Here is a 40,451-nt window from a genome sequence, read left to right on the forward strand (position 1 = left end):
ACGGTGCGGGCGGACACGCTGAACTGCCGGGCGATGCTCTCGTCCTTGGCGCCCATCGCGAGCAGTTGGAGCAGTTGCCGCTGCTGCCGGGTCAGCTCGCCCGGCGGTTGGGTGGCCTGCAGTTCGATCGGCACCGCGGACAGCCAGTGTCGGCCGAACAGGTCGGCGGCAGCCGCCACGAGGCCCGGGTGGGACACCCGGATGACGCCCCGCTGGTTGTCCGCCGGGTCGATGCCAATCACCACGTACCGGTCATCGACGACGAACGTCCAGACCGGCAGGGTCGGCGTGGTTCGAACCTCCACGCCATTGTCATGAACCCGCCGGGCGCCGGCGGCCAGCCGCGGATCGTTCACGATGCTGTCCAGCAGGATCAGCTGTACCCGGATCCCACGCGCACTGGCGAACTCCGCCAGCCGGTACGCCGGGTCGTAGTCGGTGCTGGTCTCCAGCCCTGGCGGCCCTCCGGCGGCAGCCAGGCACTGGATGCTCGTCGTTGCCTTCGCCGCGATCTCCTCCACGCACAGCCAGGCGGCGTCCCGGTCGTCGAGCAGCTCGACGTCGTGCAGTAGCGCGGGACTGGCCCGGAAGCTGGCCGACATCTCCGCGACGGCTGCCCGGGTCAGCTCCACCGCCCGCGTCTGGCGAGCGAGCCGTGCCTCGGCGTACGACAGCAGCGACGCGAACCCGACGGCCGGGTTCACCGGCCGGATCTGCTCGGCGTGGGGCCGCCGGAGCAGTCCGATTTCCATAAGACGCTGCACCGCCGTGTCGACCTTCGCCGCCGGCTGGTCCACGGCGGCGCGGAGCTGTTCCAGACTCCACACGGGGCGCCGAAGGGCAGCCCGGTAGACCAGCTCGCACGTTTCGTCCACGCCGAGCTCCGCAAGCATCAACGCTTCTCCCTCTCCCGCCAAGCCATGCTGGGGGAAGAGGTTAGTAGTGCCTTGTGAGGTTGGGACGAGTTGGTGGCAGAGGGGGCAGAAATGAGCACCCTGCCGGGGCCACCATATTCATGAGCCACACCAGCCCGCGATCATGACGCTACGGCTGCGGCGGGCGGCGAGGACCAGGTTGGCGGTGCCATGGCGTAGGTCGTGCTGTCGCACTTGGGGCAACCCGTGCGGTCGGCGAGTTTGTGGGATCGGCACCCAGCGCGATCAGCACTTCATGGCGGCGAGCAGCCCGAGATCCGGATCGAGCGCGCCGGCCTGGCCCAGCGAGCGGAAGTCTGCCTCGACCGCCGCCCGCTCGAGCGCCCCCGCCCGTACCGCGTGGTAGCGCACGACGGACCAGAGGAAGACGTCGAGACTGTCGAAGCGCGTGTTGCCCTCGACGACCTCCTCCTCGTGGAACCAGAGGCCGACCTGCCCGTCGGCGAGCACCACGTAGAGGTTGCCTCCGCCGTCGGCGCCGATCGCGTAGACGTCGTCGTCGGTGAGTTCGGTCTGGTAGTCGGCGTCCAGGATCCCGCAGCCGTTCGCAGCGAAGTCGAATCCGTAGGACCAGTCGTACACGTCCAGGAATTGCGGCATGCGCCCCGACCGCACCCGCCGGTCGAACGCCGCCAGCGCAGCCGCGCCCGTCGGCGGCAGGCGGTCGAGCATCGGCGTCACCGGCCGGGTCTCCTCGGGAACCGTGACCGGTGAACGGTCGGAGAACCACCGTGCGAGGTCGGCGTCGAGGTCGCGCTCGACGTAGCCGGAAAGGTCGTCAAGACTGAGCGTCATCGGCGAAGGCTAACCGCGACCTCCGACGGCGACGACAGCACCAAAGGCTACGCCCGGCAGGCCCACTACCGGCAGAGCCTTGCAAGCAACCGTTAAGCCCGCTCGCCTGGCCGGCGGCTTCACTCTCGGCGCGGTCGATGTCGGTTTCGACCGCCCGGCGGTGAGGAGGGGTTCTTGGCCGCAAATCAACCGGTTGTGGGCGACAATCAGAGGGTGGACCGGGTGGTGGCGGTGCTTACCGGGTTACCGCCGGTCCTCGTCCTGGCCCTGGTGTTCGTGTTGCCGGCCCTGGAGTCCTCGACCCTGCTCGGGCTGGTCGTACCGGGCGAGACGGCGATCCTGATCGGGGGGCTCGTGGCGCACACCGGTGAGCTGCCGCTGTGGGCGGTGGTCATCGCCGGGACGGCTGGGGCGTGTCTGGGTGACCAGGTCGGCTACGCGCTGGGCCGACGGTACGGCCCGGGGATGCTCGCCCGAGCCTCCGGGTCGGCGCGCCGGCGCGCCGACATCCGGCTTGCCCGCCGCCTGATCGCCCGGCGCGGTGCGTGGGCGGTGATGGTGGGCCGGTGGGTGGCGGTCCTGCGGGCCGTGGTGCCGATGGTCGCTGGCGCCGGCGGGATGCCGTGGCCGCCGTTCCTGCGGGCGAACCTGGCCGGCGGGCTGGTGTGGGCGACGACCGTGGCGCTGCTCGGCTACCTGGGCGCGGCCTCCTACCATCGGCTGGAGCGTGAGCTGGGGATCGGCGAGTGGGCCCTGCTGGCCGTGATCGCCGCCGGCGTGGTGCTGCACTTGTGGCGGCGGCACCGCCAGGTCCGGCAGGGTCGGGCCGACCGCTGACCGGTGCGCCAACTGTCCACGGGGGCGCCCACGGCCGGGCTGTCTGGGCAGCGGGCCACCGACCTGCTGCGTGACCACGGAGCCAACCGGATCGAGGTGAGCGGCAGGCGGGGATGGCCGCTGCCGCTGTGGCCGCCGTGCCAGCCAGCCGGGGGTCCGACTACTCGCCGGCCTGCCCGTCGATGCTTTCGCGCAGCAGGTCCAGGTGGCCGCAGTGGCGCGCGGTCTCCTGGATCATGTGCGCGAGCGCGTACCGCAGCGTGAAGGAAACGTCGGCGGCCCGGGCGCGGTCGTCGAGCGCCGCGCCCGCTACGACTGCGGAGGACCGCGCGCACTCAGCCAGGTACGCCTCGACGATCTCAGCCAGCGAGTCCTCGGGGGCGAGAGCGAACGCACCGGGCTCGTCGTCGGTCCACGGCGGGGGCAGCTCGTGACCGGCGAAGTCGATGCTGAACCAGTACCGTTCCACCCCGGTCAGGTGCTTGACCAGCCCAGCGGGGGTGAGTCCGGACGCGAGCACCGGCCGACCGAACGCCTGCTCGTCGGTGAGCCCGGCGACCTTGTTCACGACCGAGGCACGCAGGAAGTCAAGCAGGCCGGACAGGATCTCGCGCTCGCCTCCGTCCTCTGGAGGGCGGATGCGGACCACGGGTGCGACGGATACATCGGTCATCGGGGCACCGTAGTGTCGGACACCGACACTTTCGGGCGTCGGGACATCCAGGCCCCTTCGACAGTCGCCATCGCGCACCGGCGTAGCTGAGGGGGCTTCGTTCCATCTGGAGCGGCGACACGCCGCAAGCCACCAAATCCCTGCTTATCCGTCGATGCGGCACGATACCTCCCCCTGTCGGCACTCATCGGGCTGCCGCAGCGGTTCGGTCGCGCATTATGCGCTACCCGGGATTCCTGCGCCACCCCGGCCCGCCAGCGCCACTGCCGGGTGGGTGACATTCCCATGCCATCGTCAGGCGTCAGTGACAGAGTGATTACCTGCAAATCGGGTGCGGCCTGCGAATTTGCGTATCAATCGCGCCCGTCCTGACGCTCGGTGATGCCGAAAATTGCCCTGTGATCCAGATCACTGATCATCCTGAGTGTTCGGGTCGACTTGGTCAACTACAGTCGGGAATCGCAAATCCGGTTTCTGATGAGCTGTTGTCCGGCATGGCGTCGGACGGAAATCATTGGGGGGATTGCCGAATGCCTGTGTTCCCACGGGGGGAAGCGGCTTTTTTGTCAAGCACTCGGAATGGGCAGTCAAATCCACCATCGCTCGACGAACAATCAAGAGCGGTAATCAAGGCATGCATCGCCGAACTCGTTGCGCTGCTCGGCGAGGACGGGTCCACGGGCGGGTCCGCACCGGGCGGCACGCTCGCCGGCGGCCCGACCCACCTGCCGCTCACCGACCTCCAGCAGGCGTATCTCATCGGTGAGCAGGGGGTGGCGGGCCATGCCTCGCCGGCTCTCTACATCCAGGAGTACGCGTTCCCCGCCGCCACGCCGCCCGACCCGGAGCGTTTCGCCGATGCTCTCGCCCGGCTGCGACAGGTGCGTCCCGTGCTCCGTACGCGCGTGATGCCGGAGGGCACGCAGCATTTCGCCCCAACAGTGGACGACCGGCCGGAATTGCTCGTGGACGTGCGGGATCTGTCGGCCTGCCGCATCGACGAGATGCCCGAAAAACTGGAGCGACTGCGCCGCGAAATAGTGTCGGACATGCCGCCGCACGATGCGGGTCGACCCTTCCTTTTCCGATTCGTCCGACTGCCCGACGGCGGGACCCATCTGCAGGTCGCGCTACGACTGACGGTGTTCGACGGAGCCACGATCCAGTTGTTCTTCGCCGAGCTGGCCCGTTGTTACGCCGATCCCTCCCATCGGCCCGCGCCGGAGGCGGAGAGTTTCGCGGATTACCTCGTCGAGCAGGAACGCCGCAGGTCGCTGCCGGCCCGCCGGACGGCCGAGCGGTACTGGCGGTCCCGACTGGACAGCCTGCCGCCCGCCCCCGATCTGCCGCGCGCCCTGGACACGCAGGCCGCCGAGCGCGACCGGGACGTGCCGCTGCACCGCGTCGCGCACCAACTCGACGTGGACGACTGGAAGCGGTTCCGACACCACGCCGCCGAGCAGGGGGTGTCGGCCGGCCTGGCGCTCTTCGCCCTCTACGTCGAGTGTCTGCTGCGCTGGTCCGGTGGTCAGCCCGGCACGGTGTCGGTGCTGTCCTCGGACCGGGTGACCGGCGCGCCGGGCCGGGAACGGATGTGGGGCAACGCCGCCAGCACGCTGCTGGTGACGTACGACGACGTGCCCGGCTCCTTCGTCGATCAGTGCCAGGCGCTGCAGAAGCAGTTGTACGACGACCTCGACGCGGGCGAGTTCTCCGGGGTCGCGGTCGGTCGGGAGCTCAATCGGCGCGACGGCAGTGTCGGCAACCCCGTGCCGGTGGTGTTCAGCAGCGGCCTCGACCTGGTGCCCGGCATCTCCGACGGCTTCCGGCTCGCGTTGCCGGCCGCCACGCTGGCGCACAGCGCCATCGCCACCCCCGAGGTCCTCCTCGACCACCAGGTCTTCGAGTTCGACGGCGCGCTGGTGTGCAACTTCGACCACGACCGGTCGTCGTACCCGCCGGGCCTCGTCGACGACCTCGCCGAATACCACCGGCACCGGTTGCGGCAGCTCGCCGCGAACGCCGACGCGTGGACCGGGACGGGCCGGCAGCCGCTGCCCGACCGGCAGCTCGCCGACCGCCGGCGGGCGAACCGCACCGAGGCGCCCGGCCTGGCGGGCGAGCTGCACGAGGCGGCCCTGGACCAGATGCGCTGCCGGCCGTACGCCGTCGCGGTCGTCGACGCCGAGCGGAGCCTGACCTACGGCGAGCTCGACCGCCTGTCGGCGGCGCTGGCGGTCCGGCTGCGGGAGGCGGGTGTGGGCGCGGATCCGGGGCGCACCGACCTGGTCGCCGTGCGGGTGCCCAAGTCGTGGCAGCAGCCGGTCGCCGTGCTGGGCGTCCTGCGGGCGGGCGGCGCGTACCTGCCGGTCGGTCCGACCTGGCCCGAGGCGCGGGTCGGCGAGGTGCTGCGGCAGAGCGGCGCGACCGCGGTCGTCGCCGTCGACGCCGCGCCGCTCGATGGGCTGCCCGACCTGCCCGTCGTCGCGGTGCCGACGGACGGCGGCACCGGCCCCGGCGGCACCGGCCCCGACGGCCTGGGCGGCGACCTGCGACGCACCGCCTACGTCATCTACACCTCCGGCTCCACCGGCGCCCCGAAGGGCGTGGTGATCTCCCACGGCGCGGCGACCAACACCCTGCGGGACCTGACGCGGCGGCTGGCCCTGACGTCGGCCGACCGGGTGCTCGCGGTGTCCTCGCTCGCGTTCGACCTGTCGGTCTTCGACATCTTCGCCGTCCTGGGCGCCGGGGGCACGGTGGTCGTGCCCGACCACAGCGACGTGCCCGACCCGGAGCGGTGGGGGGAGCTGTGCCGCCAGCACGGCATCACGCTCTGGAACTCGGTGCCCGCCCTGTTCTCCGTCACGCTGGAATACCTGGCCGGCCGGGCGCCGGAGATGCTCCGGGCGCTGCGGCTCGTCATGCTCAGCGGCGACTGGGTGCCGCTGCCGCTGCTCGACCGGATCGCGGGGGCGTGCCCCACGGCGCGGGTGATGGCCGCCGGCGGGGCGACCGAGGCGTCCATCTGGTCCAACTACTTCTGGACGGAGGACCTGACGCCGGGCTGGTCGAGCGTCCCGTACGGCCATCCGCTGGCCAACCAGACCATGCACGTGCTGGACCGGCAGCTCGCCGACGCGCCGGCGTGGGTGCCCGGCGACCTCTACATCGGCGGGGTCGGGGTGGCCGACGGCTACCGGAACGCACCCGAGCTGACCCGGGCGTCCTTCTCCGCCGACCCGGTGACCGGCGAGCGGCGGTACCGCACCGGGGACCGGGCGCGGTACTGGCCCGGCGGCATCCTGGAGTTTCTGGGCCGCCAGGACGACCAGGTGAAGGTGGGCGGGCACCGCATCGAGCTCGGCGAGATCGAGATCCGGCTGTCCGACCATCCCGACGTGCGCAAGGCGGTCGCGGTGGTGGCCGTCGGGCGGGGCGAGTCGTATCTGGCGGCGTTCGTCATCCCGGCACCGGGTTGCGCCGCTCCGGACCCGGCCGCGCTGCGGGCGCACCTCGCCGCCGAACTGCCGTCGTACATGGTGCCCGCCGTCGTCACCGTGGTCGACACGGTGCCGCTGACGGCGAACGGCAAGGTCGACCGCAAGGCACTGGTCGCGCGGCTCGCCGCCGGTCCCGTCGTACGCGGAACGGACCAGGCGGTCGTCGCGCCGCGCACGGCGGACGAGACCCGGCTGCTCAGCCTGTGGCAGGAACTGCTCGGTCCGGACGTACGCGGGGTCACGGACGACTTCTTCGCCCTCGGCGGCAACTCCCTGCTCGCGGTCCGGTTGTTCCACCGGATCAGGGCGAGCTTCGGCCGGACCCTGCCCCTGGCGTCGCTGATGCGCAGCCGCACGGTCGCCGACCAGGCGGGCCTGCTGCGGGCCGAGCAGCACCCGCACGGCGGTACGCCGCTGGTGCGCATCAAGGACGGCGACCACGCCCGCACCCTGGTGCTGGTCCACCCGGTGGGCGGCGACGTGCTCTGCTACGAGCCGCTGGTCGAGGCGCTCGACCGGCACGCGATCACGGCCGGGGCCACCGTGTACGGGCTGCGGGCCGCCGGCCTGCAACCCGGCGAGGAACCGCCGGTCGACATGACGGAGCTGGCCGGCCGGTACGGCGACGCCCTCTGCGACGTGCTGCCGGAGGGCGCGAACGTGCACCTCGTCGGCTGGTCGATGGGCGGCACCGTGTCGGCGCGCGTCGCCGGGCTGGTGGCGGAGCAGGGGCGGCGGGTCCGCTCGGTCACCGCGATCGACTCGTTCACGGGCCGGCCGGAGGCCGCGGCCGTGAGCCTCCGACAGCGGCTCGCCGGCTTCTTCACCGACCTGGCGCAGGGCGAGGACGTCAGCGGCCACCTGCCCGCGGAGGTGCCCGCCGGCGAACTGCCGGCGGCCCTGTGCGCCCTGCAGGACGCGCTGGTCCGGGCCGGTCTGCTCGCCGCGCCGCTCGACGCCGACGACCTGGGCCGGCTGTTCGGCGTCTACCGCCGCAACTCCGAGATCCTGGAGGGACACCGGCCGGGCACGCCGCACGAGCGACTCCTGCTGCTGCGGGCGCGGGAAACCCGGCGGGACGCCTTCCCCGGCCTGGTACCGCTCGACGAGATCCTGCCGGGTGCCGCCGACCCGCACCTGGTCGACGGGACCCACTACTCGGTCATGCGCCCCGGTCGGGTCGCCGAGGTCGCCGCCCTCGTCGCGGCGCACATCGCCGCAGCGGAGGAGCCCCGGCCCGACGAACCCGACGCCGAGCCGTACTACCTGCGCGGAAAGCTCTGGTGCTGACCCGGCCCGGCCCGGCCCTCCGACGACAGCCCGGCGGCGTGTCTCACCGGAACACCGACGAGGCAGGCGAGGCACCCGGACACAGGGCGGCCGGACACCACCTGGCCGATCTTGACCAACTGTTCAGCTCACGAAGCGAAGGGACCACGCGATGACCAGGACCGACAGCAAACCCGAGATCTGGAACTCCGGCACGTTCGACGTGATGCGGCGCAAGCTCATCCCCTCCTTCGACCTCATCTACGCCAGCGCGGTGCACGCGGTCGTCGAGACCGTCCCGGAGACGGCCCGCGTCCTCGACCTCGGCGCCGGCACCGGACTGCTCGGCGGCGCCGTCCTGGAGCGGCTCCCGCAGGCCGAGTTGACCCTGGTCGACCACTCGGACGCGATGCTCGCCAAGGCGCGGGAGCGGTTCGCCGGCAACCCCCGCGTCACGGTGCTGGTGTGCGACATGAAGGACCCGCTGCCGGCCGGCCCCTTCGACGCGGTCGTCTCCGGCCTGGCGATCCACCACCTCACCCACGAGGACAAGCAGGACCTCTTCCAGCGCATCCGCGAGGTGCTCACCCCCCAGGGCGTCTTCGTCAACGTCGAGCAGCTGGCCGGTCCCAACCCGCAGGTCGAGGCGATGTACGACTTCCAGCACGAGGCGCACGTGCAGCGCGCGGAGTGCCCGCCCGACGAGTGGGCCGCCGGCCGCGAGCGGATGAAGCTCGACATCTGTGCCACGCTGGAGGACCAGCTGGAGTGGCTGCGCAAGGCCGGGTTCGGGCAGGTCGACTGCCTGGCCAAGGACTGGCGCTTCGGCACCTACGCGGCGTGGGTGGCGGCATGACCGCGGTGCTCTGCCAGGCGGTGGCCGACGTCGCGGCGCGCCGCCCGGACCACGTGGCCGTCGTCGACGTCGACGGCAGCCAGATCCGCTACCGGGAGCTGGTCGCGCTCGGCGAGCGGCTCGCCGCCGGGTTGTACGCCAGAGGGGTCCGGGCCGGCGACACGGTCGCCTTCGCCCTGCCCAACAGCGTCCGCTACGTCGCGCTGATCATGGCCGTCGCCCGGGTCGGCGCCCGGTACGTGCCGCTGATGCGCAACTTCACCGCCGCAGACACGGAACAGGCCGTCGGGCAGGCACGACCGGTGCTCCTGGTCGCCGGACGGGAGCACCACGTCGCCCCGGGGACGGTGCCGGTCGTGTCGCTGGACGACCTCGACGTCGACGCGCCGCCGGCGCCCGACGAGCCGTACGCCGGCCTGTTCCGCCAGCTGTGGACCTCCGGCTCCACCGGCTTTCCGAAGATGATGGTGTGGCGGCAGGACAAGTTCGTCGCCGAGCGGCGGCGCTGGCTCGCCGACACCGGCATCGTGGCCGACGACGTCTTCTACTGCCGGCACCCGTTGGACGTCGCGCACGCCACCGACCTGCACGTCTTTGCCGCCCTGCTCAGCGGCGCCCGGCTGGTGCTGGCCGATCCGGACGACTCGCCGCAGGCGTACCTCGACCGGTTGCAGCGGGAGCGGGCGACGGTGATGAGCGCGCTGCCCGCGCACTACGAGATGCTCGTGCGGGCCGGCGCCGACGCACAGGTGGACCTGTCGAGGTTGCGTCGCCCACTCTGCGGCGGCGCCTACCTCAGCCCGGACGTGGTGCGCGCCGCCGCGGACACGCTGGGCGTCCACATCCGGCAGATCTACGGTTCGACCGAGTTCGGCCTCGCCCTCGGCAACATGGCCGACGAGTTGCAGACGAGCGGGGCCATGCCGCCCGTACGCGGCGTCGGCGCCCGGCTCGCGCCGCTGGTGGACGGGCACGCGGGCATCGGCGAGCTGGTGCTGCGTTCCGACTGCACCAGCGAGGGTTACCTCTTCGCCGACGCGGCGAACGCGCGCACGTTCCGGGACGGGGAGTTCTGGACGGGCGACGTGGCGCAGGAGATCGGCGACGGCGCGTTCCGGATCATCGGCCGGGTCTCGGAGGTGCTGTCCACGCCGGGCGGACCGGTGCTGGCCCCCGTGCTGGACGCCGAGTGTCGCGCGGCCAGTCCCGGCACGCAGGTGGTGAGCCTGCCGCTCGATCCGGGTGAGCTGACCGACCGGGTGCTCGTCGCGGTCCGCCCCGGCCACGGCGTCGACGCCGAGGACGCCGTCCGGCAGGTCACCGCCGTCCTGGACGGGCACCGGCTGGCGGCGACGGTGCGCCTCGTGGACGAGATCCCGCACACGCCGGTCGGCAAGATCGACAAGCCGGCCCTGCGTCGCCAGTTCGCCCTGGTGAGCCGATGATGCGCGCCGAGATCCACGGCGCCGGGCCGACCCTCGTCCTCGTCCCGGGCCTCGCCGCCAGCCGACACTTCTTCGACACCACCGTGGCGGACCTCGGCCGCGACCACCGGGTGGTGACCGTCGACCTGCCGGGGCACGGCGACGCGCCCGCCCCGGCGCAGCCGCCCACCCTGCCCGACTGCGCCGCCGCGCTGCACGAGGTCGTCGATGGCCTCGGCTCCGACGACGTGACGCTGCTGGGCTGGTCACTGGGCGCGACCGTCGCCTGGACCTACCTGGAGACGTTCGGCACCCGGCGGGTCCGCCGGTTGATCAGCGTGGAGCAGACGCCGTGGCTGCTCGCCGACGACGGCTGGCCGTACGCGGCGTTCGGCTCTCTCGACCGGGCCGGGGCCACGGCGCTGCTCGGCGACGTGCGCGGCGACTGCGGGGCGTTCGCCGAGAACCTGGTCCGCGGCTCCTTCGCCGTCGACGGCCCCGCCCCGGACGCGGCGCTCGTCGCGGACCTCGTCCGGCAGGCCCGTGGCGCAGACGCCGGCGCGGTCGCCGGCCTGCTGTCCGACGTGCTCACACAGGACTGGCGGGACCGGGTGAGCGCCCTGCGGCTGCCCACCCTGCTCGTCCACGGCCGCCGCAGCGCGGTCTACCCGCCGGAGGTCGGCGACTGGCTGGCCAAGGCCATGCCGGACGCCCGCGTGGAGTTCCTCGACCACTCCGGCCACCTGTGTTTCCTCGAGGAGCCCGAGGCGTTCGGCGCCGCTGTCCGCGGTTTCCTGACCAGTGAGGAGAAGCAATCATGACGCCCGCCCCCACCCAGCTGGCCCGCCGGCTCTGCTGGATCTACCCCGACCGCGGCACCGTGCGCCAGCGGGCGGCGGAGGCAGCCGCCATCTGGACGACCTACACGGAGATCGCCAAGGACTGCGGCCTCGCCATGTCCCTGCACAAGGCGGAGGCGCTGGCGGTCGAGGCGGTCGGCGACGAGCCCCGGGTGTTCCTCGACGGCGAGCGGATCACCCCGGAGGACACCATCCTGGTCACCTCGCTGTGGTCGCTGCCGCACCAGGTGCAGGAGGTCTGCAACCAGCTGTTCGCGTACTCGATCGTCGAGCAGGCGGGCTTCTACCTGCCCATCCATCCGCGCATGTCGTACATCACGACGGACAAGATGGCCACGATGCTGTACCTGCGGGACTGCCCCGTCCCGCGTGTGCCCACCGTGCGCATCGGCACCGGCCGCGACTCGATCAGCCGGCACTACGAGCCGGTGCTGGAGAAGCTCGACTTCCCCATGCTGGTCAAGCCCGCGTACTGGGGCATGGGCCAGGGCGTCTGCCTCGCCAACAACGAGCACGAGCTGCGCGGGCTGATCGGCCTCGCCGGCGGCGCCGACACGGCCGTGGTCGTCCAGCCCTATCTCGGCACCGGTGTCAACGACTTCCGGGTGTACGTCATCGACGGCAAGGCACACACCGTGCTGCGCCGGATCCCGCAGGGGGAGTCGCTGACCGCGAACCTGGTCAACGGGGGACGGCTGGAGTACCCGCCGCTGCCGGAGGAACTGGAGAGCTCGATCGACTACATCGCCGAGAAGCTCCAGATGCCGTACTTCGCGGCCGACTTCCTCTGGGACGGCAACCAGTTCTGGCTGTCCGAGGTGGAACCGGACGGCGCGGTCGGGTACGCCACCACAGAGGAGATCGCCAAGATCCAGCGACCGGTGATCGAGTCGCGGTTCCGCGCGTACATCGCGGCGCACGCCGCGTGGATCGCCCGCGAGGGAGACGCGGCATGACCGCGACGATCGGGAACCTGCCCTGGGCGGACGTGCTGGCCCAGGCGCGCGGCCTGGACGGGCGTGGCGGCGCACCGGTGCCGCCGGACGCCGCCGCCCTGTCCGACCTGGCGGTGAGCGGCCCGGCGGAGATCGTGGCGGTGACCCGGGAGCTGGCCCGGGAGACGGGCAGCGCGCTGATGTCCAGCGGCGGCACCACCGGCAAGCCGAAGCTCACCTACGTGCCGTACCACCAGGCGGTGGATCGGGTGCTGCGGGAGTGGCGGCCGCTGCGGCCCGACAACGTGCTGCTCAACCTCTTCAACCCGGGCCGGCTGTGGGCGTCGCACTACTACATCCACGCCCTCGCCGAGCGGTCGCGCTGCACGGTGCTGCCGTCCGGCGCCTACGCGCCCGAGGACGTGGGCAACTGGGTCCCGATGTTCCGGGAGATCGGCCTCGACGCGCTCACCGGCACCCCGAGCGCGCTCGCGGACTTCGCCGAGGGCCTGATCGCGGCGAACGAGACGCTGCCGATCCGCACCATCATCTGGCTGGCCGAGCCGTGGACCGACGCCAAGCACCGGGTCGTCCAGAAGGCGTTCCCGGAGGCGGAGTACTGGGCCAACTACGGCTCGGTGGAGACGTACATCATCGCCACCAACACCCCCGCGTGTGACCTGCAGACCCTGCACGTCATGCCCGACCAGATGCTCGAGTTGGAGGAGGAGGGCGCGCTGCTGACCCGGCGTGGCACGGGCTGGACGATGCCGGCGGTGCGTTACCGTCTCGGTGACCGGCTGGCGTCCGCCGAGTGCCGATGCGGCCGTCCCGACGGCCTGCGGGTCCTGGGACGGGCGGACGACGCGGTGAGCCTGCGCAGTGCCCTGTTCAGCGTCGGTGAGGTGGTGTCGTCCGCGCGCACCCTGCCCGGCGTCGAGGAGGCCCAGCTCGTCCTGACCCGCGACACCGAGTCGCCGAGGGCCGCCACCGCGCTGACGCTGGAGTATTCCGGGGGCGCCGACGCCGAGGACGTACTGGCTCACCTGACCGCCCAGTTCTACCACCTGGCAGCGGTGCACCGGCAGGTTCCGGGGGCGATCACCGCCCGCCGGGTCGACAAGGTGAGTCGCGTCGAGCGCACCAACAAGGTGCCGCCCGCAATCTGGAGGCAGTGAGTGACGTCCGAAGCCCTGCAGCAGGAGGCCGCCGCCCGTGGGGGATGGCGGGAGAATCCGTGGGTCAGTCTCGTGGTGCTGGCCCTCGGGTTCTTCCTGACGATGCTCGACGTGTCCATCGTCAACATCGCCATCCCCGACATCCGCGCGGACTTCGGCGCCTCGCTGCCGACGGTGTTGTGGTCGGTCAACGCGTACGTGCTGGTGGTGGCCGTACTGCTGATCACCGCCGGCCGGCTCGGTGACCTCTTCGGTCCGCGTCGGCTGTTCGTCGTGGGCATCGCCGTCTTCACGGTGTTCAGCCTGCTCTGCGGGCTGGCCCAGAGCCCGGGCCAGCTGATCGCGGCCCGGGCCGTGCAGGGCCTCGGCGCGGCGCTCCTGCTGCCGCAGACGATGGCCATGATCGTGAGCCTGTTCCCGCCCACCCGGCGGGGCCTGGCCATGGGCATCTGGGGTGCGGTCGGCGGCGTGGCGGCCGTCGCGGGCCCGTCCGTCGGCGGCCTGCTGGTCACCACCCTCGACTGGCGGTGGATCTTCCTGGTCAACGTGCCGATCGGGGTCGCGGCGGTGGTCCTGGCCCTCGTCGCCGTGCCGGACCTGCGCTTCGACCGCCGGCACCGGCTCGACGTCGGCGGCATCGTGCTGGCCTCCGCCGCCCTGTTCTGCCTGGCCTTCCCGCTCATGGAGGGGGAGCGGTTCGACTGGGCACCGTGGACGCTGGTCATGATCGCGGCGGCGGTCGTCCTCGGGCTGGCGTTCGTCTGGCACGAGCGCGGTCGCCAGGACCGGGAGCCCCTGGTGCCGTTCGTGCTCCTCGGCATCCGCTCGTACTCGACGATGGTCGTCGTGGCCGCGGCGGTCTCCTTCGGGATCATCGGCTTCATGCTGCTGATGACCCTGTTCTTCCAGTCGGTGCTGGGCTTCTCCGCCCTGGCCGCGGGCCTGGCGCTGGCACCCCCGGCGCTGATCTCCACCCTGCTCGCGCCGTTCGCCGGGAAGATCACCGACCGGCTCGACGGCCGGGTGGTCCTGCTCGGCGGGTTGCTGTTCACCGTCGCCGGCATGGGCTGGGCCGCCGGGGTGATGCGGCTCGACGCGGCCTGGCTGACCTTCCTCGGCCCGATGGTGGTGATCGGGCTGGGCAACGGGCTGCTGATCGCGCCGATGGCCGCGGTGGCGATGCGCGAGGTGCAGCCGGCCCTGGCCGGTGCCGCGTCGGGCCTGCTGAACACCGTCCGCCAGCTCGGGCCGGTCGCGGCGGTCACGCTGGTGGGCCTGCTGCTGGCGCAGCGGTTGTCGGCGTGGGCGGACGGCGCCGCGCCGGTGGACCGGTATGCGGAGGCGTTGCGGCTGGGCATGGTGCTGCCGGTGGCGGCGGTCCTCGTCGGCGTCCTCGCCTGCCTGCCCGGCGCGCTGCGCACGATCCGTGGGACCGGCACCGCAGGAGGAGGATCGGCATGAAGGTGGGCTTCTGGTTCGACCCGCTCTGCCCTTGGGCGTGGATCTCGTCGCAGTGGCTGGTGCAGGTGCAGCAGGTCCGCGGGATCGAGCCCTGCTGGGACCTGATGAGCCAGGCGATCCTCTACGAGAACCAGGACCTGACGCCGGAGCAGTGGGACACGGTCCGGCAGATGATCAAGCCGCTCCGGGTGCTGGCCGCCGCCGAGCAGCGCTACGACGGCGAGGCCGTGCCGCTGCTGTACGCGGCGCTGGGCGTGCGGTTCCACGACCGGGGCCTGCGCCATCGCCTGGACGTGCTGCCGGAGACGGTGGGCGACGCGCTGCGGGCCGCCGGCCTCGACCCCGCGCTGGCGGCGGCGATGGAGAGCACCGAGTTCGACGGGCGGATCCGCCAGTCGCACGAGGAGGCGGTCAGCCGGGTGGGGCCCGACGCGGGAACCCCGGTCATCGAGGTGGACGGGCCGGCCGGGCGCGTCGCGTTCTTCGGTCCGGTGGTGTCGCCCGCCCCGCGCGGCGAGGCCGCCGGCCGCCTCTGGGACGGGCTGGTCCTGATCGCCGGTACGCCCGGCTTCTCCGAGCTGAAGCGCTCCCGCACCCAGGGGCCGATCTTCGACTGACCCCTTTTCGCTGATCCGAAGACCTTTTCGCTAGGACGGGGGAGGCTCCATGGCAAAGGCGACTTTTCCGGTAGGACAGGTGAGGCAGCGGGCGAGCCGGCTGCCGTACCGGCGGTACGCGCCCGCGCCCGCCGTGGATCTGGCCGACCGGTCCTGGCCGGCGAGGCGGATCACCACGGCACCGCGCTGGTTGTCGACCGACCTGCGGGACGGCAACCAGGCGCTGCCGCACCCGATGGATGTCGACCGCAAGCTCCGGTTGTTCCGGCTCCTCGTCGCCATGGGCTACAAGGAGATCGAGATCGGGTTCCCGGCCGCCAGCCGGACCGAGTTCGAGTTCACCCGCAGGATCATCGAGAACGGCGAGATCCCGGACGACGTCCTCATCCAGGCGATCGTGCCGGCGCGCGAGGAGCTGATCCGGCGCACGTTCGACGCGCTCGCCGGCGCGCCGCAGGCCATCGTGCACCTGTACAACTCGACGTCGCCGACGCAGCGTCGGGTCGTCTTCCGGGCGGACCGCGGGGGCGTGCTGCGACTGGCGGTCGACCACGCACGCCTGTGCCGGGAACTCGCCGACGCGCACCCCGGCCGGATCGGGTTCGAGTATTCTCCCGAGTCCTTCTCGCAGACCGAGCTGGACTTCGCGCTGGACGTCTGCGCGCGGGTCACGGACGTCTGGGACCCGGCGGACGACCGGGAGATCATCATCAACCTGCCGGCGACCGTCGAGTGCGCGGGGCCGCACGTCTTCGCCGACCAGGTGGAGTGGATGAGCCGCAACCTGCCCCGGCGGGAGCACGTCTGCCTGTCGCTGCACCCGCACAACGACCGCGGGACCGGGGTCGCCGCGGCCGAGCTGGGCCTGCTGGCCGGCGGCCAGCGGATCGAGGGCTGCCTGTTCGGCAACGGCGAGCGCACCGGCAACGTCTGCCTGGTGGTGCTCGGCCTCAACCTGATGAGCCAGGGCGTCGACCCGCAGATCGACCTGTCCGACATCGACGCCGTCCGGCACGAGGTCGAGCAGTGCACGGGGATGCGGGTGCCGGAGCGCTACCCGTACGCCGGCGACCTCGTCCACACCTCGTTCTCCGGGTCCCACCAGGACGCCATCAGCAAGGGCCTGCGGGCGTTGTCCGAGGACGCGGCGGGCCGGGGCGTGGCGTTGTCGCAACACCGGTGGGACGTGCCGTACCTGCCCATCGATCCCAAGGACATCGGGCGCTCGTACGAGGCGATCATCAGGTTGAACAGCCAGTCCGGCAAGGGCGGCGTGGAATACCTGCTGCGGTCCTGCCACGGGCTGACCCTGCCGCGCAGCCTCCAGATCGAGGTGTCCGGGCTGAGCCAGGCGGTGTCCGACGACGAGGGCAGAGAGGTGACCGCGGAGGAACTCTGGGCGGTCTTCCGCGCCGAGTTCCTGCCGGCCGCCCTCGACGTGCAACTCGTGTCGTGCGAGCTGTCGGCGGGCGCGCCGGGGCCGGGCGCGGTCAAGGTGGAGCTCGCCGTGTGCGGCGGGCCGCTCGTCGTCGGCGGCGACGCCGGCCACGGGTTGCTGCCGAGCATCGCGCGGGCCCTCGCCCAGTCCGGCCCCGCACCGGTCGTCCTCGACCACGTCGAGCAGGCGTTCACCCTCGACGAGGAGCCCGGCACGCTGGCGTACGTGCGGTGCCGGGTGGACGGTCGGGCGGTCTGGGGGTGCGGCTTCGACCCGGACCCGACGGCCGCCTCGCTGCGCGGTCTGTGCGTGGCGCTGCACCGGGCCGGCTGGCGCCCGTCCGCCGTCCTGCCCTCGGCGCAGCCGTCGCAGGGGTGAGTCCACGCCGCCGGGCCTCGGCCGACGGCCAGCCGGAAGTTCCAGCCGAGGTGGGCCGGTAGGTGTCGTTTCCGACAGATCCGGCCGGTTGTTGAACCTCGCCATAGCGGCGCGACCGGGCCGACCATTAGGCTCATTTGCTGAGTGGGGCCGCCAGACATCGCCTTCACTCGATGCCGAGTTACGAGTATTGGCTGGTTGCGGCACCGAAGGGCAGGATGGTGTGACCCGAGACGGCGAGCCAGGGGCCGACTTCGCCACACGCGAGGACAGCAGACGCGTGGCGTACGAGGTGACCGGCGCGCCCGACGGATTCCCCGTCTTCCTGCTCCACGGCACACCCGGCAGCCGCCGTGGCCCGAAGCCCCGCAGCATCGTGCTCTACCGCATGGGCGTCCGGCTGATCGCCTACGACCGCCCCGGCTACGGCGACTCCGACCGGCGCGAGGGCCGGGACGTCGCCGACGCCGCCCGCGACGTCGAGGCGATCGCCGACCACCTCGGTGTGGAGCAGTTCGCCGTGGTCGGCCGTTCCGGGGGCGGCCCGCACGCCCTCGCCTGCGCGGCGGACGCCGAGCTGCGCGGCCGGGTGACCCGGGTGGCGGTGCTGGTCAGCCTCGCCCCGTGGAACGCGATGGAGCTGGACTGGGTCGGGGGCATGAACACCGGCAACGTCCGAGGGTTCGGGGTGGGCACCCCCGACACCGCCGCGGTGGTGGAGGAGATCCGCCAGCGCGCCGAGCGGGCCGCCGCGGATCCCCGGCTCCTGCTGGCGGATCTGCGGACGGAGATGAGCGCGGCGGACCGTCGGGCGGTCAACGACCCCGCGCTGCGCCGGTTGATCACGGACACCTACGAGGAGGCCCTCCGCGCGGGCCCGTACGGGTGGATCGACGACGTGCTGGCCTTCCGCCGCAACTGGGCGTTCGACCTCAAGGCGATCGACACCACCGTGACACCCGTCCGGCTGTGGCACGGCGCCGACGACAACTTCGCCCCGGTCAGCCACGGCCGTTGGCTGGCCGCGCAGATACCCGGCGCCGAGATGGAGATCCGGCCCGGGGCGGCGCACTTCGACGCGGTCGAGGAACTGCCGCGCATCCTGCGCTGGCTCACCGACCCCGCCGCGGCGCTGAGCGGCGACCTGCTGATCGGGGCGCGGCCCGGTCAGTAGGGGTGCGGGTCGAGGACCCGACGCACGTACCGCCCGTCCCGCAGCAGCACGACGCTGGGGTGGTGCTGCCCGATCCGGTTGGCGAGCCGGTCGGCGATCCGCATCCGGCCGATGCTCACCCGCCCGCCGGAGGCCGCCTGGTTGGCGGTCTCCAGGTTGCCCCGGCTGCGCAGCGTGTCGGGATGCTCGGGCCCGAGCACCTCGGCCAGCCGCTCGACCACGGCCCGCAGCCGCTCGCGCCCCTCCTCCGGGTCGCCGGCGAGGATGGTGAAGACCGCCACGTTGTTGGACGCGGCCATGGCGAACGGATGCCGGTCGCCGAGCGTGGCGAGCAGCGCCGCCGCCGCGGCGTCGGTGAGCGACCGGCTGGCGTCCGTGTCGCCGGCGTCCCACAGGGCCACGCCCAGGTTGACCCGGCAGACCAGGGAGTACGGGTGCTCGGGCCCGAACACCCGGACGAACATCTGCTCCACCTCGCCCAGCTCCGCCAGCGCCTGGGCGCTGTGGCCCTGCAGCATCAGGTTCGCCGTCCGGCTGAGCCAGGTGAACAGGGTGTCCGGGCTGGCCGGCCCGAGGGTGGCCAGCAGCCGCTGGTAGGTCTCGTCGAGCAGGTGGGCCGCCTCGTCGATCTCCCCGGTGCTGCGCAGCGACACGGCCAGGTTGGCCTGGGCGGTGAGCACGTCGCGGGAGTGGTCGCCGAAGAGGTTGCGGTAGCCGGTCACCACCTCGCGCAGCAGCGCCACGGAACCCTCGTAGTCGCCGGTCTCCCGCAGGTCGCGGGCGAGGTTGTTGGCCGACGCCAGGGTGTTCGGGTGCTCCGGACCGAGGACGACCCGCAGCCGGCGGTTGGTGGCCTGGTCACCGTCGAGGGCCCGGTCGAACATGCCCATCAGCCGGTAGGAGGCGGCCAGGTTGTTCGCCGCGGTCAGCGTCCGCCGGTGGTCCTCGCCGAAGACCTCGACCGACGCGGCGTACGTCCGCAGGTCACGCTCCAGTGCCTCCCGGTAGCGGCCCAGCGTACGCAGGTCGGCGCCGAAGCCACCCGCGGTCATCAGCGTGTACGGGTGGCTGTCGCCGATCAGCTCCTCCTGCTGGCGCAGGGTGTCCTCGTCCAGCCCGTGGGCCTCCTCGAACCGCCCGAGGCGGCGCAGCAGGTTGGCCAGGTTGAACCGCAGGTGCAGCAGTTGGACGCGCAGCTTGCGGTGCTCCGGCCCGTCCGGCGGCAGCTCCGCCAGCAGCGCCGACCAGACGGCGTCGGTCTCCCGCGCGTACCGCTCGCCCTGCTCGTAGCCGCCGTTGACGTAGATGTAGCGGACCCGGTCGATGACGAGCTGCCGGACGTCGTCGTCCTCGCAGGAGATGGCGTCGGAGCCGTCGAGGTGGGGCCAGAGGATGCGGAACCGCTGCTGGTTCGCCGGGTCCTCCACCTCGCCGGGCGGGCGGGATCCGGCGAGGATCTGGTGCACCTCGTGCTTGGCCGCGACCAGCTCGTCGTCGGACATCCGGGCGCGCAGCGCGGCCTGCAACAGCCGGTGCACCTGCACCCGGTGCGCGTGCGGGTCGAGCTTGATCAGCGCGAGCTTGTTCATCCGCTGCACCAGTGCCGCCGCGATGTCGCGTTCGGACACCCGGTCGGCGACCCGGGCAGCCACCACCGGGTCGTGGGGGGCGATGACCCGGGCGACCTGGTCGCCGTAGAGCAGGTCGAGGGAGATCTCGGGGGCGAGCACCGACGCGAGCTGCAGGAGACGGTACGCCCCCGGCGAGCCCTCCTTCAGCCGTTGCAGCGGGAGGTCCCAGACCTCGGTCTCCAGGCCGGTGCGGCGGAGCCCGGCAAGGTACTCGTCGACCGGCGTCCGGGTGTCGGCCAGCCACGCCCCGACCGTGGCGACGAAGATCGGCACGTTCTCCACGGCGTCGGCGACCTGCTCGGCCTCGGCGACGCTCATCAGGTGCTCGCCCAGCCGGGCGCGCAGGTGCGCCACGCTCTCCGCCCGCTCGAACGCGTCCACGTCCACCGCCCGCGCCAGATCGCCCCAGTCCGGGTTGCGGGTGGTGACCAGCACGTGGCCGTTGCCCTGCGGGAGGTAGGGCCGGACGTGCTCGTACTGGTCGGCGTTGTCGAAGATCAGCAGCCAGTGCGGCGGCGCGGTGCCGTCCGCGCGGCGCTCGGTCTGGCTCAGCCGCTGCCGCAGGGCGCGGTTGGTCTCCGGCATCGTCGTCTGGGTCGGCAGGCCCAGCTCCTCGCTGAGCTCCACCATGCGCACGTCGACGAACTGCGGCGGGTCGGCGGCGACCCACCAGATGATGTCGTACGCGCCCCGGAACCGGTGGGCGTACTCGATGGCGAGCTGCGTCTTGCCGAGGCCCGGGCCGCCCCGCAGCGCGACCGGGGTACCGCCGCCGCCGGCCGCCTTCAGCTCCTCCCGGAGCCGGCGCAGCAGCTCCTCGCGCCCGGTGAAGCGGGCGTTGCGGGCCGGCGCGTTGAACACCGCGGCGCGTACCCCGGGGAAGCGGGCGGGACGCAGACCGGCCGTGCCCACCGTCCGCCCGACCAGCTTCAGCAGGTGCGCGGCGGCCTCCTCGGCCGTGAGGTCGTGCACGGCCGTCCAACTGCCGATCGGGACGTCCGGGACGGGCGGGGTGTCGTCGACGTACACAGCCAGCCAGGCCGGCGCGCCGCGGTCGCTCTCGGGCACGCCGAGGGCGCGTCGGGCCGCCTGGTAGGACCGGGAGACCAGGCGGAGCTCGCGGAACGCCGTGCCCGACGGCACCGGCGCCGGATCGTCGAGCGGGGCGGTCACCACCCGCAGGTCCGCCGAGTTCAACACCGACTGCGCCCACTCCGCCCAGACGTGGTCCTCCGGCACGTGGCGCAGCACGACCAGCTCGTCCACGACCGCCGGCTTGCGCTCGAAGCGCTGCACCGTCTGCCGGCGCAACTGGTCGTCCATCCGGGGCAGCCCGGTGATCCTGCCGTTCGTGATGTGGCTGGTCAGCGTCTCGTACGCGCTCAGCAGGGTGGTGCGGCCACCCGGCTCGTCGCCGAAGGTCGCCAACGTCTCCTCGTACGCGTAGTACGCCCGGTAGGGCACCTCGACGGTGAGCCAGTAGTGCTGCCGCTCGGTGTCCGTCATGCCACCGGGCAGGCCGGCGAACCGCTGCATGGCCAGCGCCCGGCCGGCGTCCCGCTTGCCCTTCTCCCCGTCGTCGACCCGCATCGGCACGGGCAGCACCCGCCGCGCCCGCCGCCCCTCGTAGTCGCGGACCCGGGCGGCCACCGCCGCGGCGCCGTCGATCCCCTGGTCGCTGAGGGTGAAGCAGTCGACGAGGACGTCCGGCAGGTGGATCGTGCAGATCTCGGCGACGTCGCTGATGCCGGTGCGGCTGTCGATGAGCGCGTAGTCGTAGTGCCGCTTCATGTCCTCGCGCAGCGCGTCGAAGAACTGCGCGCCGCCCAGCCGGTTGTAGAAGTTGTCCCAGTTCAGGCCGGTCACGCTGGTGGCGTAGTCGGGGTTGTGCCGCCCGGCCAGGAGCAGGTCGAGGCTGCCGCCGCCGGGGAACTCCCACCCCACCGAGAACGCGTACCGGTGGACCCGGGCGTACTCGCGGTGCCAGTCGCCGGGGCGGGTGCTCTCGGCGCCGTCCTCCTTGCGCCGGCGGGCGTTCTCCCACTCGTAGTCGAGGATCAGGTCCATCACGCCGCCGGTGGTGGCGACCTGTTCCGGGTCGAGGAACGGGGCGTAGAACCGGTGCAGGCCGGGGGACTCCAGGTCCCAGTCGGCGACGAGCACCCGCTGGCCGTTCGCGGCGAGGATCCACGCGGTGTTGGCCAGCGCCATGGTGCGGCCCGTGCCGCCCTTGTAGGAGTAGAAGGTGACGACCTGGCCTTCGCGCGATGGCGTCATCGTTCGTCCTTCCCTCGCGTGACGTCGAACGGCCGCACGGGCGGCGTCGGGCTGCTTCCTGGCGGTGCCCCGGTCGGCCGGCCCGGCCGCAGGCTCGGCTTCGGGGTGGCCGGCCCGTCCGGCGGGTCGACCGGGCCGTGCCGGAGGAACTGCTTGCGGGCCTCGGTCACCAGCAGCGGCGCGCAGCGCTCGAACTCGTCGATCGCGCGTGCCGGCAGCACCCGGGGGAAACCGGCGTCCTGCAACGTACCTGCGATCGACTCCGGGACCGGCTCGCCACGCTCGTGCTCGGCGGCGATCACCAGCGGGACCACCCACCGGGGCAGGCCCGCCAGCGCCGACCGGGCCGCGGCGGCGCCGGTGGCGGCGTCCACCAGCACGACGGTGGGGCTCCCCGGAGCCAGGGCCCGGGCCTGCGCCAGGTCGACGACCCGGGTCGGCAGGCCGAGCCGCTCGGCGGTCGCGGCCACGTAGTCGGCCACCGCCAGCTCGTGCTGCCCCGCGTAGGGCCGCCACCGCGCGTGGTCGGTGAGGGTGGTGACCACCAGCGCCGGGCCGCCGCTGTCGGTGACCGGGTGGCTGGCCAGCGTCGCCGCCCGGGAGCGCGGCAGCGGCTGGGTCTCCGTCACCGTGACGATCCGCTCCGCCAGCGCGGTGAGGACCCGCTCGTACTGCCGTCGGTAGGCGCTGAGCTTGCAGAGCGCGCGCAGGCCGTTCTCGGCGTAGTCGGCGCGGTCGTCGGCGTCGGCGACCAGGTCGAGGGCCTGCGTGGTCTCCGGCCGGTCGCCCCAGGACGGCAGCGGCAGCCACAGCACCGGCAGGAGGTGCCGGTCGGCACGCGCCGGGCCCAGCCGGGTGAGTCGGCTGCGGAACGACTCGCGCTCGCCCAGGGCCCAGGCGTTGCGGAAGTAGTTGGGCGAATGCAGGGGCACGAAGACGTGCGTGAGGCTGAGCGCCTCGGTGAGCGTCTGCCGCAGATCCGCCCCGGGGTTGACCAGACCGTCGAAGAAACCGGCGTCGAGGTCACCGGTCCTCGTGGCGCCGCGCCGGACGGCCGCGGCCAGGTCCTGGAAGAACCGGCTGACCCAGTAGTCGGTGTCCGGCCGGGGTGCGGCCGACAGCGGCACCGAGTGGGCGTAGCTGAGGAAGAAGTAGGTTTCCCGGCGGGGGACGGCGCGGGACTGCGGGAGGTCAGACCACGTCATGCCCGACCTCCTCGAACGTGTCGCGCAGCTGCCGCACGTCGCCCGGGACCTGCGCCCGCACCCAGTGCGTCTGGTACGCCCGCGCGATCCGCTGTGCCAGCCGCCAGACCACCGCGTCGTAGGCGTCCTTGCCGTTCTTGCCGAGGCTCAGCAGGCCGTAGATGCCCTCGTCGTGGTACTGCGGGGCGATGTCCGAGGGTAGCCGGGTGGGGGTGAACATCTGCCGCCGCGACACGACCTCCGGCAGGCGCCGACGGTCCACCACCGACCAGTTGACCGGGATCACCGGCGTCTCCCCCGCGGACGGATCGGCGCCCGGGCGGGTCAGCATCCGCCGCCGGGTGAAGGCGTCCCACTCCCGTGCGCACCAGGCGCTGTTCAGGTACTGCGGCGAGATCAACGGGATGAAGACCTGGCAGTGGCCGGCGGCGAAGGCGAGGTCCTCCGTCCACACCTGCCCGCCGTCGAGCATCCGGTCCATGAAGCCCGCCGTCCGGCCGGGGCCGAGGCCGAGCAGCTCCACGACGTGGTCGGAGAGGTCGACGAAAAGTTGGAAGACCTTCTGGTTGGTGTCGCGCGGCGGCGCCGCCACCCGGTTCTTCGTGCGGGCGTAGCTGAGGAAGAACACGGGGGCGCTCTCGTCCTCCCAGTACGTTTCCTCTGTCACCTACCGCTCCCGACCGGCGCAGCGAGTCCCGGCTGCCCACAGTATCGACAGCCGCCAACTCTCGGCTGCCCGGCCCGTCACCCCCGGTGTTCATCCATCCACCCCCGGGCGAAGTCGACCGCCGCCCGGAGGCCCACCAGCCGGCACTCGGCGCCCCCGACCCGACCGGTCCGCACCCCGCCGGCGTCGGTCAGCGCCCGGCCGACCAGCGGGAAGTCGGCGTCGTCGAGGTCCGGGGCGCGGAAGTCCCGCCGGACCCGCCGCCCGTCGGGGCCGCGCACGTAGCACCGGTACGCCCGCTCGGCGGGCGGCCGGCGCAGCCGGTACTCGGCCAGGTGGAACGCGGTGCAGGCGGACCAGTCGACGCCGAGCAGCAGCACGACGGCGTCGGCGGCGTAGAGCGCGCCGAGGGGCGAGCGTTCGCCGAGGTGGCAGGCGAGGTCGTGGACGGCGGTCAGCCGGGCCGCCCCGGGACCGAGGGCGGCGAAGGACGTCTGCGGATGCCGGCTGCGCAACGCGCCCGGCTGCCGGCGTACGTGCTCGGCGAAGATCCCCATCCCCTCGGACGGGCTGCGGTCCGGATCGAACGGCGCGATCGCCGCCTCCACCGCCGCCACCTCGGGGCCGGTCAGCCCGGCGGTCGCCGCCCGGAACGCCCGCGACGTGACGGAGTTGCCGGCCGTCTGGGCCGGTACGACCACCGTGCCGCCTTCTCCCAGCACGTCCCGCAGGGCGTCCAGCAGAGCCGCGGGGCCGCCCGCGACCGGCCCGACCCGGGACAGTGCGCAGTGCACCAGCACGGTGGCGCCCGGCGGCAATCCCAGCTCGCGCAGGCCCCCGGCCAGCGCCCCGCGCCCGAGGGCGGGGTGCCGGCCCGGTGCGGGGTCGGCCCGGCGCACGCTCGGCAGTGCGGGGCCGACGCCGGTCACGCCCACCCGTCCACCGTCGCGCGCATCCGTCGGACGAACCGGTCGCCGGGGGCCGTCAGGACGCCGAGGTCGAGCAGGGCGTCGATCGCCCCGTCGGTCCAGTCACGGTAGCGGCGGAAGTGCCCCTCCGCGACCGGCCCGGGCCGCCGCCGCCACACGTCGGCCACCGCCAGGTGGGCGTAGACGCCGTGCAGCGCGCCCTCGACCGGCCGGGGATCGTCGCGCCACGGCACGGTCAGCGTCCGGGTGTCGTCGCGGTCGAACAGGTCGCAGACGTCCAGCGCCGCGCTGAGCTTCAGGTGCTGCACCTCGTGCACCAGCAGCACGGCGAGGGTGGCGTCGTCGGGTACGGCGGTGACGGCCACCGCGCCGAAGGCCGCGCCGGCGGCGGCGCTGCGGAACCGGCCGGTGCCGTCCGCGCGCAGCGGCACGACGGCCCGCAGCAGGGTACGGACCCCGGCCGCGTAGTCGGGCGCCTCGACGTCGATCCGCCGGACCGCCCGCGCCAACTGCCGCGTCCACCCCAGGGCGGCGGCGCCGGTCAGCCGGGGCTCCACCGGGACGTCGTAGCAGTCCCGGTGCGGGTCCGTGTCCTCCAGCAGCAGCCGGTGCCCGTCGACCCCGACCGCACGCACCGGCAGCCAACCGTCCGGGCCGTCCGCCCGCGCCGGGTCGCCGTCCCGGCCGGCGTCGGGGATGACCCGCCGGCCACCGACCCGGACGTCACCCTCGTCGGTGGCGAGCCGGACGACGCCCCGCTCGGCGCGCCCGGTGATCGCCCCGAGCGTCGGCAGGCCGACCAGCCCGTCGCGTACCGGCACGGGCAGGTCGGCCCGGACCCGGGCGTGCACCGCGGCGGCGGCCGCCACGCAGGCCAGGTACGACAGGTCGGCCGCCCCGTCCCGGCACCGCCGGGCCCAGCGCCGCACGAACGGGTGGGTCAGCACGGCGCGGACCGCCTCCGGGCGCCGGTCGTCGAGGTCGACCAGCAGCCGCCATCCCTCCGCGGCGACCGGGTCGGAGCCGACCCGGTCGCTGAGGGCGACCAGCAGGGCGCGCACCAGCGCCAGGTGGATCGCGGCGAGCTGCTCCGCCGAGCCCGCCGTTCCCGGCCCGGCGCCGAGGTCGTCGAGCACGTCCGGGCTGAGCGAGTCGGCCGGGCGGGCCGGCTCGTCGACGGCCGGGGCCGCCGTCACCACGCGGACGAGCTCCAGCAGGTCCGGGCAGTAGACGGACGGGTTGTCGAAGCCGTTGCCCGCCCGGTACCGGTGGGCGTAGAGCCCGCCGCCGCAGTGCCGCACCACCGGGCACGCCCGGCACGTCGCGCAGAGCCCCGCCAGACCCGTCTGCCGGACGGCGATCCCGGGGTGGGCCGCGGCGTCGTCCACCCGGTGCCGGAACACGTCGAGGCCGGTGGCCGCCGCGCCCTCGAAGGCCGACTTGAGCGAGTCGACCTGCTCGAAGGTGCCGTCGGTCTCGACGACGACCAGATCGGCCGGGCCGAGCCCGACCGCCTCGCTGCGGCTGCCGTGCCCGGATGCGGTGGAGATGAGGGACTCCAGCAGGCGGATCGGCACCGGGCGCCCGTCGGCCAGCCAGCGCCGGTGCACGGCCAGCAGCCAGTCGGCGTACGGCGTGGCGCGGCCGTCGGGGCGGGCGGGCGGGTTGTCCCAGTTGGCGTGCGGCAGCAGGAAGTCGACGTGCGGCGGCTCCTCGGCCAGCAGCGCCTCGTACACCCGGATGGGGTCGTTGGCCACGTCGACGGTGCAGAGGATGCCCGCGTAGGCGGACCGGTAGTCGGGACTGCGCAGCAGCGCCAGGGCCCGCAGCACCTGGCGGTGGCTGCTCGCCCCGTTGGCATGCCGGCGGTGCCGGTCGTTGGCGGCCCGGTCCCCGTCGAGCGAGATCCCGACCTTGATGTCGTGGGCGACCAGCACGTCGCAGATCGCCGGGGTGAGCAGCACACCGTTGGACTGCATGCGCAGGTCGAGCCGCGCCACCGGGTCGACGGCGCGGCGCAGGGCGGCGGCGGTGGCATCGAGTCGGGCGGCGCCGGCGAGCAGCGGTTCGCCGCCGTGCAGGACCACCCGGACGCCGTCGAGCCGGTGCGCCGCGGCGTGCTCCGCGATCCGCCCCGCGACGGCCTCCACCGTCTCGGGCGCCATCATCCGCGGCTGGCGTCGCCACGACTGGTCCGGGTGCTCGTAGACGTAGCAGTGGTCGCAGGCGAGGTCGCAGCGGCTGACCAGCTTGAGCACGTACTGCGACAGCGGGGCGACGTGCCCCGTCGGCTCGCCGCCCGCCCCGGCCGGGTCAGATCGCAGAGATGAAGGCCGCGACATCGACACGGGCCGGACGGTCCTCCCTGCGGGTGGTCACGCGGGCGACGGACCGGGCCCGGTCGAGGGAGATCCGGCCGAGCGGGGTGCGCCGGAGGTCGTCCAGTGGCGGCGGGGTCGGATCGGGCTGGCGTACGGTGCGATCCACGTCGGTTCCCCCATTTTGGTCGGGAGTGGACGGACGCCGTCCACGGCGACGGTCAACGACACTATCGACGATGCTATATGGCACAGCGCGTGATGTCACTGCTGCGCAGCGCCATCTTGCTCGATCATCTTCGCCATCCACCCCTCGTTGGACAGCGAGATGATCCGTTCCGTCTCCGCGACGAACGCGTCGTCGTCGGTCCAGCCCCGCCCGGCCTCCCGGGCCACCCGCAGCCGTGTCAACTGGTCGGCGGTGCGGGCGTACTCGATCTGGTGGTGCTCGTACTGCTGGGCCGACCCGTAGCCGACCAGCGCCGTGGTGACGGCCGCCGCGACGCCGATCCAGGCGGTGAGCCCGAGGTTGTCACCGAGCACCCCCACCGTCGCGGACATCAGGGCGGCGGCGACCGTCAGGGCGGTGGTGGCGTACCGGATCCGGCGCGCCGCCCGGGCCGTCCGGCGGGCCCCCGGCAGGTAGTAGTCGTCGACCTGCCGCCGCAGCCGTTCCGTCAGGTACGTGGCCACGTCCGAGACCGCAGGCAGCGGCCGGGCGGCCGGCGGCGCGTCGAGGGTACGGCCCACCAGATCGCCCGCGTCGTCCATGAGCGCGTCGAGTCGGCCGAGCAGGACGGCGTCCCGGTCGGCACCGCCGAACGGGGCGACCCCGGCGAGGTAGCGGTGAACGTCCGCCTTCAACGCCTCCGAGACCGAGCGGAGCCGGGCCCACGCGTGCACCGCGTCGCGGCCGGCCCACCGGGCCGCGACCGGTACCAGGAGCAGCGCCGCCGCCGCGACGATCGCGAGCGCCCGGCCGGCGCCGCGGTGGGTCTGCCCGAGCTGGTTGGCGAGGGTGCCGCACACGGCCGCGCCGACGGTGAGCGCGGCGACGGCCAGGCGCGCCCGGGTGATCACGCGCTTGGCCCCGACGGCCGCCCGTGACCAGGCGGCCTGCCGCTGCCACACCGTCTCGACGACTGGCGAGGTATCGAAGTTGGCCACGATCGGATGGTAGGACGCCGCCGCCCGTTCCCGGCGCGGCGCAGCGCCGGTCGCGGCGACCGGGTCAGCGGGGCAGGAAGCTGTCGTACGCCTCGTCGTACCAGTCGGCCTCGTTGTGCCGGCGGATCGTGCCGTCGACGCGGGTCAGCATCAACCAGTTGTCGTTGAGGACCAGCGCGGCGTCCTCGGGCCGGTCGGCCAGGATCCGGCCCACGGTCCGCAGCATGTGGGGCCTTCCCCGCTCGGTCAGGGTGTCCTTGCGCATGTGGAATCCGACGTCGACGTAGGTTTCGGGCTCCCACACCCACAGGCCGCCGTCATCCTCGGCCTCGTAGTAGCCGTGGGTGCCGGACGTGATGCTGACGACGAAACCGCATTCGTCATTGAGGTCGGCGCTCAGCAGGCGGTTGCCCGCAGGTGTCGGTGTCTCGGTCGCACCCGGGGCGGCCAACCGGGCGATCTGCTCCAACGGGATGTCGCCGGCGAGCGTCAGCCGGTAGCTGATGGACATGTGTTCGGCCTTCCTCAGGTCCGCCTCAGGATTTGGACGATAGTGCCGCTTCGGGTGACCGCCACCAGTTCCTCCAGACCCGGTACCGGCCAGTCGTGGAACTGCTTCTGCAGGGCTGTGAGGTCGCCGCGCCAATCTCGGAGGTTCACCGTCACGCGTTGGGTCTGCGCGTCGTCGACCTTCCTCTTGACCGCGCTCCACACGGCTCGGGACGAAGTGGTGGGAGAGGGAGAGTAGCAATCGAAGACGTCGCCCTCGATCAGGTAATCCGGCGATCTCCGCGGGTCGACGATGTCACCGGTGCGGAGCCGCGCCTCCGCGATTTCCTGCGTCGTCGGGTTCTGGTGGACCTGGTAGCCCCTGTCGGCGAGGGTTTCGGCACAGTCGTTCTCCAGTTCCAGCGATCGTCGCTCGGTTGGCCTCTCGTTGGGTGGGATGCGGGTGCGTGGGCCGGTCGGTGCGCCGCCGGGAACCCCGGTGGGTTGCCTGGTCCACGGCACGAGGCCGGAGGCGTCGCCGCCTGCGGCGGGGACGGTGGAGGCGTGGTCCGCGGGGGTGGGGCCGGTCGGTGTGGCACCGCCGGCCCCCGTCAGTTTCCCGACGACCCCAGTTGCCGCGCCTCGGCGATCGCCGTGTCGACGAACTGCCGGGCGGTGCCGGTGCGCTGCACCGTCAGCACCAGCACCTGCTTGACGTTCTCCAGCGCCTGCACCAGCGGCCCCGGCTGCCCGCCCTGCAGGACGGTGGTGACGAGTCGTTGCGCCTCGCCGACCTGGGCGATGGTGGCGGCGGCCGCGCCGCGCATGCCGTCGATCGCGGTGCCCACGGGGGTCAGCCCGGCGGTCGTCTCGTCCGGCGTGGCCTCCTGCGGGACGGCTGCGGTCGCCTTCGCGGCCTCGCCGAGCGTGGTGGCGAGGCCGCCCAGGCCGCCCCGGATTCCCGCGATGGCGTCCCGCACGCGGGCCAGGCCCGCCGCCACGGCGGCGAAGCCGGCGCCGGCGGCCCGCAGGGCCACCTCCTGGGCCTGCTTGTCGGCGGCGGCCGCCAGCCCCTGGGCCCTGTCGACGCCCGCCGTCAACGCACGAAGCTCCCCGGTGATCTTCTCGATTTGCGACACGGCGTCGACTTCCCCGATCGAAGGCAGTAAGGATGCTCGAAGCTGCAACGTAGCGACAACCGTCCGTCGCCACCAGACCGGTCACCCGGTCCGCAGCCACCACAGCACGTGGTTGTTGCCCGTTTCGGGATCCGGTCGGTCGGTGCGGATGTCCGTGGTGAAGCCCCAGTCGGTCACGCAGGCGTCGATGTCGAACTCGAAGGTCAGGTCGACGCTCTCGCCCGGCCTGAGTCCCCGGTGCCCGCCGTCCTGGGCGGGATGGCCGGGGGTGTCCAGCCAGTAGGGGCCGTCGTACGAGCCGTTCGGCAGGAACGCGCCGCCCCGCCACTCCAGGTGGAACCGGTCGGAGACCTGCCTGCTGTGGTTCGTGACGGTGAACGTCACGGAGACGTGGCGCGTCGCTCCCTCGCACGGCCCCGAGACGGGCCCGGCGACGGGCGTGGCCACGGTCAGGCCCAGGTCGACCGGGCGCTGTCTCACCGGGAAGCTGGTGTCCCCGCCCACCTGCCCGTAACCGTCGCCGTTCCAGGCGTACTGCCGCTCCTGGCGCTGCTGGTCGACGGCGGCGCGGGAGTCGGCGACGGTGGCCGTGAGGCCGCCGCGCGGGCGGGGCCCGATGCCGACGATGGCCGGCATCTCGGCGGTGGTCGCGACGACCTGGCCGAGGGTGGCGACGCGGCCGGCGGCGTCCCGGTCGAACGCCACCACCTGCTCCGCGCCGTGCCCGCACCGCAGCAGGGCGGCGGTCTCCAACTCGGCGTCCCCGTCGAGGTCGGCCTGGCGCAGTTCCACGACGCCCACCCTGGCGCCGCTGACCTTCGCCGACGATGCCAGCCGGACGAGGCCGTCGGCGCAGGTCGCGCCGGACGGACCGGTCCAGGGCCAGCCGGGTACGGCGACGGGCGCGGCGGTCAGCTCCGCCAGCGTGAGGGGGCCGCCGCCGCGGGCCGGGACCGTCCTCGACGAGGACGCGCTCGGTGACGGCGTGGCGCTCGCGCTCGGGGCGCTCGGCAGGCCGGTGGTGTCGACGCTGGCACCGACCGTGGCCGGGTCCGGGCCGGGCTGGCCGCGGCCTGTGCCCATGAACGCCGCCACCGGCAGCACGGCCACCAGGCCGGCGGCGACGGTCGCCGTGGTGACTCGCGTCCTGCGCCGTCGGGCGACCATGTCGCGTACGCCACCAGGGGGACGGACCGTGGGTCCGAGGTCGGCGGTCAGCTGGTCGAAGGCGTCGTCGATCAGTTGGACGTCGTCGTGCTCGCTCATGACACGTCTCCTCTGAGTTGGCTGGCCAGCGCGGCACGCCCGCGGCTCAGCCAGGACTTGACGGTTCCCTCGGCGACGCCCTCCTGGGCAGCGATCTCGGCGACGGAGAGCTGGGCCATGTGGTGCAGCACGACGGCTCGCCGGTGCTTCGGCGGCAGCGTGGAGAGGGCCCTGACCAGGGCGACCCGGTCGGGGTCGGGGCCGTCGACGACCGTCATTCGCTGCCTGCGGAGGAAGTTTGCCGCCGTCCGGCGGCGCCGGAAGCGGCTCGTGGCCAGGTTCCACGCCACCTGCCGCACCCACTGGGCCGGGTCGTCGTAGTCCCGGATCTTCTGCCAGCGGACGTACGCCCGGCAGAAGGCTTCCTGCACGAGATCCTGCGCCTCGGCGAGGTCCCCGGCGTACGCGTACAGCTGGAGGGTGAGCGACTGGAACCTGGCCCGGTAGAACTCGTCGAAGTCGGTGGCACGGGCGTCGTCCGGCGTCACGACCATCGGCTTGACCGGCATGGCATCACGTCGCCTCTCATCCCCGTGGCTGCGGCTGGCGTCAGCCGCCACAGGCACACGCGCGAGCGGACCGGTGGGTTGCACCTGGTTCCGTCCGGAGACGGGACCGCCCCCGGTCGCCGTGGGCGTCCGGGGGCGGTCCGTGGTGGGGCACGCTCAGATAATGATCTTGAACATGTTCCAGCCGCTGCCGGCCTGGACCCGGGCGGCGAAGGAGCCGTTGCCGAGCCCGGAGTAGCGCCAGAGGAGGCCGCCCGCGTCGCGGGCGACGAGGTCGTTGCGACCGTCCTCGTCGAGGTCGCCGACGGCCACCACGCTGTTGTAGATGTTCCAGCCGGCGTAGACCTTGACGCGCGCGTTCCAGCCCTTGTTGCCGTTGCTGAGGTAGTGGTACATCACGCCGTTGGCGTCGATGCCGAGCAGGTCGCCGTGGCCGTCGCCGTTGAGGTCGCCGGCGCCGGTCACGCGCGGGTACATGCCCCAGCCGGAGCCGACCTGGACGCGGGGGTTGATCCCGCCATGGCCGGTGGTGGTGTAGAGCCACAACTTGCCGTCGGAGTCGATGCCGAGGATGTCGTGGTGGCCGTCGCTGTTGACGTCACCCGGCGCCAGGATCGACCGGTACATCATCCAGCCGCCACCCAGGCTGACCGTGTTCGCGCCGCCGAAGCCCAGGTAGCCGGTGCCCAGGTGCGCCTTCATGTACCCGTTGCCGTCGCGTACGAGCAGGTCGGGAAACGCGTCGCCGTTGTAGTCGCCGAACGGCACCAGGGCCGAGGTCCGCTCGGCGCCCGAGCAGCTGAGGCACCAGTTCTCGGTGTACCCGTTGCTGTAGAGCTGGCCGCGCGGGGACGTGGGCAGCGTTCCGTACCAGTGGCCGTCGCCCGTGGACTTCACGCCGAGCAGCGCCGGCCCGCCAGCACAGGAATAGCCGCGGAAGGGGAAGGTGCCGCAGTGGACGAGCAGCTCGCCGGAGCCCACCGTGACCGGCGCGGCGGACTCGGTGGGAGTGCCGCTCAGCGTCCAGGTGTACGCCCCGTTGAGCGCCGACTGCCCCGACGGCAGCTTGCCGTCCCACCGCAGGTAGACGGACGTCCGTGCCTTGCCGCCGCCAGCGCGGTGGACCAGCTCGCCCGTCCACTTCCGGGTGATCGTGAGCTCCCAGCTCCAGAGCGGACGGCTGGGCCGAACGTCGGCCTGCCAGGGAAGGCCGGAGGAGCGCGGATAGACGGAGTCGTCCGCGATCAGGCTGCCGAACTGGGGCGCGGTGCCCGGCACTCCGGTGTCGAGCACGTGCACCGCCCGGTCGGCGTCGACGTACGCGACGCCGGAGCCGTGCCGGTCGACCGCCCAGCGGACGCCGCGACTGTCGGCGGGGGTGCCGGCGGGCAGCTCGGCGAGCGTCACCGGGGTGTGCAGGGCGCCGTCCTGGAAAGCGGTCATCCGCAGCGCGCCGGTCTCGTGCCGGACGAGGAAGCCGTCCCCGAGCAGGGCCGGCCCGGCCGGCACCATGAGTTGCGTGTTGCTCCGCAGGTCGCGGACGCCCGCGGGGCCGGTGTCGCCGCACGCCCAGTAGAGCCAGCGGGCGCTGGTCTGCACCTCGGTCGGGATGCAGGCCGTGCCGGTCGAGATCGTACGCGTGGCCTTCCCGGTCGACAGGTCGATCGCCATGAGCTGGCCGGCGGTGGTCGTCGCGCTCCACAGCGTGCCGAACCACAGGGCGGCCCCGGTCTTCGGCATGGTCTTGAGCACGTGGTCCGAGGTCATGCTGACCACGTACTGGTTGTCCGACGCGCCATCGCTCACGAGGAGGTGCGTGCCGGAGACGTCGAGGAGCCGCCCCTTGCTGGTGGGCAGCGGCGTCTGGTCGTAGCCACCCGTGGCCCGGTCCAGCGTGAGGGCGGTGTCCGTCGTGTCCGACGAGACCAGGTACGCGGCGCCGGCGTTGGTTCCGTCGACCAGGCGTACGCACGCCACGTCCGTCGCGCACGACACCGGGGTCGAACGGAGCACGACCCGCTCCCCGGACGTGTACTGGGGGTCGGGGAAGACCGGGTGGTTGGAGGCGACGTACTGGGTGGCACCGGTCTTCGGAGACACCTCGGAGTGCACGTGCCGCAGCAGGCCCTGCCGGTAGCTGATTCCGGCGTTCGCCACCGGGTCGCGCACGGGGAGCACCGGCGTGAGGCTCGGCGTCTCACCGGGCCGCCCCGTGATCCGGTGTACCGCCCAGTCCTTCGGGCCGGAGCCGCCGACCACCAGGGCCGTGCCGTCCGGTCCCTGCACGAGCGCCCGGAGATCCCAGGAGATCTTCGGCAGCAGCGTGGGGCGGGGCGCGGTGGTCTGCACCGGCACGTAGGTCGCCGGGAAGTACTCGCCGGTGTCGTTGTTCTGGCTTCGGCTGATCACCAGCCCGCCGTCCACGACGACGGTCCGGAGGAGGCTGTCCTGCGGGACGGTCACCAGCCGGGCCGAGGTGTCGGTGCCGCTGGTCAGCCCGCTGCGGGAGTAGAGGTGGTACTGGCCGCCGCTCGACATCCAGCCCACGGTGTCGCCCGAGAGGCGCCAGAAGGTCGAGGGGACGCCGTTCGGGATCCGCTTCACGGCCGCGGTGGCGAGGTCGAGCAGCCCCATCCGCTGCCCACCGTCGGCCAGGTAGCCGACCACCACCGAGGTCTCGTCCCCGGCGGGCGGCAGCCCGCTGGGCTTGGCGTCTGCCGGGATGCCGGTCACCGGCGTCGTCGTCCAGGTGCCGCCGGCGGCGGGGGTGCGCAGCTCCAGCTCCACACCGGTCAGCGGCGGCTTGCGCAGCAGCATCCGCTGCCCGTAGACGCCCCAGAGGACGTGGTCGGTGGGGATCTCCCACTGCTGCCAGCTCTGGTCGGCGAGGTCGAGCACGCTGACCTTGCCCGGCGCCGGCCTCGCCGGCACCTGGGCGGTGGTGAAGACGCTGTCGCCACCGGCCGGCTTCAGCGCCGACGGCTGGACGCCGGCCAGGTCCTCGACCACGACCGTCGCGCCTGTGTCGTAGCGCGTCCAGAGGTAGTCGAGGGAGTTGTTGTGCCGGTGCAGGAAGCCGGTGCGGCCGGCGAAGAACACGGCCTCGTAGGCGGGAACCGTGGCGTCCGCGGGCGGGATGACGGCGATCTCGCGGGGAGCGGTGCCGGGGTCGGCGGCGGCCGGCGTGGCCGGCGCGGTCAGCAGGCCGAGGGCGAGGACGGTCGCCAGGGCGCCTGCCGGGAAACTGCGGCCCAAAGAAGTTCCTCCTGGGTGGGGCTGCGCACAGATGCGCGCAGCCTACCGGCCGGGCAGCTCGTGGACGTGCCGCCGAACGGCTGATCCTCGCGCCGCCGGGCGGGCGGCTCAGTCCGCCCGGTGCAGCGGCCCCCACTCCGGTGACGCCTGCGCCTCGACCGCCCGGTCCGCCTCCCGCAGCGCCCGCTCCGACACCCAGGCGACGGGCCGGTGACAGTGCACCAGCGGCTCGTTGTCCGGCCCCCGGCCGCACTGCTCACCGACCAGCACCCAGGGGCGTACGCCGGGACCGCGCAGCCGGCGCAGGTGGCGGTAGTCGTAGAGCCGCCGGGCCACCCACAGGCGCACCGGCCGGTCGCCCCACCACGACTCGACCGCGAGCGGGTTCGCGGAGAGGCCGGGCAGGTCGATGCCGGTCAGAACGTCCTTGCTGGACTGGCCGGACCCACGCTCCCCGGCCAGATCCGCGCCGGGGCCCAGGGACCACCGGACGTACAGCTCCTCGTCGGGGTCGGCCCGCCGAAGCAGGTCGACGAGCTGGTCGAGCCCGTCGACGACCGGCATCACCACCTCGTTTCGCACGCCGCCCATGATGCTTCACTTGCCCCGCTCGGCGCCGGCCATGCACGACTTCGGCGGTGCGCCAGCCGGCCCGGAACCGGGCGGTCCCGGTTCCGGGCCGGGCGCTGTGCGTACGACCGCTCAGGCCGGCGTGGCCCGGGCCTTGCGGCGCCGCTCGGCCCGCCGCCGCACCTGGGTGTACGCGCTCGTCAGTCCCATCGCCCGGCGGGCCTCGACGACCGTCTGCCGCACCTCGCGCCGGGTCCGTTCGGTGCCCTCGACGATCAGCTCGTCGACCAACCCGGGGTCGGCCTCGAACCGCGCCCGGCGCTCGCGGATCGGGTCCAGGAACCGGTTGAGCGCGACGGCCAGCTTCTCCTTGACCTCCACGTCGCCGACCCGCCCGGCCCGGTACCGCTCCTTGAGGTCGTCGACCTGCCCTCGGTCTGGGTTGAAGATGTCGTGGTACGCGAAGACCGGGTTCCCCTCGACGGTGCCCGGCACGTCGGCGCGGACCCGGTTCGGGTCGGTGTACATGCCCATCACCGTGCGGCGGACGGTCGCCGCGTCGTCGGAGAGCGAGATGGCGTTGCCCAGGCTCTTGCTCATCTTCGCCCGGCCGTCCGTGCCGACCAGGGTCGGCGTCTCGGACGCGATCATCTCCGGCACGGGGAACACCTCTCCGTAGAGGTGGTTGAAGCGCCGGGCGATCTCCCGCGTCACCTCGACGTGCGCCGCGTTGTCCTTGCCCACCGGGACGACCTGCCCCTTCACGCAGAGGATGTCGGCGGCCTGGAGGACCGGGTAGCCGAGCAGGCCGTACGGCATCTCCTCCTTGCCGGAGTCGCGGGCCATGTCCTTCAGCGACGGCACCCGCTCCAGCCGGGGCACCGTGACCAGGTTCTGGAAGAGGGTGTTCAGGTCGCCGACCTCGGGGATGGCCGACTGGAGGTAGAAGGTCGCCCGCGCCGGGTCGACGCCGGCGGCCAGCACGTCGGTGACCATCTCCCGGGCGTTGACCGCGACCCGCTCGATGTCCTCGCGGGTGTTGCGCGTGGTGAGCATGTGCAGGTCGGCGATGATGAAGAAGCTCTCGTAGCGCTGGTGCAGCCGCACCCGGTTGGCGATGCTGCCGACGTAGTGGCCGAGGTGCAGCCGCCCGGTGGGGCGGTCCCCGGTGAGCATTCGTGGAACAGACACGGTGGTACGCCTTTCGTGCGTGACGGACGAGGTGCGCGCGGTCGCGCGCCGACCGGGAGGGTCCCGGGATCGGTCGGGGTCGGCTCAGTGAGCCGACCGCCATCGCCCGCCGTCGCGGAACCGCAGTCCGCCGGCACGAAGGAGGTCGATCATCTGCTCGCGGCCGTCGCCGGAGCTGGTGGGAAAGGTGGTCACGACGCCGAGCGGGAGGCCGTCGACCGGGTCGACGACCCCCGGCGCGTAGCTGATCGGCCGGACCATGCCTCCCACCGTAACCGGTCGCCCGGCGCGTGACCCGCCCGGCTCAGGGCTGCCGGTAGGTCTCCCGGTAGTAGTCGCCGACCCGGTCCCGGTAGTCGGTTTCCCGGTGGGCGTCCGGGTCGAAGGCCGGGGACTCCTTGACCTGCTCCCGGGTGCGGTCCACATGCACGGTGCGGTCCAGGTGGTCGACCCGCGTCACCGTGCCGACCGGCAGCAGCACCTTGCGGCCGAAGATCCACGGCCCGGTGTCCACCACCAGCCAGCGAGCGTCGGTGTCGTCGCTGGCCGCGTCGACCGAGCCGATCCGCCCGTCGGTGGCCTCCACCCGGTAGCCGACCAGGTCGACCGGAGTGCCGGGGCCCGGGGCGTCGGGTCCGTCGCCGGCGCCCTCCGGTCCGTCCGGCGGCGCGGTGTCGGGGCTCGCCCCGGCGTACCCGCCGGCGAGGGCGGCCGGGTCGCGCCAGGCCCAGGGGTTGAACGTCGACGGCTGCACGGGCCACCTCCGATGACGGTCGTTCGCGGTCGGGGAATCATTGCCCAACCCGCGCGACCGGGAAACGATTCGGCAATTTTCGGTTCACAGAAATGTCTCGTGCGAAATTCGTCATAGTCGTCGACCGCCGATGAGTGGCGGTGCCTCTTCCCAGGTGGCGCCGGTCGGAATTGGGCGACCGCACATCGAGGCGCAATGCGGAGTGTTCACCCGGCACATTCGTTCCGTGACCGCCGCCGACCATTCTGGTCCCGCATTCGTAGCAGGAAGAAGAGGGGGACGCAGATGTACCGCACCATTCGTCGGATCGGGCTCGTGCTCGCCGTCGCGGTCGGGCTCGTCGCCGGGGCCGGCGCCACCGCACAAGCCGCCGTCGTCAACCCGGTCACGCCGCAGGCGCTCTGCGGGCTCGGCTACACCGTCCAGGACCAGGACCCGATCCACCACGCGCAGACCGGCGTGCGGCTCGGCACCGTCTACCTGATGTACAACCCCGTCGTCGGGTACGGCTGCACGGTCACCATCAAGTCCGCGTACGCCGGCTCGCTGACCCGCACCCAGGTCTACCTCGCCGCGCAGTACCTGCCCACCCAGGTCGACGACGGCAACAGGCTGTGGGCGGCCGGCCCGGCCAGGGCGTACGTCAAGGGTGGCTGCACCATCTGGGGCGGCTTCATGGCCGACCCGACCGGCACGATCCACCACCACGACCGGGCGAACCCCGCGATCGGCGGAATCGGCACCTGCTTCTGACGGAGCTGGGGAGGCCCCCGGCCCGAGGTGGGCCTCCCGTTTCCGCGGCCACCCGTTCGGTGCCCGGTCCCGCAATCGTGGGAAATGGCGGAACGGATGCGCCGGATGCGCCCGAGCCGGCCTCGCTCCGCCGTTACCGTCGGGCTGATGGGACGGATGCGCGGCGTCCACGAGCGACCGGCGGGTCTGACGTACCAGCCGGACCTGGTCGACCCCGACGAGGAGCGGTCACTGCTCACCGCGCTCGCCGCGTTCGACTTCCGGGAGATCCGCATGCACGGGCAGATCGCCCGGCGGACCGTCCGCCACTTCGGCTTCGACTACGACTACGGCTCGTTCCAGCTCACCGAGGCCGAGGCGTTGCCGGTGGAGTTGCACGGGGTCCGGCAGCGGTGCGCCGCGCTCGCCGGCGTCCCGGCGGCCTCGCTCGCGCAGGCCCTGGTCACCCGGTACCCGCCGGGCTCGGTCATCGGCTGGCACCGCGACGCCCCCGCGTTCGGGCCGACAGTGGTCGGGCTCTCGCTGGGCGCCGCCTGTCGGTTGCGCTTCCAGCGGGGCACCGGCGACGACCGCAGGGTGTACGAGGTGGAGCTGGCGCCGCGGTCGGCGTACGTGCTCGCCGGCGCGGCGCGGACGAGCTGGCAGCACAGCATCCCGCCGGTGCCGGCCCTTCGCCACTCGGTCACCTTCCGGCAACTCGGCGGCAGGTGACCGGGCACGCCCCCCGGGCGGCCCGTTCCTGGCCACCGTCGGCCTGCGGGTGGAGCCCCGGACTCCGCGGAGCCTTCCGGCCCCGGCCCCGGCCCCGGAACAGCATCTTGTTCGGGCCGTCAGGGTCGGCAGCCGGACCGCGGGCGCCCAGTGCCGACCGGGCGGAACCGGCCGCCGCGACGGGTCGTGACCTGGGCCTCGGCCGGCCCGCCGCCGCACCGGCCGGCCCGCTCGGCGCTGGCATACTCGGCACTCATGGTGCTGTCGCGGGGTTGGGCGCTCTTCCTCACCGGGGTCGGGATCTGGACCTGGGTGATCTGGCCGAGGTTCGCGGTCGCCATCTGGAAGGACCCGCGGTCCTGGTCCACCGGCACGGTCGGCGAGTTCCCCGCCACCGGCTTCCTCTGGATCCACGCCCTGTTGATCGCGGCGTCCCTGGCCATCGGCACCACCGTCGGCGTGCTCGGCGTCCGCGCCTGGCTGGCCGCGCGGCGTACCGACCGGTCGACGCACTGACGGAATCGCCGCCCGACCCCTCCGCACATCCGGGGCACGGGGCGCCGTGCGCGCGGGGGCGCGACCTCCCGGAAGGACCCGAGCGTGCCGCACCGCCGCCGACCAGGCCGGATAGCCGGGCGGGAATGGTGTGACGGGGGACGCCACCCCCGGATTTGACGTGCAAACCCGCAGACGCGTAACTTTCTCTCTGCCAGCGCGGAACGGGGCGAACAGGGCGAAAGACCTGGAGTTCCCACCACACTGGTGTCGGGTCGGTCGGGAGTCAGCTCCCGGACGGCACGGGCCGGGCGGGGCCCGCCGGATCTGCCGCGAGGCGGATTTGGTGGAGCGGAGCCGACCGGGTAAGGTTTGACGCCGGCAGGAAACCGGGCGAGCTCGCGGGAAACCGCAGAGCGGCCGGTCTGCCGAAATCCGATGATCAGGTGTGGCGGTTCGCCGCTGCGCACGTTCGTCGGCGCCAACCCGCACGAAGCACGACAGACCGGGACAAACGGTTTGACACGGCGGAGACGGTGAGGTAACGTAGTAAAAGTGCCCGGCGCGAGAGCGGCGGGGATGTGAACGAAATGCCCCGGGTCGGGGGCTCCACGGTGTGGGGTTTCCGGGCGGTGTGTGGTTGTTCTTTGAGAACTCAACAGGGTGCTTGATAAGCCAGTGCCAAATTGATTTATATCCCGGGACTGGTCAGGCCTATTGGTTTGGCTGGTTTTGGATTCCTTTGGCAACACATGTTGTCGGGATGACTGTTTCAACAGGTTTTTGTTGGAG

The 40,451-nt window shown here is 72.9% G+C and carries 33 protein-coding genes (1 of these 33 cut by a window edge); 14 read left to right on the top strand and 19 right to left on the bottom strand.

Annotated features, from left to right (window positions below):
* Window positions 1–875 carry the 5' portion of a LuxR C-terminal-related transcriptional regulator gene (locus tag ACZ6Q9_RS16310; RefSeq protein WP_393459333.1) on the bottom strand. 136 nt of this gene lie to the left of the window's left edge, so only the first 875 of its 1,011 coding nucleotides appear in the window; its start codon is at window positions 873–875; the stop codon falls past the left edge of the window.
* 285 nt (window positions 876–1,160) lie between these two features.
* Window positions 1,161–1,730 (bottom strand): hypothetical protein, encoded by a 570-nt coding sequence (locus ACZ6Q9_RS16315; RefSeq protein WP_396829270.1) that lies wholly within the window; start codon window positions 1,728–1,730, stop codon window positions 1,161–1,163.
* A 213-nt stretch (window positions 1,731–1,943) separates the two neighbouring features.
* Here ACZ6Q9_RS16315 and ACZ6Q9_RS16320 point away from each other — a divergent pair, with 213 nt between their 5' ends.
* Window positions 1,944–2,567, top strand: coding sequence for a DedA family protein (locus tag ACZ6Q9_RS16320; protein ID WP_396829271.1), 624 nt, complete (start codon window positions 1,944–1,946; stop codon window positions 2,565–2,567).
* Between the two features lie 160 nt (window positions 2,568–2,727).
* Here ACZ6Q9_RS16320 and ACZ6Q9_RS16325 read toward each other — a convergent pair whose 3' ends face one another.
* Complete coding sequence (locus ACZ6Q9_RS16325) at window positions 2,728–3,240, bottom strand: DinB family protein (protein WP_393459324.1); 513 nt, start codon at window positions 3,238–3,240, stop codon at window positions 2,728–2,730.
* A 563-nt stretch (window positions 3,241–3,803) separates the two neighbouring features.
* On the opposite strand from ACZ6Q9_RS16325, the gene ACZ6Q9_RS16330 reads away from it, so the two are divergent.
* The 10 genes from ACZ6Q9_RS16330 to ACZ6Q9_RS16375 all read left to right on the top strand — a co-directional run bounded on the left by ACZ6Q9_RS16330 (window position 3,804) and on the right by ACZ6Q9_RS16375 (window position 18,333).
* Window positions 3,804–8,033 carry an amino acid adenylation domain-containing protein gene (locus ACZ6Q9_RS16330; protein ID WP_396829272.1) on the top strand — a complete coding sequence of 1,410 codons (4,230 nt, stop codon included), beginning with the start codon at window positions 3,804–3,806 and terminating at the stop codon, window positions 8,031–8,033.
* A gap of 151 nt (window positions 8,034–8,184) precedes the next feature.
* Window positions 8,185–8,868 (top strand): class I SAM-dependent methyltransferase, encoded by a 684-nt coding sequence (locus ACZ6Q9_RS16335; RefSeq protein WP_396829273.1) that lies wholly within the window; start codon window positions 8,185–8,187, stop codon window positions 8,866–8,868.
* A complete protein-coding gene (locus tag ACZ6Q9_RS16340; protein ID WP_393459318.1) occupies window positions 8,865–10,313 on the top strand; it encodes a class I adenylate-forming enzyme family protein in 1,449 nt (482 codons plus the stop codon). The genes ACZ6Q9_RS16335 and ACZ6Q9_RS16340 overlap by 4 nt, the downstream gene beginning before the upstream one ends.
* Entirely contained in the window at window positions 10,310–11,113 is an 804-nt protein-coding gene (locus ACZ6Q9_RS16345; RefSeq protein WP_396829274.1) for an alpha/beta fold hydrolase, read from the top strand. The genes ACZ6Q9_RS16340 and ACZ6Q9_RS16345 overlap by 4 nt, the downstream gene beginning before the upstream one ends.
* Window positions 11,110–12,108, top strand: a complete 999-nt coding sequence (locus tag ACZ6Q9_RS16350; RefSeq protein ID WP_393259280.1) for an ATP-grasp domain-containing protein — start codon at window positions 11,110–11,112, stop codon at window positions 12,106–12,108. Before ACZ6Q9_RS16345 ends, ACZ6Q9_RS16350 begins: the two co-directional genes overlap by 4 nt.
* Window positions 12,105–13,265, top strand: a complete 1,161-nt coding sequence (locus ACZ6Q9_RS16355; RefSeq protein ID WP_393259278.1) for an AMP-binding protein — start codon at window positions 12,105–12,107, stop codon at window positions 13,263–13,265. The genes ACZ6Q9_RS16350 and ACZ6Q9_RS16355 overlap by 4 nt, the downstream gene beginning before the upstream one ends.
* Window positions 13,266–14,726, top strand: coding sequence for an MFS transporter (locus ACZ6Q9_RS16360; RefSeq protein ID WP_393259276.1), 1,461 nt, complete (start codon window positions 13,266–13,268; stop codon window positions 14,724–14,726).
* Window positions 14,723–15,343 (top strand): mycothiol-dependent nitroreductase Rv2466c family protein, encoded by a 621-nt coding sequence (locus ACZ6Q9_RS16365; RefSeq protein WP_393459309.1) that lies wholly within the window; start codon window positions 14,723–14,725, stop codon window positions 15,341–15,343. Before ACZ6Q9_RS16360 ends, ACZ6Q9_RS16365 begins: the two co-directional genes overlap by 4 nt.
* Before the next feature lie 49 nt (window positions 15,344–15,392).
* On the top strand, window positions 15,393–17,159 hold the full coding sequence (locus tag ACZ6Q9_RS16370) for a 2-isopropylmalate synthase (protein WP_396829275.1): 1,767 nt from the start codon (window positions 15,393–15,395) through the stop codon (window positions 17,157–17,159).
* Window positions 17,160–17,382: 223 nt separating this feature from the next.
* Window positions 17,383–18,333 carry an alpha/beta fold hydrolase gene (locus tag ACZ6Q9_RS16375; protein ID WP_393259271.1) on the top strand — a complete coding sequence of 317 codons (951 nt, stop codon included), beginning with the start codon at window positions 17,383–17,385 and terminating at the stop codon, window positions 18,331–18,333.
* Here the strand turns inward: ACZ6Q9_RS16375 and fxsT are convergent.
* From fxsT to ACZ6Q9_RS16455, 16 genes are all read right to left on the bottom strand, one after another.
* Window positions 18,327–22,241 carry an FxSxx-COOH system tetratricopeptide repeat protein gene (fxsT, locus tag ACZ6Q9_RS16380; RefSeq protein ID WP_396829276.1) on the bottom strand — a complete coding sequence of 1,305 codons (3,915 nt, stop codon included), beginning with the start codon at window positions 22,239–22,241 and terminating at the stop codon, window positions 18,327–18,329. The genes ACZ6Q9_RS16375 and fxsT overlap by 7 nt on opposite strands.
* Entirely contained in the window at window positions 22,238–23,446 is a 1,209-nt protein-coding gene (locus ACZ6Q9_RS16385; RefSeq protein WP_393459300.1) for a TIR-like protein FxsC, read from the bottom strand. Before ACZ6Q9_RS16385 ends, fxsT begins: the two co-directional genes overlap by 4 nt.
* On the bottom strand, window positions 23,433–24,113 hold the full coding sequence (locus tag ACZ6Q9_RS16390) for a TIR-like protein FxsC (protein ID WP_393259267.1): 681 nt from the start codon (window positions 24,111–24,113) through the stop codon (window positions 23,433–23,435). Before ACZ6Q9_RS16390 ends, ACZ6Q9_RS16385 begins: the two co-directional genes overlap by 14 nt.
* 77 nt (window positions 24,114–24,190) lie before the next feature.
* Window positions 24,191–25,012 carry an aminoglycoside N(3)-acetyltransferase gene (locus ACZ6Q9_RS16395; RefSeq protein ID WP_396829282.1) on the bottom strand — a complete coding sequence of 274 codons (822 nt, stop codon included), beginning with the start codon at window positions 25,010–25,012 and terminating at the stop codon, window positions 24,191–24,193.
* Window positions 25,013–25,038: 26 nt separating this feature from the next.
* On the bottom strand, window positions 25,039–27,384 hold the full coding sequence (locus tag ACZ6Q9_RS16400) for an FxsB family cyclophane-forming radical SAM/SPASM peptide maturase (RefSeq protein WP_396829283.1): 2,346 nt from the start codon (window positions 27,382–27,384) through the stop codon (window positions 25,039–25,041).
* A gap of 240 nt (window positions 27,385–27,624) precedes the next feature.
* The gene (locus ACZ6Q9_RS16405; RefSeq protein WP_393459297.1) at window positions 27,625–28,527 is read right to left on the bottom strand and encodes a DUF4231 domain-containing protein; all 903 of its coding nucleotides are present in this window, start codon (window positions 28,525–28,527) and stop codon (window positions 27,625–27,627) included.
* Between the two features lie 64 nt (window positions 28,528–28,591).
* Complete coding sequence (locus ACZ6Q9_RS16410; RefSeq protein WP_396829277.1) at window positions 28,592–29,038, bottom strand: SitI3 family protein; 447 nt, start codon at window positions 29,036–29,038, stop codon at window positions 28,592–28,594.
* 14 nt (window positions 29,039–29,052) lie between these two features.
* Entirely contained in the window at window positions 29,053–29,475 is a 423-nt protein-coding gene (locus ACZ6Q9_RS16415) for a CdiA C-terminal domain-containing protein (protein ID WP_396829284.1), read from the bottom strand.
* Between the two features lie 152 nt (window positions 29,476–29,627).
* Window positions 29,628–30,155, bottom strand: coding sequence for a DUF6244 family protein (locus tag ACZ6Q9_RS16420; RefSeq protein WP_393459293.1), 528 nt, complete (start codon window positions 30,153–30,155; stop codon window positions 29,628–29,630).
* An 81-nt stretch (window positions 30,156–30,236) separates the two neighbouring features.
* Window positions 30,237–31,421, bottom strand: coding sequence for a hypothetical protein (locus ACZ6Q9_RS16425; RefSeq protein WP_393259259.1), 1,185 nt, complete (start codon window positions 31,419–31,421; stop codon window positions 30,237–30,239).
* Window positions 31,418–31,930 carry a SigE family RNA polymerase sigma factor gene (locus tag ACZ6Q9_RS16430; protein ID WP_393259257.1) on the bottom strand — a complete coding sequence of 171 codons (513 nt, stop codon included), beginning with the start codon at window positions 31,928–31,930 and terminating at the stop codon, window positions 31,418–31,420. The genes ACZ6Q9_RS16425 and ACZ6Q9_RS16430 overlap by 4 nt, the downstream gene beginning before the upstream one ends.
* Window positions 31,931–32,086: 156 nt before the next feature.
* Window positions 32,087–35,185 (bottom strand): FG-GAP repeat domain-containing protein, encoded by a 3,099-nt coding sequence (locus tag ACZ6Q9_RS16435; protein WP_396829278.1) that lies wholly within the window; start codon window positions 35,183–35,185, stop codon window positions 32,087–32,089.
* A 108-nt stretch (window positions 35,186–35,293) separates the two neighbouring features.
* Window positions 35,294–35,767, bottom strand: coding sequence for a DUF6098 family protein (locus ACZ6Q9_RS16440; protein ID WP_396829279.1), 474 nt, complete (start codon window positions 35,765–35,767; stop codon window positions 35,294–35,296).
* 120 nt (window positions 35,768–35,887) lie between these two features.
* Complete coding sequence (gene trpS / locus ACZ6Q9_RS16445; protein WP_393459287.1) at window positions 35,888–36,946, bottom strand: tryptophan--tRNA ligase; 1,059 nt, start codon at window positions 36,944–36,946, stop codon at window positions 35,888–35,890.
* A gap of 84 nt (window positions 36,947–37,030) precedes the next feature.
* Window positions 37,031–37,207, bottom strand: coding sequence for a hypothetical protein (locus ACZ6Q9_RS16450; protein WP_350712322.1), 177 nt, complete (start codon window positions 37,205–37,207; stop codon window positions 37,031–37,033).
* Between the two features lie 43 nt (window positions 37,208–37,250).
* Window positions 37,251–37,700, bottom strand: coding sequence for a PRC-barrel domain-containing protein (locus ACZ6Q9_RS16455; RefSeq protein ID WP_393459284.1), 450 nt, complete (start codon window positions 37,698–37,700; stop codon window positions 37,251–37,253).
* A gap of 285 nt (window positions 37,701–37,985) precedes the next feature.
* On the opposite strand from ACZ6Q9_RS16455, the gene ACZ6Q9_RS16460 reads away from it, so the two are divergent.
* The 3 genes from ACZ6Q9_RS16460 (at window position 37,986) to ACZ6Q9_RS16470 (ending at window position 39,680) form a co-directional block, all read left to right on the top strand.
* Complete coding sequence (locus ACZ6Q9_RS16460; protein WP_393259247.1) at window positions 37,986–38,453, top strand: hypothetical protein; 468 nt, start codon at window positions 37,986–37,988, stop codon at window positions 38,451–38,453.
* A gap of 147 nt (window positions 38,454–38,600) precedes the next feature.
* Window positions 38,601–39,164: an alpha-ketoglutarate-dependent dioxygenase AlkB gene (locus tag ACZ6Q9_RS16465; RefSeq protein WP_393459282.1), complete on the top strand. Its 564-nt coding sequence runs from the start codon at window positions 38,601–38,603 to the stop codon at window positions 39,162–39,164.
* A gap of 255 nt (window positions 39,165–39,419) precedes the next feature.
* Window positions 39,420–39,680 (top strand): SCO4848 family membrane protein, encoded by a 261-nt coding sequence (locus ACZ6Q9_RS16470; RefSeq protein ID WP_393459279.1) that lies wholly within the window; start codon window positions 39,420–39,422, stop codon window positions 39,678–39,680.
* Window positions 39,681–40,451 lie beyond the last annotated feature (771 nt).

This window comes from Micromonospora sp. NPDC049139, from assembly GCF_055586845.1.

Excerpts from the sequence above, each read along its gene's own strand:
- ACZ6Q9_RS16400 (WP_396829283.1), bottom strand. The coding sequence starts at position 27,384 with ATGTCGCGGCCTTCATCTCTGCGATCTGACCCGGCCGGGGCGGGCGGC.
- ACZ6Q9_RS16335 (WP_396829273.1), top strand. The coding sequence starts at position 8,185 with ATGACCAGGACCGACAGCAAACCCGAGATCTGGAACTCCGGCACGTTC.
- ACZ6Q9_RS16355 (WP_393259278.1), top strand. The coding sequence starts at position 12,105 with ATGACCGCGACGATCGGGAACCTGCCCTGGGCGGACGTGCTGGCCCAG.
- ACZ6Q9_RS16365 (WP_393459309.1), top strand. The coding sequence starts at position 14,723 with ATGAAGGTGGGCTTCTGGTTCGACCCGCTCTGCCCTTGGGCGTGGATC.
- ACZ6Q9_RS16345 (WP_396829274.1), top strand. The coding sequence starts at position 10,310 with ATGATGCGCGCCGAGATCCACGGCGCCGGGCCGACCCTCGTCCTCGTC.
- ACZ6Q9_RS16430 (WP_393259257.1), bottom strand. The coding sequence starts at position 31,930 with ATGCCGGTCAAGCCGATGGTCGTGACGCCGGACGACGCCCGTGCCACC.
- ACZ6Q9_RS16315 (WP_396829270.1), bottom strand. The coding sequence starts at position 1,730 with ATGACGCTCAGTCTTGACGACCTTTCCGGCTACGTCGAGCGCGACCTC.
- fxsT (WP_396829276.1), bottom strand. The coding sequence starts at position 22,241 with ATGACGCCATCGCGCGAAGGCCAGGTCGTCACCTTCTACTCCTACAAG.
- ACZ6Q9_RS16410 (WP_396829277.1), bottom strand. The coding sequence starts at position 29,038 with ATGTCCATCAGCTACCGGCTGACGCTCGCCGGCGACATCCCGTTGGAG.
- ACZ6Q9_RS16385 (WP_393459300.1), bottom strand. The coding sequence starts at position 23,446 with ATGACGTGGTCTGACCTCCCGCAGTCCCGCGCCGTCCCCCGCCGGGAA.
- ACZ6Q9_RS16450 (WP_350712322.1), bottom strand. The coding sequence starts at position 37,207 with ATGGTCCGGCCGATCAGCTACGCGCCGGGGGTCGTCGACCCGGTCGAC.
- ACZ6Q9_RS16340 (WP_393459318.1), top strand. The coding sequence starts at position 8,865 with ATGACCGCGGTGCTCTGCCAGGCGGTGGCCGACGTCGCGGCGCGCCGC.
- ACZ6Q9_RS16460 (WP_393259247.1), top strand. The coding sequence starts at position 37,986 with ATGTACCGCACCATTCGTCGGATCGGGCTCGTGCTCGCCGTCGCGGTC.
- ACZ6Q9_RS16350 (WP_393259280.1), top strand. The coding sequence starts at position 11,110 with ATGACGCCCGCCCCCACCCAGCTGGCCCGCCGGCTCTGCTGGATCTAC.
- ACZ6Q9_RS16325 (WP_393459324.1), bottom strand. The coding sequence starts at position 3,240 with ATGACCGATGTATCCGTCGCACCCGTGGTCCGCATCCGCCCTCCAGAG.
- ACZ6Q9_RS16370 (WP_396829275.1), top strand. The coding sequence starts at position 15,393 with ATGGCAAAGGCGACTTTTCCGGTAGGACAGGTGAGGCAGCGGGCGAGC.
- ACZ6Q9_RS16425 (WP_393259259.1), bottom strand. The coding sequence starts at position 31,421 with ATGAGCGAGCACGACGACGTCCAACTGATCGACGACGCCTTCGACCAG.
- ACZ6Q9_RS16470 (WP_393459279.1), top strand. The coding sequence starts at position 39,420 with ATGGTGCTGTCGCGGGGTTGGGCGCTCTTCCTCACCGGGGTCGGGATC.
- ACZ6Q9_RS16465 (WP_393459282.1), top strand. The coding sequence starts at position 38,601 with ATGGGACGGATGCGCGGCGTCCACGAGCGACCGGCGGGTCTGACGTAC.